At 63.8% G+C, this 43,868-nt stretch carries 57 protein-coding genes; 33 read left to right on the plus strand and 24 right to left on the minus strand.

Annotation, left to right across the window (positions count from 1 at the left end; all coding sequences use genetic code 11):
• Positions 1–147: 147 nt before the first annotated feature.
• Complete coding sequence (locus tag J0I79_RS14130; protein ID WP_292859370.1) at positions 148–456, minus strand: DUF1244 domain-containing protein; 309 nt, start codon at positions 454–456, stop codon at positions 148–150.
• 11 nt (positions 457–467) lie between these two features.
• Entirely contained in the window at positions 468–1,265 is a 798-nt protein-coding gene (locus J0I79_RS14135; protein WP_292859373.1) for an N-formylglutamate amidohydrolase, read from the minus strand.
• Positions 1,266–1,510: 245 nt separating this feature from the next.
• Here J0I79_RS14135 and J0I79_RS14140 point away from each other — a divergent pair, with 245 nt between their 5' ends.
• From J0I79_RS14140 to J0I79_RS14150, 3 genes are all read left to right on the plus strand, one after another.
• A complete protein-coding gene (locus J0I79_RS14140; RefSeq protein ID WP_292859527.1) occupies positions 1,511–1,999 on the plus strand; it encodes a DUF1036 domain-containing protein in 489 nt (162 codons plus the stop codon).
• Entirely contained in the window at positions 1,996–3,429 is a 1,434-nt protein-coding gene (gene pyk / locus J0I79_RS14145; RefSeq protein ID WP_292859376.1) for a pyruvate kinase, read from the plus strand. Before J0I79_RS14140 ends, pyk begins: the two co-directional genes overlap by 4 nt.
• Positions 3,430–3,603: 174 nt before the next feature.
• Positions 3,604–4,338 (plus strand): L,D-transpeptidase, encoded by a 735-nt coding sequence (locus tag J0I79_RS14150; protein WP_292859379.1) that lies wholly within the window; start codon positions 3,604–3,606, stop codon positions 4,336–4,338.
• Here the strand turns inward: J0I79_RS14150 and J0I79_RS14155 are convergent.
• The 4 genes from J0I79_RS14155 to ykgO all read right to left on the minus strand — a co-directional run bounded on the left by J0I79_RS14155 (position 4,335) and on the right by ykgO (position 6,940).
• The gene (locus J0I79_RS14155) at positions 4,335–4,850 is read right to left on the minus strand and encodes a hypothetical protein (protein ID WP_292859382.1); all 516 of its coding nucleotides are present in this window, start codon (positions 4,848–4,850) and stop codon (positions 4,335–4,337) included. The genes J0I79_RS14150 and J0I79_RS14155 overlap by 4 nt on opposite strands.
• A gap of 1 nt (position 4,851) precedes the next feature.
• Positions 4,852–5,919 carry an alpha/beta hydrolase gene (locus J0I79_RS14160; RefSeq protein WP_292859385.1) on the minus strand — a complete coding sequence of 356 codons (1,068 nt, stop codon included), beginning with the start codon at positions 5,917–5,919 and terminating at the stop codon, positions 4,852–4,854.
• Positions 5,920–6,054: 135 nt separating this feature from the next.
• Positions 6,055–6,702, minus strand: a complete 648-nt coding sequence (locus J0I79_RS14165; RefSeq protein ID WP_292859388.1) for a hypothetical protein — start codon at positions 6,700–6,702, stop codon at positions 6,055–6,057.
• A gap of 112 nt (positions 6,703–6,814) precedes the next feature.
• Entirely contained in the window at positions 6,815–6,940 is a 126-nt protein-coding gene (ykgO, locus tag J0I79_RS14170; protein ID WP_040974291.1) for a type B 50S ribosomal protein L36, read from the minus strand.
• A 232-nt stretch (positions 6,941–7,172) separates the two neighbouring features.
• Between ykgO and J0I79_RS14175 the strand changes: the two genes are divergently transcribed.
• A complete protein-coding gene (locus tag J0I79_RS14175; RefSeq protein WP_292859391.1) occupies positions 7,173–7,586 on the plus strand; it encodes a lysozyme inhibitor LprI family protein in 414 nt (137 codons plus the stop codon).
• 36 nt (positions 7,587–7,622) lie between these two features.
• Here the strand turns inward: J0I79_RS14175 and J0I79_RS14180 are convergent, their stop codons facing one another.
• From J0I79_RS14180 to J0I79_RS14200, 5 genes are all read right to left on the minus strand, one after another.
• Positions 7,623–8,699 (minus strand): 5-(carboxyamino)imidazole ribonucleotide synthase, encoded by a 1,077-nt coding sequence (locus tag J0I79_RS14180; protein WP_292859394.1) that lies wholly within the window; start codon positions 8,697–8,699, stop codon positions 7,623–7,625.
• Complete coding sequence (gene purE / locus J0I79_RS14185) at positions 8,696–9,193, minus strand: 5-(carboxyamino)imidazole ribonucleotide mutase (RefSeq protein ID WP_292859397.1); 498 nt, start codon at positions 9,191–9,193, stop codon at positions 8,696–8,698. Before purE ends, J0I79_RS14180 begins: the two co-directional genes overlap by 4 nt.
• 97 nt (positions 9,194–9,290) lie before the next feature.
• Complete coding sequence (locus tag J0I79_RS14190; RefSeq protein ID WP_292859400.1) at positions 9,291–10,196, minus strand: anti-sigma factor; 906 nt, start codon at positions 10,194–10,196, stop codon at positions 9,291–9,293.
• Positions 10,193–10,732 (minus strand): sigma-70 family RNA polymerase sigma factor, encoded by a 540-nt coding sequence (locus J0I79_RS14195; protein WP_292859403.1) that lies wholly within the window; start codon positions 10,730–10,732, stop codon positions 10,193–10,195. Before J0I79_RS14195 ends, J0I79_RS14190 begins: the two co-directional genes overlap by 4 nt.
• Before the next feature lie 390 nt (positions 10,733–11,122).
• The gene (locus J0I79_RS14200) at positions 11,123–12,328 is read right to left on the minus strand and encodes an aminotransferase class V-fold PLP-dependent enzyme (RefSeq protein ID WP_292859406.1); all 1,206 of its coding nucleotides are present in this window, start codon (positions 12,326–12,328) and stop codon (positions 11,123–11,125) included.
• Positions 12,329–12,345: 17 nt separating this feature from the next.
• Here J0I79_RS14200 and J0I79_RS14205 point away from each other — a divergent pair, with 17 nt between their 5' ends.
• On the plus strand, positions 12,346–12,477 hold the full coding sequence (locus J0I79_RS14205; RefSeq protein ID WP_292859408.1) for a hypothetical protein: 132 nt from the start codon (positions 12,346–12,348) through the stop codon (positions 12,475–12,477).
• Positions 12,478–12,485: 8 nt separating this feature from the next.
• On the opposite strand, the gene J0I79_RS14210 is transcribed toward J0I79_RS14205, so the two are convergent.
• On the minus strand, positions 12,486–12,689 hold the full coding sequence (locus tag J0I79_RS14210) for a YdcH family protein (protein WP_292859411.1): 204 nt from the start codon (positions 12,687–12,689) through the stop codon (positions 12,486–12,488).
• A gap of 239 nt (positions 12,690–12,928) precedes the next feature.
• Here J0I79_RS14210 and J0I79_RS14215 point away from each other — a divergent pair, with 239 nt between their 5' ends.
• The 6 genes from J0I79_RS14215 (at position 12,929) to J0I79_RS14240 (ending at position 17,757) form a co-directional block, all read left to right on the plus strand.
• A complete protein-coding gene (locus J0I79_RS14215; protein WP_292859414.1) occupies positions 12,929–13,108 on the plus strand; it encodes a YdcH family protein in 180 nt (59 codons plus the stop codon).
• A gap of 308 nt (positions 13,109–13,416) precedes the next feature.
• On the plus strand, positions 13,417–14,670 hold the full coding sequence (gene ispG / locus J0I79_RS14220) for a flavodoxin-dependent (E)-4-hydroxy-3-methylbut-2-enyl-diphosphate synthase (RefSeq protein WP_292859417.1): 1,254 nt from the start codon (positions 13,417–13,419) through the stop codon (positions 14,668–14,670).
• Positions 14,671–14,675: 5 nt separating this feature from the next.
• A complete protein-coding gene (locus J0I79_RS14225; RefSeq protein WP_292859420.1) occupies positions 14,676–15,530 on the plus strand; it encodes a lytic transglycosylase domain-containing protein in 855 nt (284 codons plus the stop codon).
• A 36-nt stretch (positions 15,531–15,566) separates the two neighbouring features.
• Positions 15,567–16,118, plus strand: coding sequence for a chloramphenicol phosphotransferase (locus J0I79_RS14230; protein WP_292859423.1), 552 nt, complete (start codon positions 15,567–15,569; stop codon positions 16,116–16,118).
• Positions 16,119–16,169: 51 nt separating this feature from the next.
• Entirely contained in the window at positions 16,170–16,922 is a 753-nt protein-coding gene (locus J0I79_RS14235; protein WP_292859426.1) for a Stf0 family sulfotransferase, read from the plus strand.
• A gap of 94 nt (positions 16,923–17,016) precedes the next feature.
• Positions 17,017–17,757: a class I SAM-dependent methyltransferase gene (locus J0I79_RS14240; RefSeq protein WP_292859429.1), complete on the plus strand. Its 741-nt coding sequence runs from the start codon at positions 17,017–17,019 to the stop codon at positions 17,755–17,757.
• A 24-nt stretch (positions 17,758–17,781) separates the two neighbouring features.
• Here J0I79_RS14240 and J0I79_RS14245 read toward each other — a convergent pair whose 3' ends face one another.
• From J0I79_RS14245 to J0I79_RS14260, 4 genes are all read right to left on the minus strand, one after another.
• Positions 17,782–20,121 carry a response regulator gene (locus tag J0I79_RS14245; protein ID WP_292859432.1) on the minus strand — a complete coding sequence of 780 codons (2,340 nt, stop codon included), beginning with the start codon at positions 20,119–20,121 and terminating at the stop codon, positions 17,782–17,784.
• 79 nt (positions 20,122–20,200) lie between these two features.
• Entirely contained in the window at positions 20,201–20,752 is a 552-nt protein-coding gene (locus J0I79_RS14250) for a gluconokinase (protein WP_292859435.1), read from the minus strand.
• Positions 20,721–21,476, minus strand: a complete 756-nt coding sequence (locus J0I79_RS14255) for an SDR family oxidoreductase (RefSeq protein WP_292859438.1) — start codon at positions 21,474–21,476, stop codon at positions 20,721–20,723. The genes J0I79_RS14250 and J0I79_RS14255 overlap by 32 nt, the downstream gene beginning before the upstream one ends.
• A 56-nt stretch (positions 21,477–21,532) precedes the next feature.
• The gene (locus J0I79_RS14260; protein WP_292859441.1) at positions 21,533–22,432 is read right to left on the minus strand and encodes a polyprenyl synthetase family protein; all 900 of its coding nucleotides are present in this window, start codon (positions 22,430–22,432) and stop codon (positions 21,533–21,535) included.
• A 96-nt stretch (positions 22,433–22,528) separates the two neighbouring features.
• On the opposite strand from J0I79_RS14260, the gene J0I79_RS14265 reads away from it, so the two are divergent.
• The 8 genes from J0I79_RS14265 to J0I79_RS14300 all read left to right on the plus strand — a co-directional run bounded on the left by J0I79_RS14265 (position 22,529) and on the right by J0I79_RS14300 (position 28,301).
• Complete coding sequence (locus tag J0I79_RS14265) at positions 22,529–23,290, plus strand: transglycosylase domain-containing protein (RefSeq protein ID WP_292859444.1); 762 nt, start codon at positions 22,529–22,531, stop codon at positions 23,288–23,290.
• 140 nt (positions 23,291–23,430) lie between these two features.
• Positions 23,431–23,613, plus strand: a complete 183-nt coding sequence (gene rpmF / locus J0I79_RS14270; protein ID WP_008873867.1) for a 50S ribosomal protein L32 — start codon at positions 23,431–23,433, stop codon at positions 23,611–23,613.
• Positions 23,614–23,971: 358 nt separating this feature from the next.
• Complete coding sequence (locus J0I79_RS14275) at positions 23,972–24,466, plus strand: Lrp/AsnC family transcriptional regulator (RefSeq protein ID WP_292859447.1); 495 nt, start codon at positions 23,972–23,974, stop codon at positions 24,464–24,466.
• A gap of 4 nt (positions 24,467–24,470) precedes the next feature.
• Positions 24,471–25,328: a transporter substrate-binding domain-containing protein gene (locus J0I79_RS14280; RefSeq protein ID WP_292859450.1), complete on the plus strand. Its 858-nt coding sequence runs from the start codon at positions 24,471–24,473 to the stop codon at positions 25,326–25,328.
• A gap of 104 nt (positions 25,329–25,432) precedes the next feature.
• Complete coding sequence (locus J0I79_RS14285) at positions 25,433–26,092, plus strand: amino acid ABC transporter permease (RefSeq protein ID WP_292859453.1); 660 nt, start codon at positions 25,433–25,435, stop codon at positions 26,090–26,092.
• Positions 26,089–26,763 (plus strand): amino acid ABC transporter permease, encoded by a 675-nt coding sequence (locus tag J0I79_RS14290; RefSeq protein WP_292859456.1) that lies wholly within the window; start codon positions 26,089–26,091, stop codon positions 26,761–26,763. Before J0I79_RS14285 ends, J0I79_RS14290 begins: the two co-directional genes overlap by 4 nt.
• A gap of 31 nt (positions 26,764–26,794) precedes the next feature.
• A complete protein-coding gene (locus J0I79_RS14295; protein ID WP_292859459.1) occupies positions 26,795–27,748 on the plus strand; it encodes an agmatinase in 954 nt (317 codons plus the stop codon).
• 151 nt (positions 27,749–27,899) lie between these two features.
• On the plus strand, positions 27,900–28,301 hold the full coding sequence (locus J0I79_RS14300) for a hypothetical protein (protein ID WP_224567033.1): 402 nt from the start codon (positions 27,900–27,902) through the stop codon (positions 28,299–28,301).
• A 4-nt stretch (positions 28,302–28,305) separates the two neighbouring features.
• Here the strand turns inward: J0I79_RS14300 and J0I79_RS14305 are convergent, their stop codons facing one another.
• From J0I79_RS14305 to J0I79_RS14315, 3 genes are all read right to left on the minus strand, one after another.
• Positions 28,306–28,737, minus strand: a complete 432-nt coding sequence (locus J0I79_RS14305; RefSeq protein ID WP_292859465.1) for a heme-binding protein — start codon at positions 28,735–28,737, stop codon at positions 28,306–28,308.
• A gap of 301 nt (positions 28,738–29,038) precedes the next feature.
• Positions 29,039–29,272: a hypothetical protein gene (locus tag J0I79_RS14310; protein ID WP_292859468.1), complete on the minus strand. Its 234-nt coding sequence runs from the start codon at positions 29,270–29,272 to the stop codon at positions 29,039–29,041.
• A 77-nt stretch (positions 29,273–29,349) separates the two neighbouring features.
• Positions 29,350–29,871 (minus strand): helix-turn-helix domain-containing protein, encoded by a 522-nt coding sequence (locus J0I79_RS14315; RefSeq protein ID WP_292859471.1) that lies wholly within the window; start codon positions 29,869–29,871, stop codon positions 29,350–29,352.
• A gap of 90 nt (positions 29,872–29,961) precedes the next feature.
• Here J0I79_RS14315 and J0I79_RS14320 point away from each other — a divergent pair, with 90 nt between their 5' ends.
• The 6 genes from J0I79_RS14320 (at position 29,962) to J0I79_RS14345 (ending at position 33,297) form a co-directional block, all read left to right on the plus strand.
• Complete coding sequence (locus J0I79_RS14320; RefSeq protein WP_292859474.1) at positions 29,962–30,795, plus strand: alpha/beta hydrolase; 834 nt, start codon at positions 29,962–29,964, stop codon at positions 30,793–30,795.
• 111 nt (positions 30,796–30,906) lie between these two features.
• Positions 30,907–31,563 (plus strand): glutathione S-transferase family protein, encoded by a 657-nt coding sequence (locus tag J0I79_RS14325; protein ID WP_292859477.1) that lies wholly within the window; start codon positions 30,907–30,909, stop codon positions 31,561–31,563.
• Positions 31,564–31,568: 5 nt separating this feature from the next.
• Positions 31,569–31,904 carry a metalloregulator ArsR/SmtB family transcription factor gene (locus J0I79_RS14330; protein WP_292859480.1) on the plus strand — a complete coding sequence of 112 codons (336 nt, stop codon included), beginning with the start codon at positions 31,569–31,571 and terminating at the stop codon, positions 31,902–31,904.
• A gap of 11 nt (positions 31,905–31,915) precedes the next feature.
• Positions 31,916–32,389, plus strand: a complete 474-nt coding sequence (locus tag J0I79_RS14335) for an SRPBCC family protein (protein WP_292859484.1) — start codon at positions 31,916–31,918, stop codon at positions 32,387–32,389.
• A 50-nt stretch (positions 32,390–32,439) separates the two neighbouring features.
• Positions 32,440–32,814, plus strand: a complete 375-nt coding sequence (locus J0I79_RS14340; protein WP_292859487.1) for a nuclear transport factor 2 family protein — start codon at positions 32,440–32,442, stop codon at positions 32,812–32,814.
• Between the two features lie 18 nt (positions 32,815–32,832).
• Positions 32,833–33,297: an SRPBCC family protein gene (locus J0I79_RS14345; protein ID WP_292859490.1), complete on the plus strand. Its 465-nt coding sequence runs from the start codon at positions 32,833–32,835 to the stop codon at positions 33,295–33,297.
• 31 nt (positions 33,298–33,328) lie between these two features.
• Here the strand turns inward: J0I79_RS14345 and J0I79_RS14350 are convergent, their stop codons facing one another.
• From J0I79_RS14350 to J0I79_RS14360, 3 genes are all read right to left on the minus strand, one after another.
• Positions 33,329–33,592, minus strand: a complete 264-nt coding sequence (locus J0I79_RS14350; protein WP_292859493.1) for a metalloregulator ArsR/SmtB family transcription factor — start codon at positions 33,590–33,592, stop codon at positions 33,329–33,331.
• A 31-nt stretch (positions 33,593–33,623) separates the two neighbouring features.
• Entirely contained in the window at positions 33,624–34,871 is a 1,248-nt protein-coding gene (locus tag J0I79_RS14355; protein ID WP_366014441.1) for an MFS transporter, read from the minus strand.
• An 83-nt stretch (positions 34,872–34,954) separates the two neighbouring features.
• Entirely contained in the window at positions 34,955–35,149 is a 195-nt protein-coding gene (locus J0I79_RS14360) for a DUF1192 domain-containing protein (RefSeq protein WP_292859500.1), read from the minus strand.
• Positions 35,150–35,268: 119 nt separating this feature from the next.
• Here J0I79_RS14360 and J0I79_RS14365 point away from each other — a divergent pair, with 119 nt between their 5' ends.
• The 5 genes from J0I79_RS14365 to J0I79_RS14385 all read left to right on the plus strand — a co-directional run bounded on the left by J0I79_RS14365 (position 35,269) and on the right by J0I79_RS14385 (position 39,195).
• Complete coding sequence (locus J0I79_RS14365) at positions 35,269–36,279, plus strand: NAD(P)H-quinone oxidoreductase (protein WP_292859503.1); 1,011 nt, start codon at positions 35,269–35,271, stop codon at positions 36,277–36,279.
• Positions 36,280–36,572: 293 nt separating this feature from the next.
• Positions 36,573–36,713 (plus strand): DUF1127 domain-containing protein, encoded by a 141-nt coding sequence (locus tag J0I79_RS14370; protein WP_064987068.1) that lies wholly within the window; start codon positions 36,573–36,575, stop codon positions 36,711–36,713.
• 288 nt (positions 36,714–37,001) lie between these two features.
• Entirely contained in the window at positions 37,002–37,478 is a 477-nt protein-coding gene (locus tag J0I79_RS14375) for a hypothetical protein (RefSeq protein ID WP_292859506.1), read from the plus strand.
• Positions 37,385–38,104 carry a hypothetical protein gene (locus J0I79_RS14380; protein ID WP_292859509.1) on the plus strand — a complete coding sequence of 240 codons (720 nt, stop codon included), beginning with the start codon at positions 37,385–37,387 and terminating at the stop codon, positions 38,102–38,104. The genes J0I79_RS14375 and J0I79_RS14380 overlap by 94 nt, the downstream gene beginning before the upstream one ends.
• The gene (locus J0I79_RS14385; RefSeq protein ID WP_292859512.1) at positions 38,101–39,195 is read left to right on the plus strand and encodes a helix-turn-helix transcriptional regulator; all 1,095 of its coding nucleotides are present in this window, start codon (positions 38,101–38,103) and stop codon (positions 39,193–39,195) included. The genes J0I79_RS14380 and J0I79_RS14385 overlap by 4 nt, the downstream gene beginning before the upstream one ends.
• Here the strand turns inward: J0I79_RS14385 and J0I79_RS14390 are convergent.
• Positions 39,192–40,325, minus strand: a complete 1,134-nt coding sequence (locus J0I79_RS14390) for a helix-turn-helix transcriptional regulator (protein ID WP_292859515.1) — start codon at positions 40,323–40,325, stop codon at positions 39,192–39,194. The two genes, J0I79_RS14385 and J0I79_RS14390, sit on opposite strands and share 4 nt — an antisense overlap.
• Before the next feature lie 399 nt (positions 40,326–40,724).
• Here J0I79_RS14390 and J0I79_RS14395 point away from each other — a divergent pair, with 399 nt between their 5' ends.
• The 3 genes from J0I79_RS14395 (at position 40,725) to J0I79_RS14405 (ending at position 43,370) form a co-directional block, all read left to right on the plus strand.
• A complete protein-coding gene (locus J0I79_RS14395) occupies positions 40,725–41,870 on the plus strand; it encodes a YadA-like family protein (RefSeq protein WP_292859518.1) in 1,146 nt (381 codons plus the stop codon).
• Positions 41,871–41,989: 119 nt separating this feature from the next.
• Complete coding sequence (locus tag J0I79_RS14400) at positions 41,990–42,535, plus strand: hypothetical protein (RefSeq protein ID WP_292859530.1); 546 nt, start codon at positions 41,990–41,992, stop codon at positions 42,533–42,535.
• Between the two features lie 142 nt (positions 42,536–42,677).
• Positions 42,678–43,370, plus strand: a complete 693-nt coding sequence (locus J0I79_RS14405; RefSeq protein WP_292859521.1) for a DUF1013 domain-containing protein — start codon at positions 42,678–42,680, stop codon at positions 43,368–43,370.
• Between the two features lie 56 nt (positions 43,371–43,426).
• Here J0I79_RS14405 and J0I79_RS14410 read toward each other — a convergent pair.
• A partial coding sequence (locus J0I79_RS14410) for a WYL domain-containing protein (protein WP_292859524.1) occupies positions 43,427–43,868 on the minus strand: 442 nt, incomplete at its 5' end.

Genomic DNA, 43,868 nt, shown 5'->3' on the forward strand with positions numbered 1-43,868 from the left:
TGGTGAGTGCGACCTTCATTCTGAACCGCCGCACTCTTACCAGCCGTCACGGAATGGATTCCTTGGGCTGCGGAGCAGCTCCAGGGGTCTGCGCCGCGTCGCTACGCTCCTTGCTCCGCCCTAGAATGACGAAGCCATGGGCCGCGTTCAGTGATCCGTCGGCCGCCTGGCTTCGAACTCGGCCTTCTTGGCTTCCGACGCCTCGGTCTGATGCAGCGCCTGCCAGTCGGCATAGGGCATGCCGTAGACGATCTCGCGCGACTGGTCCTTGGAGAGGTCGACGCCATCGGCATTGGCGGCCTCGCGATACCAGTTCGACAGGCAGTTGCGGCAGAAGCCGGCGAGGTTCATCAGGTCGATGTTCTGGACGTCGCTGCGCTCGCGAAGATGCTCGACCAGCCGGCGGAAGGCGGCGGCCTCGAAGTCACGCTGCTGTTCGTCGCTCAATTCGGTCATAGCAGCCTCTATCACAGCGGCCCGGTGCGCGAGCCGTAGATTTTCACTTCATGTATATCGGCACGGCGGTCGATCGCGTCAACGATCGGCGCCAGGCGGCCGGCCCAGGCGAGAGCCCCCTTCTGGTCCGATATCAGGTCCTGGCGAATCTCGATCAGCGCATGGGCGTAGCCATTGACGATGGCATGCTTGAACATGGTATCGCCGCGCAGTGCGCCGTCATAAGGCTCATTGTCGCCGACGACGAGGCTTCTGTCCGCGGCCAGCATATCGATCAGCGGCCGTGCCACGCGATCATCCCGATCCCACAAGATGCCGACGTGCCAGGGCCGCTGCCTGCCTTGCATGACCGGGGTGAAGGAATGTACCGAAAACAGGAAGGGCGCCTGGCCGGACGCCTGCGCCACCGAGGCGATCATGGCGCCGAGCGCATCATGATAGGGGCGGTAGAAGCGGTCGAGCCGCCTTTCGCGTTCCTCAGGCGCCAGCGGATAGTTTCCCGGGATCATGGTGCCGTCATAAAGCTGGCGGATCAGCGTCGGGTCATCCTCGCCACGGTTGGGGTCGATCAGCAGCCGCGAGAAATTGGCGAGCACCGCCGGTACGCCGAGTTGGGCGGCGAGTTCGCGGGTCACCGCCTCGACACCGATGTCGTAGGCGATGTGGCGATCGAACTCGGCTCGGGGCAGGCCGAGGCTGCCATAGTCCTCGGGCAGGTCGCGGCGGGCATGATCGGCCAGGAGCACGATGCCCCGCTTGCGGTCGCCCTCGACGATGTCGAAGGGCGCGAAAACTGTGGATCGGGTCATCGGCGGAAAATGGTCGTTCGCTGGCTTCCGGGGAGGGTGCTATCGTCATTCCACGAAGACGACGTGTGCGCAATGCCGTTGTTTGGCCAAGGTTTCCCGGGAAATCTGGCAAGGGGCGACGGATCGTGCGCCGGGAGCCTTCTTAAATCGATTGGAATTGGTCAAAACGGCGCGTTGACATGCGCCCGGACTTTTCCGAAAAGGGGCGCAGAGAGATGCTGATGTGGTTCTTGAGGGGTTTTGGGATGGGTTCCGCCGGCGGGCAGCGCACGCGCTTTGCCTTCGCCATGCCGCTCCTGACGCTCGCCGTGGGGCTGTCCGCGATGGTCGCGGCATCGCCAGCGCGGGCCGACTTCCGCGTCTGCAACGCCACGCAGAACCTGGTCGGCGTCGGCATCGGCTACCGCGCCAAGGCCGGCTGGATCACCGAAGGCTGGTGGCACATCGAAGGATCGAGCTGCAAGACGTTGATCGAAGGCCCGCTGTCATCAAGGTTTTACTATCTTTATGCAGAAGACGCCGAGCGTGGCGGACGCTGGGACGGCCCGATCAACATGTGCGTGGCTGAAAAAGAGTTCAAGATCGCAGGCGTGAACGACTGCGTCGCCCGGGGCTTCCAGCGCGCCGGCTTCCAGGAATATGACACGGGCGAGCAGGCAAGCTGGATGGTCCAGCTTACCGACGAGCCCGCAACGGGAGGCGCTCCAGCCGCCCCGGGAACGAACAGTCAATGAGACGCAGCCGCAAGGTCAAGATCCTAGCCACAATCGGTCCGGCCTCCTCCTCCGAGGAGATGCTGAAGAAATTGTTCGAAGCGGGCGCCGATGTGTTCCGCATCAATATGAGCCATACCGATCACGAACTGATGCGCACGCTGGTCGGCCGCATCCGGGCGGTGGAGGAGAAGGTCGGGCGGCCGATCGGCATCCTGGCCGATCTGCAAGGCCCCAAGCTGCGGGTCGGCAAGTTCGCCAACGGCAAGGAAGCGCTGACCGCCGGACAGACTTTCACGCTCGACGACAATCCCGAGCCCGGCAGTTCGACCAGGGTCTATCTGCCGCATCCCGAAATCCTGAGCTCGGTCGAGGCCGGACATCGCCTCTTGATCGACGACGGCAAGCTCGAACTGAAGGCAGTTAAAAGCGACGGCAAGTCGATCGTCTGCACCGTCGTCGCCGGCACCACGATTTCCGACAAGAAGGGCGTCAGCCTGCCCGATACGGACCTGCCGGTCGGTGCGCTGACCGAGAAGGACCGCAAGGATCTCGACGCCGTGCTCGCGGCCAGCGTCGACTGGGTGGCGCTGTCCTTCGTGCAGCGTCCCGAGGATCTTGCCGAGGCGCGCAAGATCGCACGCGGCCGCGCGCTGATCATGGCCAAGATCGAAAAGCCGCAGGCCGTCGCCCGCCTGGCCGAAATCATCGAGCTGTCCGATGCGCTGATGGTCGCCCGTGGCGACCTCGGCGTCGAGATGCCGCTGGAAGCCGTGCCCGGCATCCAGAAGCAGATCACGCGCGCCGCGCGCCGCGCCGGCAAGCCGGTGGTGATCGCAACCCAGATGCTGGAATCGATGATCACCGCGCCGGTGCCCACCCGCGCCGAAGTGTCCGACGTCTCCATCGCCGTCTTCGAGGGCGCCGACGCCATCATGCTGTCGGCGGAATCGGCGGCGGGCGCCTATCCGGTCGAGGCCGTGGCGATGATGAACCGCATCGCCACCAAGGTCGAAACCGATCCGACCTATGCCGGCATCATCAATGCGCAGCGCTCCGAGCCGGAAGCGACGGGTGCCGACGCCATATCGCTGGCCGCGCGCGAGATCGCCGAGACGCTGAAGCTGTCGGCGATCATCACCTATACCGCCTCCGGCACCACGGGCCTGCGCGCCGCGCGCGAACGGCCGCAAGTGCCCATCGTGGCGCTGTCGCCGATCCTCAACACCGCAAGGCGCCTGTCGCTTCTGTGGGGCACGCATTGCGTCGTCTCGCCCGATGCCACCGATCTCGACGACATGGTCAACCGCGCCTGCCGCATCGCTCTGGAAGAAGAGTTCGGCAAGCCGGGCGACCGCGTCATCATCACGGCCGGCGTGCCGCTGAGGACGCCGGGGTCGACCAACATGCTGCGCATCGCTTATGTCGGGTCGGAAGCGGCCGGCCGATAGCCCGCTTCGCCAAGGCGCGCAAATCTCACTGTGGCTGCGATACAACAGCAGCGCGGACAATGATCGCGGCTTGTGTTTTCGACACAGCGTCGCCGCGATCCACCCTACAAGACGTGGCAACGCGGCATTGAAAGCCGCTTCGCCCGCCTTTTCCATCGTTTGAAAGTATACTGAATGTCCTGTTTCGTTTCGCGCCGGTCGCTTTTGACCGGACTGTCGCTCGTTGGGGTTTCGGCGATCTCGGCCTGTGCCCAAATGCCCAGACAGTCGATCAGCCTGGCCGCTCCCCTCAGCCCGACGCCTCCCGAACCGGCGCCGCAACAGCCGCCGGTCGAAGCGGCCGCGCCCGAGCCCACGGCTCCCGCTTCGCCCGACTATCCCAGTATGTATGCCGCCGTCGAGGATGGCGGCCATTCGCTGCCGGCGATTCCGTTCACCAAGGTCGACGGCCGGTTCCTGCGGCAGGTCGTCGATGATCCGACGGGCGAGAAACCCGGCACGATCGTGGTCAATACGACCGACAAATTTCTCTACCTCGTGCTCAAGGACGGCAAGGCGATGCGCTATGGCGTCGGACTGGGGCGCCAGGGCTATTCCTGGAAAGGCCGCGCCATCGTCCAGTGGAAGCGCAAATGGCCGACCTGGACGCCGCCATCGGCGATGATCCGCAGGGATCCGAAGCTGGAGAAGTGGCGCCAGGGCATGCAGCCGGGCGTCACCAATCCGCTGGGATCACGGGCGCTCTACATCTTCAAGGACGGCGTCGACACGCTCTACCGCATCCACGGCTCGCCGGAGTGGAGGTCGATCGGCAAATCCGCGTCGTCCGGCTGCGTACGCATGTTCAACCAGGACGTCATGGACCTCTACGAGCGCGTGCCCGGCAAGACACCGCTGCTGGTCATTTAGGGCAGCGTGCGGCGTGGCCGTGGTTCTGAGACCACGGCCCGGCAGGCATCACCGCTGGCGATTGCGGATGCTTTGGCAGCGGCTTCGACGTGGTTCACGCGCTCAAGGAACCGGCATGCGCGCGGGATGGGGTCGTGCAGATATTGATCCGGCCCCAGCATCTTTCGCCGGTTGAGCTCGGTCGTATCGAGCAGGTCGAAGTCGACCTTCTCGATCGTGCAGTGCCAACCGGCACTGTGGCCGGCCCATCCCTTTTCGTGATGTAGCAGGAGCCGCTCGCGGCCGGAGTAGCCGTGATAGTCGAAGGCAATCAGCCCGTCGGTCACATAGATATGGTTCCCGGCAAAGCCCTCGGCCGGAAGGATCCGCTCCGCATGAAATCCTTCAAGAGGGGCATGCCTGAGGAAGGTGCCAGCGAGAATCGCGCAGGCGCCGTGACCGAAGAAGATGCGATCCGGCAGCGCCCATCGCCTTTCCGGGTTTTTCTTGATGCCATGCTTCAGGATGTACATCTCAGGTCGGCGCGAGCTCCGTCTGGGGCTCCTTGATGTCGGCGCACTTGCCCGCGCCATAGACATCGCCTGATATGCGCGCCTCTACCGTCCTGGCCATCGCCTCCAGGTCGACATCCTTGCCCACGACCTTTTCGATGGCGCCGACGACGAGGTCGGGCGCGATCCAGTCCGGCTTGTGGCCGAGATTGTGCACCCAGACGAGTTCGGCGCCCGGTATGTCGCGTACCAGGCCGACGGAGTGGATCCTGGCATAGACGACCTTGTCGCGGTCGCCTGATATGACCACCGTCGGAGCGGTGATCTCCTTGTAATGAGGCGCGGCGCTGAGCGCATAGTCGTAGAGCCCGGCGACGTCGGTGGCGTTGGCGCGAAAGGCCGACGGCCGCAGCACCAGCGGGATCGACGCGGCGGCGAGATAATTGTCCGGGACCTTGTTGGGCGAGAACACGCATGTGGTGGCATCAGCCATCTGCAATGTTCCGGCCGGATAGGTCAGCGTCTCGGAAAACAGCCGGCCGATCACCGGAATGGTGGTCAGGTCGTAATACCAGGAGGTCGCGCCACCCGGCCAGGGATGGGTCGCCGGCGACAGGAAGACCAGCCCCATCGTCTTGTCGGCATGCTCGCGGCCGAACGCAGCGGTGACCACGCCACCGAAGGAATGACCGACGATGATGGCCTTGCGGATGCCGAGACGGTCCATCAGGGCGGCAATGGTGTTGGCCTGCGCCGAAGGGTTCTCATTGTTGCCCGGCCCGCGTTGCGACCAACCGAATCCCGGCCGGTCGAGGAACAGCATTTCGGCGCGGCCTTCGAGCAATGGCCGTAGCGGCAGCATCTGGTCCTTGAGGTTGGCGCTGGCGCCATGGATGAACACGATCGGCGGCAGATCCGCATTGGCCGATGCGGAAACGTGGAGATAGTGGATGCGTGCGCCGTTGATGTCGGCGAATTCGCCAATGGGCGGATTGCGGCGCTCGATCAGCCATGCGCCGACGCGGGTGACACCGACAAGGGCAAGGATGAGTGCGAGGAGAAAGGCGAACGCGGCGTAGATCAGGTTCATGCGGGATATACGGGGGTGGTGGGGGATAAGTTGTAGGCAGTAGGGCAGTAGGGCAGTAGGGCAGTAGGGCAGTAGGGAGAGCTGTCCAAGACCCTCCACATACTGCCTTACTGCCCTACTGCCTTATTCCCTTATCTAAATTCCTTCGCCGGCAAGCTCTTCCGAGAGCGTTGCGACCTGGTCCTGGGCGCTGCGCATCATGGGATAGATGGCCAGCACCTTCTGCCAGGCTTCCAGCGCCGACTGCTTGTGGCCGGTCAGCGCCATGATCTGGGCCAGGCCCGACAGGGCGCCGAAATGACGGGGTTCGAGCTGCAGCGTGCGGTCGATGTCGGCCATCGACTTACCGTAGTTCTTCATCATGAAATGCACGGTGGCGCGCCGGTTCCAGCCCTCGGCATAGGCCGGCTGCAAGGTCACCACCTGGTCGAGGAAGTCGAGCGCGACGTCGAATTTCTGATTGTCCATGGCTTTCTGCGACCACAACATCATCAGGTCGATCGAGGCGCTGCCGGACTGGAACCATTCGTTCCAGATGTTGCCGGCGATGCGCTCCGCCGCCTTTTCGTTGCGCTCGCGCTTGAGGTCGCCGAACAGCTTGTCGAGCCGCGCCTGTTTCGTCATCGGTGCGGCCGGCGTATCCGGAACCGCGGGCTGCGCATCGGAGGGTGCCGGCTGGGCATCCGGGGTTGTCGGCGTGATCGCCTGGTCATCCGCCCGCGCGGGCAAGGAGATGACGCCGAAAACGAGGAAAGCCGCCGAAAATGCAAAAAGAATCCGCATCGCCCGAGTCTATCCCCGGGCGGCGGAACATCAAAGTGATTTTAGTGTGAGGGTGCCGGGCAAAAAGCCCGCGGCAGCATCAAATGGCGGGCCACAAGGGCCGGCCGAAAGCTCAGCCCTGACGTGCCTTGTAGCGCGGGGCGGTCTTGTTGATGATGTAGATGCGGCCCTTGCGGCGAACCAGACGGTTGTCGCGGTGACGCGCCTTCAGCGCCTTGAGCGAATTCTTGATCTTCATGGTCTTGCCGGTCGATGTGGACCCGGTCCCGGGTCGAAATTTTAAGGCGCGCCAGAAGACGCGCCTTTTGAACGGTGGTTGGCTCATAAACGAGGAGCCTTGTCCGTGTCAACCGCAAGCATGCCCGGCATGCTCATATCATCAAATATCCACCATGCCGGCTTCGCGGCATTGCATGGTCCCGGGCGGGCTGGGATGATGCCGTGGATATCAGATGATTTGGGGGGTGACCATGCGCCGAATTTTCCTGTCCGCCTGCCTGGTGCTGTTGGCGGGAACCTCGATCCTGCGCGCGCAGGAATGCGACCGGTCCGACGACAGCCAGCAGATGATGAACATCTGCGCCAACGAGGATTACCAGGCGGCCGACGCCAAGCTCAACACGGCCTATCAGGACCTCATCGGCTCGGAAGACGCCAACGGCAAGAAACTCCTGCAAACGGCCCAACGGGCCTGGATCGCCTTCCGCGACGCCGACTGCGCGCATACGACGGCATCGAGCGCCGGAGGTTCGATCCACTCGATGGTGGTTTCGCAATGCTTGACCAAGCTGACAAACGACCGCATCAAACAGCTCGCCGCCTCGGCCAATTGCGAGGAGGGCGATGTCAGTTGCGCAAGCTCCGACGAAGACGACGCCCAGTAGGCTGTCCGCACCGGGATTAACTGCCGGCAGGCAGTCTTACTGACGGCGGCTGATCCGCGTGAAATGGCCCATCTTGCGGCCGGGCCGCGCCTGCGCCTTGCCGTAGAGATGCAGCATCAAGTCGGGCTCGGCGAGCAGGGCCGGAACGCGCAGGACATCGTCGCCGATCAGGTTTTCCATCACGCAGTCGGAATGGCGCCCGGGGCTTCCGAGCGGCAGGCCGGCGACGGCGCGGATGTGCTGCTCGAACTGGGATACGACGCAGGCGGCCTCGGTCCAGTGCCCGGAATTGTGCACACGCGGGGCGATCTCGTTGGCGAGCAGCGAGCCGTCCGCCAGCGCGAAGAATTCGACGCCGATGACGCCGACATAGTCGAGCGCCGACAGGATTTTCGTGGCCGCGGACCGCGCCGCCTCGGCTGTCGGTGGCGCGACCGCCGCCGGCAAGGTCGATGTGTGCAGGATGCCGTCGCGGTGGACGTTCTCGGCAGGGTCGTAGGCGGCGACGCTGCCATCCAGACCGCGCGCCGCGATCACCGAAATCTCGCGCTCGAACGGCACGAAGCTTTCCAGGATCAGCGGCACATTGCCCATCGCCTCGCAGGTGCCGGCGAAACCGCCTGTCGCCATGTTGCGGAAGACGCGCTGGCCCTTGCCGTCATAGCCCATGCGCCGCGTCTTCAGGATGCCGCTGCCGCCGAACGCTCTCAGCGCCACGGTCAGTTCGTCGTCCGTGTCGACCGGACGAAAATCGGCGGTGGCGATGCCGATGCCGTTAAGGAATGTCTTTTCGCTCACCCGGTCCTGCGCCACGTCGAGCGCGTGCGCCGGCGGGTAGACCGGCACGCTGGCGGCAAGTGCTGCGGCGGCGGCAACGGGAACGTTCTCGAATTCGTAGGTGACGACGGCACTCGCCGCCGCGAGTTCGGCAATAGCCGCCGGATTGTCGTAGGCGGCCATTATCTGACGGTTGGCGACCTGTGCGGCCGGGCAATCCGCCTGAGGTTCGAGGACTATGGTGCGGTAGCCGAGGCGGGCGGCTGCCATCGCCAGCATGCGGCCGAGCTGGCCGCCGCCGATGATGCCGATGGTCGATCCGGCGGGCAGGCTCACGGCGTATCCGTCGGCTCTGCCGCGACCTTGGCGGTCTGCGAGGCGCGCCAGGCATCGAGCCGCTGGGCAAGCTTGTCGTCGTTGAGCGCCAGCACGGCGGCGGCCAGCAACGCCGCGTTGGCCGCGCCGGCCTTGCCGATGGCCAGTGTGCCCACAGGGATGCCGGCCGGCATCTGGACGATCGAGAGCAGCGAATCCTGGCCCGAGAGCGCCTTCGATTCCACCGGCACTCCGAACACCGGCAGAGGCGTCATCGCCGCCGTCATGCCGGGCAGATGCGCAGCCCCGCCGGCGCCGGCGATGATCACCTTGTAGCCGGCCGATTTGGCGCCTTTGGCGAATTCATAGAGCCGGTCGGGCGTGCGATGCGCCGAGATGATCAGCCGTCTGTGGGGAACGCCGAGCGCTTCCAGCGTTTCGGCCGCCTGGCGCATCGTCGCCCAGTCGGATTGGCTGCCCATGATGATGGCGACGTCGGCGCGTTGATCGTTCAAGCTGTTGCTCCCCGGCGACAAAGGCGGCCCTTAGCGGAATTCGCGCGGGGCCGCAAGGATCGTGGTCGCCGACGGGGCTCGACGGCCTCGAATTGGCTCACACCGCCGCCTTGCGGAAGCGGGCGACGAAGTCGTCGAGTTCGGGGCGCTCCATGTCGGAGATCGCCCAGTAGGAGAAGGCGCCGTCGCTCCAGTGCACCATCGAGAAGCCGCCCGACGAAAGATCGTCCGGCTGGGTGACCTTGCCGCCCTGCTGCGGCTCGGCGACCAGCGTTATCAGGTGCTCGCGGTGACGGTAGACCAGAGCCGGCACCGGACGGTCCGATATCACCTCGACCCGGCCGCCGATCAGTGCGTAGCCGTCCTGCGCGAGATCAGGCGCCGGCGGTGAAACGCCGATGCGGGCGTCGAGCCAAGGTTTCACCGTGTGGCGGTCGGACGAGACGATGTCGATCGGGCTCGCGGCGAGCAGGCTGCGGCGATGGCCGCTGGCGACCGCGGCGGCAAAGCCGTCATCGACGCCACTCTGCATCACCCATTGCGTCGCCCCGCTGGCCAGCACCGCGCTGATCATGATCGACGCGGCCATGGCGCGCCAATCGAACGAGCCGAAGCGGCGCGCCCTTGGCGATGTCCGCGTCTGGGAGGGGCGTGTCCCGGCTTCCCGTCTCTGGCCGGCGCCCGCGCCTGCGATCAATCCCGGTAGCGCCGACGGTGCGCCCCGCTGTGGTTCCGCAGGCTGCGCCTGCTGTTCGCCGCCTGCCATGCCGATCGCGGCGATGCGGGCCAGAAAGGCATCACTGACATCGGGTCGCGGCAGCCGGGCGACCGCGCCCCGCAGAGCAAGGATACGGGCGTGTTCGGCGGCAAGGCGGGGGTCGGCGGCGATGCGGCGCTCCACGGCCAGGGCGGCGGCCGCGTCAAGTTCGCCATCGACAAGGGCGTGGATCATCAGTGCGATACCTTCGGGATCATTGGGCAGTCCGTCGTCATGGCCGGTCATGGCGCTCTCCCCAGTTCAGACGCCAGCAGGCCGCGCGCACGGGCAAGTCTGGACATCACCGTGCCCATCGGCACGTCGAGCATGGCCGCTATCTCGCGATAGGCGAGGCCGTTTATGTCGCGCAGCACCAGCGTTTCTCGAAACGGTTCCGGCAGCGCCGCGATCGCTGCTTCGAGTGCCGCCGTATCAGCCTTCGCGATCAGGCTTGCCTCCGGCCCGTCCTCGTCCGGCAGGCTGGTGCCATGGGCGGCCGCCATGTCGTCGAGATCGCCGAGGTCGCCCACGGCCATCATGGCGCGCGGCCGGTTGCGCGACATCCAGGTATAGGAGGTGTTGCGCACGATGGTCAGCAGCCACGCGCGTGGGTTACCCCCAGCATAGCCTGATATGCCGGCATGCGCCTTGATGCAGGCATCCTGCACCACATCCTCGGCATCGGCGGCATTGCCCGTCAGCCAGCGGGCAAGCGCCAGCGCGTCGCCGAGATGCGGCAGCACAACCTGGTTGAAGCGTTCCGCCAGGGCCCTCTCGCTCAAAGCAGCACCATGGTCCGATACTCCGGAAGGGATTGGCCGTACCACCTCAAGACGAGACGGCGCCCTTGCCTTGTTTCCGAGGACAAGGTTCCCGGAAACGGGCAAGGCCGGCTGCCCTGTTGAAAGTGAAGTCATCCGCGCCACCAGTGTCAAGCATCACCGACGAGGAGAACATGCCGACCAAGCCCGTCGGCGCCTGGCGGCGGCCGATGCCGCGACCTGTTGTGCCGTGCTTGCAATGACGAGGCATACAAATCTCCTCAACGCCAGCAATGGCGTATGGCGAGAAGACTTAGGTGGAAGGCGCTTTATTCCCGTCGTGCGCAAATAAGGCAGATCACAGTCTCGTGATCGGCCCCTGCCGGGTATGGCGAGGCTGATTGCGCGTGCTCAATCCGGCCAGCGCAATGCGCGGGAAGAATCGTTGCGCGCGCCTTTCATGGCATCCGAGGGCCGGTCCTTCGCGGTCAATATGGCCCGCAACTGTCCGGCGACGATCTCGGCCTCGCCGGGGTGAAGGTTGCAGGGGTCGAGGAAGAAATGGCCGCGCTCGACTTCGTGGTTGCGCACGATTACGGGTGGCAAGCCCGCGGCCAGCGCCGAGGCCAGGCCCGCGGCGGTGAAGCGGCTTTGCGGCCGCACGAACACCTGAAGCCGGTCGAGCGGGTTGGCGGTCGGGTCCGGAATGATCTCGGCCGATATGCCCGGTATGCCTTGCAGCGCATCCTTCCAGAGATTGAGGGCCGCCGCCTCGCGCCGCCGGATGCCGGCATGGTCGCGCTTCTCCCAGGCTTCGAGTGCCGCCATGGTGCCGGCGATGCTTTCCTTGCCAACCTTCATGGCGCGGGCGACGCCACGGTTCTGCAGATAGGCGGCCCTAACCAGATCCTTGCGGCCGGTGACGATGCCGCTGGTCGGCCCGCTCAGGAATTTGTGGCCGCTGTAGATGACGACGTCGGCGCCGCGCGCGAGAAACCCGCGCAGATCGTATTCGGAGGCGGCGTCGACGATGACAGGCACGCTCTTGGCGTGGCAGATCTCGCAGAACTCCTCCAGCGACAGCATGCCGTGCTGCACAGTGTGATGGGACACGACAAAGAGGCCCGCCGCCGTGCGTTCGTTGATCGCCTCGCGCAGGTGATAATCCTGCGTCGCGCCGACCGTGCCCAGAGGCACGACCTTGGCGCCCGCGAGGCGAACCGACTGGTCGATCGGCGCCCCATAATCGACGATGTGGCCAAGCTGGATGATCACCTCCGACTTGAGGCCGCTCGTCTCGTCGGGCAGGCGCTCGATGGCAAGCAGGCTGGTTCCCGTCATCGCGCCGGCGATGGCCATGGTGATGCCCGAGGCGCAACAAGCGGTGATGAAACCTGCCTCGCCGCCTGTGAGGCGAGCGACGACGGTGCTCGCGGCGCGCTGCAGATCATCCATCTCCACCCATTGCGAGGCCATCTCGGCCATGGCGCTGATCGCCTCGGGCACGATGATAGACGCGCCCAGCGCGGTCATGGTGCCGGAGACATTGATGATCGGCCGCAGGCCCAGACGTTCGCGAATGGTCGTGTTGGAGCCGGTGGAGGAAGTGGTTTTCATGTGGGCGGATACCGTGGGTGGCAAGTCAGGCGGCGATCTCGACGACCGCTTCGTGCCTCGTGGTTCCCATCGACACGACGCAGGAGCGGACCGCTGAACTCATCGGGCTGCTGCGCGACCTCGCCGCAAGGCTTTCGATCGCCGGCTAGGCAGTGCACTAAGCGATGATGTCGGGAATGATCTTGTCTTCCAGCTTCATCAGCCGGTCCTTCAGCGCCAGCTTCTTCTTCTTCATGCGCTGGATCTGCAGCGGGTCGCAATTCATGGCGATCATTGCGTTGATCGCCGCGTCGAAATCGGTGTGTTCCTGCTTCAGCCGGGAAAATTCGAGGCGAATATCGGCCTGTTCCTGATCGGACATTCTGTACCGTCTGCACGTCTGCGGCGCCCAAAGCTGGGCCTGATTGGGCGGGGGCGGCACTTTCTGCCACCGGTGCGCAGCCCATATCACATTTCACATTGCCGTGGAATGCTACCACGCAGCATTCGACATCGCGGTCGGAAGGTGGCAAAGTGTCATGGTGCCGTCACAGAAACGACCTGCGGTGGACGTGCCTTGACGGCTGCAATCGAGGAAAACCATGAAAGGGAGAACCAATCATGTCTCTTGCATCCCATCTTGATGAGTTGCAGCGGAAACACGGCGACATCGAACGCGAAATCGATGACGCGATGAACCACCCGTCGGTGGACGACCTCGAAATCGTGAATCTCAAGCGACGCAAGCTGGCTCTCAAGGATGCGATTGAAAAACTGAAGGCGCAACCGACCTCGCATTGATGCCTGACTGACATAACCGCTGAACACACGCGGTCTTCCCTGCCGGCGGTACGGTGCCGCCGGTGTAGTGGGTTTTCATTTTCAGAGCTTGCCATAAGCGGCAGCTAATATCCTTTCAAACCCTGCTTTGGCCGCTGTGGCGCGTCTTCAAGCGCCGCAGCAGCCATCAATTGGCGTCAGTGGCGACCTGTCGCCATTGACAAGCCATCTTTGCTCCTCCACCTCATGCCCGGACTTCAGCGCATCGGCACGGGACGTTCCTCACGCGTTCCGTGGATGCACGCGCTTCAAAGACAAAGGCTGCCGGCATGACCGGATATTTTTCCTTTCCCTTCCCGCGCCGCACCTCGGTCGGCGTCGATGTCGGCGGCGTGGTCGTCGGCGGCGGCGCGCCCGTGGTCGTGCAGTCGATGACCAACACCGACACGGCCGATGTCGACCAGACGGTCGCGCAGGTCGCCGCACTGCACCGCGCCGGCTCCGAGATCGTGCGCATCACGGTCGACCGCGACGAGAGCGCGGCCGCCGTGCCGCGTATTCATGAGCGCTTGCTGCGGCTCGGCATCAACGTGCCGCTCGTCGGCGATTTCCACTATATCGGTCACAAGCTTCTGGCCGATCATCCGGCCTGCGCCGAAGCGCTGGCCAAATACCGCATCAATCCGGGCAATGTCGGCTTCAAGGACAAGAAGGACCGGCAGTTCACCGATATCGTCGAAATGGCGATCAAACACGACAAGCCGGTCCGCATCGGCGTCAACTGGGGGTCGCTCGACCAGGAGCTTTTGACCCGGCTGATGGACGACAACCAGAATAAGGGTTTCCCGCTGACGGCGCAGGAAGTGACGCGCGAGGCGATCGTCCAGTCTGCGATCCTGTCGGCCGAGATGGCCGAGGAGATCGGGCTCGGCCGCGAAAAGATCATCCTGTCGGCCAAGGTCAGCGGCGTGCAGGACCTTATCGCCGTCTACACCGAACTTGCCACCCGCTCCGATCACGCGTTGCATCTGGGCCTCACCGAGGCCGGCATGGGCTCTAAAGGCATCGTCGCATCGTCGGCGGCCATGGGCATCCTTCTGCAGCAGGGGATCGGCGACACCATCCGCATCTCGCTGACGCCCGAGCCCAATGGCGACCGCACGCGCGAGGTGCAGGTGTCGCAGGAACTGCTGCAGACCATGGGCTTCCGGCAATTCGTGCCGATCGTCGCGGCCTGCCCCGGCTGCGGCCGCACGACCTCCACCGTATTCCAGGAACTCGCCCAGAACATCCAGTCCGACCTCAGGAAGAACATGCCGGTGTGGCGCGAGAAATATCCCGGCGTGGAAAATCTCAAGGTCGCGGTGATGGGCTGCATCGTCAACGGTCCCGGCGAATCCAAGCACGCCGACATCGGCATTTCGCTGCCTGGCACTGGCGAGACACCGTCCGCACCGGTCTTCGTCGACGGCAAGAAGGCTGCGACGCTGCGGGGGCCGTCGATCGCGGCGGATTTCGAGAAGATGGTCGCCGACTATATCGATCAGCGTTTCGGTCGCGGCGGCAAGGCCGCGGCAGAGTAGGGACAATGCAGCGTTTGCTCCTGGCGACGCTGATCCTGTTGTGCGGACTGGGCTGGTCGACATTCGCCCAGGCCGATCCGCCGCAATCGGCCAAGCAGAGGCTGATCGACAAGGTCTGCAACCTGATCCAGGCCCATGCGGATCTCAACGGACTGCCCAGGGATTTCTTCGCCCGGCTGATCTGGAAGGAGAGCCGTTTCGATCCCAACGCCGTCAGTCCCGTCGGCGCCGAGGGCATCGCCCAGTTCATGCCCGGCACCGCCAAGATGCGGGGACTCGAAAATTCCTTCGACATCAACCAGGCGATCCCGGCATCGGCGAAGTATCTGGCCGAGATGAAGGCGAGCTATGGCAATCTCGGCCTGGCGGCGGCGGCCTACAATGCCGGCGAAAACCGGGTGTCGCGCTGGCTGGGCTCCGGCGGCTTCCTGCCGATGGAGACCGAGAGCTATGTCTTCGACGTGATGGGCGAGCCGGTCGATAAGTTCACCGACCGCACCTATGCCGGAAAGGTCGAGCCGCTCGACGCCAAGCTCGACTTCGCGGTCGCCTGCCGCAAGCTGCCTGTCATCATGTCGCAGACCGTGGCGATGGCCTCGATCAATGTGAAGCCATGGGGCATCCAGGTAGCCGGCAATTTCCGCCGCAGCGCCGCGATCAGCCAGTGGCTGAGGGTGAGGAGCCGGTTTCCGGCCTTGCTAGCCAGCCATGATCCGGTGGTGAGCCGGGTGCGCACGCCGATCGGCCGGCGCGGCATCTACGCGGTCAGGATCGGTGTCGACGACCGTGCCGCCGCCAATGTCATCTGCCAGAAACTGCAAAGTGTCGGCGGGGCGTGCGTGGTGGTGCGCAACCGGTAAGGTGCCCGGATCGTGCCAGGGAGGGGGCATTCCAAAGTGACAGCAACCATCATTCTGCTCAATGGCGCCGGCAGCGCCGGCAAAAGCTCGATCGCCAGGGCGCTGCAGGGTATAGCAGCCGAACCGTTCCTGCATGTCCAAATGGACAGTTTTCTCGAGATGCTGCCCGATGCCCTGCAGGACCATGCCGATGGGTTCTCCTATGAAACCATGGAGCAGGATGGCCGACCTTCGGTGGTGATCCGGGCCGGCCCGGTGGGCGAGAGGGCTCTGCGCGGCATGCGCCACGCCGTTGCCGCCATGGCAGGACAAGGCAACAATCTCATCGTCGACGACGTGCTCTGCCATGGTGAAATGCCTGAATATGTCGAACTGCTTTCGGCCTTCGACTTCTATCTGGTCGGCGTCATGGCGCCTCTGGAGGTACTTGAGGCACGAGAGGTGCTGCGGGCCGACAGGTTGCCGGGGCTGGCGCGCTGGCAGTTCGAGCGCGTGCATAGGGGAATACGCTACGATCTCGAAGTCGACACGAGTATCCATACGCCACTGGAATGCGCCTATCGCATCCGCGGGGAATTTCGACTATAGGCGGCTGGAACCGGTGGGGCTGGCCTGCCTTCTACAGCGACGGGGGCAGCCATGTTCGACGCATATATCATCTGCGGCACGCCAAGGACCGGAAGCACCTTGCTGTGCAATCTCCTGGCGTCGACGAAAAGGACCGGCAATCCACATTCATTCTACCGGCGGCAGGACATTCTGGAATGGGCCGAAGACTGGGGCCTGCCCCCGCGCGATACGATGAGGGAGCTCGAATTCGATACCGCCTATCTCAACGCCGCGATCGCGGCGGGCAAGGGCGGTACCGATATTCTCGGCCTGCGCCTGATGCGGGAAAACCTGGGTGAGCTCTCGGCCATCCTCGACGGGATTTTCCCCGGGCTGCCGTCCGACAAAGCGCGTTTCGAAAGGGCCTTCGGCCGCGTCCTCTACCTGCATTTGTCGCGCGAGGACAAGCTGGCGCAGGCCGTCTCCCTGGTGAAGGCGGAGCAGACCGGCCTCTGGCATGTCGCTCCCGACGGAACCGAGATCGAGAGAGTGGCGCCGCCGGCGGAGCCGCAATACGACTTCCAGCGCATCAGCGGCGAGGTCGCCGAACTCGAAGCCTATGACGCGACCTGGAATGTATGGTTCGCGCAGCAGCAGATAACGCCGCTGCGGCTCGGCTATGAACGCCTTTCAGCTGATCCGGCCGCGACGCTGGTTGCCATCTGCGAGGCACTGGGCGTGCGGCCACCTGATATCGCGGATGTGAAGCCGGGCGTGGCGAAACTCGCCGACGCGACGAGCCTCGACTGGATGCGCCGCTATCGTCTGGATGCGGCCAACTGAGGCATGGCCGGGTACGCCGGGAAAGACCCTTTGCCATCGACAGGATCGATTGTGCTTGTCACGCATGGCAAACATTTGGGCTATAAGCGGCGGCATGAACGATCCAATCTACAATGATGCCGATTTCGTCCAGTTCTACGACATCGAGAACCAGGATGGCCGCGACGATTTTGACTGGTGCATCCGTCTTGCCCGACAGGGTGGCTCCATCCTCGACCTTGGTTGTGGCACCGGCCAGTTGGCCACCGAATTGGCGGAACGGTGCAGTGTTACCGGCGTCGATCCCGCATCGGCGATGCTCGACGTAGCGCGGCGCAGGATCGGCGGTGACAAGGTTGACTGGGTTCTGGCCGACGCGCGAACGGCTCGACTCGGGCGACGGTTCGATCTGGTCCTGCTGACCGGTCACGTGTTCCAGGTTTTTCTGACGGCCGAGGATCAGCGTGCGGTGTTGCGCACCATCGCGCAACACCTCGCCCCGGGCGGGCGCTTTATCTTCGACACGCGAAATCCCGCCGCGAAAGCGTGGCTGGAATGGACGCCGCAACGCTCAGAACGGATGGTGGAGCACCCCAGCCTTGGTACCGTCAGAGCTTGGTATGATGCCGACTATGATGCCGCCACCGGGGTGGCGACCTACTCGACCTCTTATGAAATTCCCGGCGGCAGACCGGTTCTGAGCGCTGAATCGAAAATCGCGTTTCCGAAAAAGGATGATCTTGCCGGAATGCTGGATGAGAATGGCCTGCTGGTGGAGCAATGGCTCGGCGACTGGCAGGGCGAACCCTATACGGCCGCCTCCGCCGAAATCATCCCGATCGGTCGGCTACGCTGATCCGGCAGCCCGCCCCGACGCATCTCAGGCCGTCTTGGCCACCACCGTTTCGCTGAGCCAGGTGCCGATCTTGGCGCCGAGGCGGTCGGGCGAGACGGGCTTGGGCAGATAGTCATCCATTCCCGCCTCGATGCATTTGTCGCGATCGCCCTTCAGCGCATGCGCGGTAACGCCGATGATCGGGATGTGCTGGCCCGACGAGGATTCGATCGCGCGGATGGCGCGGGTTGCCTCGTAGCCGTTCATCTCGGGCATCGAGACATCCATCAGGATGAGCCTGGGGTGCAGCGACCTGTACATCTCGACCGCGGTGCGGCCATTGCCGGCGATGCGATAGCTCAGGCCGAGCCCGTTGAGGATCTGGCCGAACACCAGCTGGTTCACGTCATTGTCCTCGGCGATGAGGATGTCGATCGGTCCGTTCGTGATGGTGGCGGATTCCGGCATCGCCGCGACCGGCAGGACGGGACCGCGGATGACGGTGAAGGCGGGCGGTGCAGCCGGGGCCGGTGAGGGTGCCGGTTCGCGCACGAACTGCGCCTTGCCGACCTGCGAGCGCGCCTTCTGGATGACCGAGATGACCGTGCCGAGCAGCACCGCCGACCGCGCCGGTTTGGTCAGGTGTGCCGATATGCCGAAGTCGATGATCATCTTGCCGAAATCGACCTGGTCGACCGAGGTCAGGAGGACGACCGGAATGGCGGACAACCGGCTGTCGGCGGCGATGGCGCGGGCGACATCGGCGCCGTTCATGCCCGGCATCTGGTAATCCAGGATGATGCAATCGACGGACGCGCCAAGCTGGAAGGCGCGATCGAGGAAGGCCAGCCCCACGGCGCCGCTTTCGGCGGCGGCGCAATCGAAGCTCCAGCTCCGGAGCTGCTCCAGCAGGATCTCGCGGTTGACCGGATTGTCGTCGATCACCAGCACGCGCGCGCCGGTGACGTCGACCGGCACGATCTCGTCGCGCGCCTGGGCGTTGTGCACCGGCAAGGGTACCGCGAACCAGAAGACGGAACCTCGGCCGATCTCGCTCTCGACGCCGATCTTGCCGGCCATCAAATCGACGAGGCGGGCGGAGATGGCGAGGCCGAGGCCGGTACCTTCGTGACGGCGGGTCGAGGAGCCGTCGACCTGCGCGAATTTCTCGAACACGTTCTGCAATTTCTCGGCCGGGATGCCGATGCCGGTGTCCTCGACACGCAGCTTGAGCTGGACGACGTCGTTGACGATTTCGCCGCCGACATCGATCAGCACATGGCCTTTCTCGGTGAACTTCACGGCGTTGCCGACCAGGTTGGTGACGATCTGGCGGAAGCGGCCGGCATCGCCGACGACATAGGCCGGCAGGCGCGGATCGACGCGCACGATCAGCTCGAGGTTCTTCTCGGCAACGCGCGCCGAGACCAGCGTCGCCACGTCCTCGACCGCCTCGGAGAGACGGAACGGGGCAGGGTCGAGCGTCAGCTGTCCGGCATTGATCTTGGAGAAGTCGAGAATGTCGTTGATGATGGTCAGCAGCGCATTGCCCGATTTCACGATGACGTCGGTGAAGGTCTTCTGACGCGGCGTCAACTCGGTCTTGGCCAGCAGCTCGGCCATGCCGAGCACGCCGTTCATCGGGGTACGGATCTCGTGGCTCATATTGGCCAGGAATTCCGATTTGGCGCGGTCGGCGGCCTCGGCCTTGAACAGGGATTCGGCCGATTCGGCAAAGGCGCGGCGGATCGCCTTTTCCATCGGCCTGAAAATCCAGAAGGCAACGACGGCCAGGACGGCGAACAGCAGGCCGCTCGCCCAGAACAACAGCCGGTCGCTGGCGATGTCGGCCAGATGACGTTCCTCGTCCATGGCGGTGCGCACGCGCACCAGCATCGGCTGGACGAACAGGTCGTTCTGGTTGCGGATTTCGCGCGGGCTCCATTCATCGGTCTTCTGCGCCACCGACATCAGGTTGAAGTTGCGCACCATGTCGCGCGGCGACCAGAACAGATCGCCATTGACGGAAGACGCCGAGAGCTCGTTGAGGGTCTTGGCCGACAGGCGCGGCCGGATCTCGGCGAGCTGGGCGGTCAGGACTTCGATCTCGTGGGTCAGGCGTTCGGAATGGTCGCGCGCCGAAGCGGTCAGAGAATCACGCGTCTCGTTGCGCCAGGCGGAGCTGGTTGTCTCGGCGAAGCTGGTGGCGTTGCGCAGGTCGCGGGTGAAGACGACGAGGTTGCTGCTCAGTGCGTCGATCTCATGACGCAAGGAATTGACGCGGTTGAGCGCGACCATGATGGCGGCCGAAGCCAGCGCGAAAACCAACAATCCTGAAAGATAACGAATCCGGACGGACCGGATGAAGGAAGAATATTCCGGCATGCGCAACCCCAAACACATACGCAGTATTTTAATGATCGGGATTACGCTTCATTTACATTAAGATTTCGTTCGCGCGCACCTATGGAGCGCCCGTTGACCGGGAAAGGCCCCGGATTCTGCCGACGATGCTTTTGACGATCTCATCGAGCGGTGCGTCGATCGTCACCGCGATGGCGTTCTCGTCAGGCCCCGGGGCCTCCAGCGTCGCGAACTGGCTGTCGAGCAGGCCTGTCGGCATGAAGTGGCCCGTGCGCTCGCGCATGCGCCGGGAAATCAGTTCGCGCGAGCCGTTGAGGTAGATGAACAGAACCGGCGCAGCCGCACTTTCAGTGATGAAATCGCGATAGGTTCGTTTCAGCGCCGAGCAGCCCACCAGGATCGTCGGACTGCCCGGTCGGAGCGTCTCGCCGACCTTTGCCAGCCATGGCCAGCGGTCCTCGTCCGACAGCGGAATGCCGGCGCTCATCTTGGCGATGTTTGCCGGCGGGTGAAGCTGGTCGCCATCGACATAGGTGGCGCCGATCGCACGGGCGAGCGCCTCGCCGATCGTGGTCTTGCCTGATCCGGCAACGCCCATGATGACCATGCGGCGCGGCGGATCAGATGGATGCGGTGATGCCGCCGTCGACATAGAGGATGTGTCCGTTGACGAAGGAGGAGGCGTCTGAGGCGAGGAAGACGCAGGCCCCGGTAAGTTCCTCGACCCTTCCCCAGCGGCCTGCCGGCGTGCGTTTTTCAAGCCACGCGCTGAAGGCCGGATCGGCGACAAGCGCGGCATTGAGCGGCGTGTCGAAATAGCCCGGAGCGATCGCGTTGCATTGCAGGCCGTGTCTGGCCCAGTCGGTCGCCATGCCCTTGGTGAGGTTGCCGACCGCGCCCTTCGTCGCCGTGTAGGGAGCGATGCCGGGGCGGGCGAGCGCGGTCTGCACGGAGGCGATGTTGATGATCTTGCCGCGACCCCGCCTGATCATGTGGCGCGCGACGGCCTGGCCGACATGGAAGACGCTGGCGATGTTGGTCTGCAGCAAGCGCTCGAAGGCGTCGGCGGGAAACTCGTCGAGCGGCGTGCGGAACTGCATGCCGGCATTGTTGACCAGAATGTCGATCGCTCCATGAGACAGCTCGAAGCCATCGATCGCGGAGCGTACCGCCTCGTGGTCGGTCGCATCGAAGGGGAGCATTTGCGCGCCGGGAATCCGTGCCGCCGCCTCGCTGAGCTTGGCCGCGTCACGCCCATTGAGGACCACTTTGGCGCCGGCTTGCGCCAGGCCTGTGGCGAGAGCGAACCCGATGCCTTGCGAGGAGCCGGTCACGAGCGCCCGGCGCCCGGTCAGATCGAACAGATTGGACGACATCGACCCTGGTCCCCTGTTTGCCTCTCGCCATGGCCGCCGGAACCGGGAGCCAGCCGTCAGTTGTTGCGCGTCGCGACGAAGGTGGCGGCTCGCTTCAGAAGCTCCGACCTCGCGCCATAGAGTTCGAGTAGCGCATGTGCCTGGACGACGAGACCGTTAAGCTGATTGCGCGCCCAATTCGCGCCGTGCAGCGCCACCAGCGTTCCCTTGCCGGCGGCGGCGTCCTTGCCGGTCGCCTTACCCATCTGCTTGGCGTCCGCCGTGAGGTCAAGCAGGTCGTCGGCAAGCTGGAACGCAAGGCCGATCGCGGAGCCGAATTCGGCCAGCCGCTCGCGGTCTTCGGCCGGCGCGCCGGCGATGATGGCGCCCGCTTCGCAGGCGAAGCGGATCAATGCGCCGGTCTTCATTGCCTGAAGCCTGATGATGTCAGCCTCGCCCGGCGGGATGCGCTCGGCTTCAAGGTCGAGCATCTGGCCGCCGACCATGCCGCCGGCACCGGCGGCGCGGGCCAGCGCAACCACAAGGGCCGCGCGCCGCTCGGCCGGCAACGCGGTTGCCTCGCCGGCAATGATATCGAAGGCCAGCGTCAACAAAGCGTCGCCGGCCAGGATGGCGGTCGCGTCGTCAAAGGCCTTGTGCACGGTCGGCTGGCCGCGGCGCAGGTCGTCATCGTCCATGGCCGGCAGGTCGTCATGGATCAGCGAATAGCAGTGCACGCATTCAAGGGCGGCCGCGACGCGCAGCGCCGCCTCGCCATCGGCGGAAAACAGGGCGGCACTTTCCATGACCAGGAAGGGACGCAGGCGCTTGCCGCCGTTCAGCACGCCATGGCGCATCGCCGCCATAAGGCGATCCGGCCGGGCGATCTCGCCTGAGAGCGGGCGATCGTCGAGCAGCCGCCGCAGTTGCACCTCGACGGCGGCTGCCCGCCGGATGAGTGCCATTTCGAACGTCATTTCATCGTCATTCGCCATGGCGGGGAGCGGTAGCCGACACTCAGACGTTGCGCAAGAAGGCAAGCGCCATTATGCCGGAGCAAGGAGAAGCACGGGTTGGGCGGCTTGGCGGAACCGATCGTCGATCATGAGACCGAAAAGCTGGACATGGCGACAGGATCGCGGGGCGTGAGCCGCCGCGGTCTCAGGCGCTGGGTCCGGCGCGGCATCGTCGTGGCTGTCGTGCTGGCGCTCATCCCCGCCGTGCTGACCTTTCTTTACCTGCCATCCTTCGTGCATCCGGTGTCGACGCTGATGCTGAAGGATCTCGCGACCTTCTCCGGCTACGACCGGCGCTGGGTGTCGATCGACGATGTCGCGCCGGTGCTGGCTCATTCCGTCATCATGTCGGAGGACGGGCAGTTCTGCTTCCATCGCGGCGTCGATCTCGGCGAACTCAAGGGCGTGGTGGACGATGCGCTGGCCGGCGAGGCGACGCGCGGCGCCTCGACCATCACAATGCAGACGGTGAAGAACCTTTTCCTGTGGTCGCGGCCGCTGGGCACGGTGCGCAAGGTCGTCGAACTGCCGCTGGCCGTCTATTTCGACGCGGTGATGTCGAAACGGCGCATCATGGAAATCTATCTCAACATCGCCGAATGGGGGCCGGGCATCTACGGCATCGAGGCCGCCGCGCAGCATCATTTCGGCATTTCGGCAAAACAGCTGAACAGACGGCAGGCAGCACTTCTCGCCGTGACGCTGCCCAATCCCATCGCCCGCAATCCGGCAAAACCCGGGCCGGGCCTGCGAAGGCTTGCCAATCTGATCGAGCGGCGAGCGGGTCGGTCGGGCGCCTATGTCGGCTGTCTCGACTAGCCGGCATAAAAAAATTCGCCGTAGTGCTGGCCAAAACGGCATCAGGCGTGTATAGGCACCCGACTTTCTCAGATTTAGGCCCCGACATGGCCCTTTCACGAGGGCGGGCGGGGCTTTTGACCATGTAGTGGAGCATATCCATGGCCGTTCCGAAACGCAAAACCTCTCCGTCCAAGCGCGGCATGCGCCGCTCGGCCGACGCCCTCAAGGCCCCGACCTATGTCGAGGACAAGAATTCCGGCGAAATGCGCCGCCCGCATCACATCGACCTGAAGACCGGCATGTATCGCGGCCGCCAGGTGCTGACCCCCAAGGAAGGCTGAAACCAGCTTTTCTGAAGGACTGAGTTACAAAAGACCGGCCCCTGGCCGGTCTTTTTGCGTTTGGCGGCATTGATCGACCGCCGCTCCCGGCTTGGGCCGCATCGCCGGCATCTTCCGGCTTGATCTCCCGTATCGCGGCTTCGGCGCACCCCCAAAGCATGGTGACCGCCTGTCGTGTGGCCCATCGCCGCCCGGCATCAGCCACCGAACTCTCTCCCAGAACAGAACCGCGCATCTCCGGGCTGCATAAGCGCATCCCCGGCGTGCGATGCTTTTCGGCTGGTATGGCATTGTCAGAGACGGTTTCTTATGCAATTTTCAAAATAATAGTCGGAAATCGACACCAAAGGGGAGTTGCATGTGGGATTTCGTCAGCACCAGTGATCTGGACGATACCGAGCAGGCGGTGCTTTCCCAGCTCAAGGTCGACGGGAGGATGTCGAGCGTCGATATCGCCAAGCGCATCGGCGTCACCGAGGCGACAGTGCGGCGCAAGATGGCGCGCGTGCTCGAGGATCCGGATATCTCGATCCAGGCCGTGGTGCGGCCGCTGCGCAGCGATGTCGGCATCGCCGCCATTGTCGGGCTCGATGTCGACCGCGAGCACATCATCAGCGTCGCGCGCAAACTTTCCGAATACTCGTTCGTCGACAGCGTCTACGCCATGACCGGACCGTTCGACATCATCATCCAGCTCACCTTGCCATCGACGACCAGCCTGCACGACTTCCTGGTCGGCGAACTGGCCAGTGTTCCCGGGATCAAGGATTCCGAGAGCTACATGATCGGCCGCGTGTTCAAGCACTCCGGCCGGGCCTACCAGCGCAGCAAAACAGAAGAAAAAAGAGGGTAAAACAATGGGTAGATTCTTTTCCGCATCGCGTCGCCGCGTCCTGTCCGTGCTTGCCGCCGCGCCGCTCTTCCTCTCACTGGTCTCGGCCGGGCATGCCGACGGGCTGGTCGACCAGATCAAGCAGCGCGGCACGATCGTCGTCGGCACCGAAGCCGCGTTCGAGCCGTTCGAGTTCGTGCGCGACGGCCAGATCGTCGGCTACAACAAGGACATTCTGGACTATGTGGTCAGCCAGCTCGGCGTGAAGCTCGACCAGCTCAACCTGCCGTTCCAGGGACTGCTGCCTGGCTTGCTGGCCAAGAAGTTCGACCTGATGGCGACGTCGACCGGCATCAATCCGGAGCGGGCGGCGAAATATGCCTATACGCGGCCGACGGGTTCCTTCGAGAATGTCATCGTGGTGCGCGCCGACGAGGAGCGCATCAAGAAGCCGGAAGACATCAACGGCATGGTGGTGGCAACGCAGCTTGCGTCCTCCGTGCAGCCGATCATCGAGGCCTATGACAAGGAGCTCAAGGACAAGGGCGGCAAGGGCGTCGGCGAGCTGAAGCTGTTCACGTCCTTCCCCGAGACGCATGTCGCGCTCGCTTCCGGCCAGGTCGATGCCATCGTCATCGCTTCACCCTCGGCGGCGGTGCTGATGAAGAACGTTCCCGATACCTACAAGGTCGTCGGCTCGATCGGGGAGTTCTCCTATCTCTCCTGGGTCGTGCGGCCGGAGGACAAGGACCTGCGCGAATTCATCAACGCCAAGATCGGCGAGATGAAGGACAGCGGCAAGCTGAAGGAGCTGCAGCTCAAATGGTTCGGCTTCGAGATGAAGACGCCGGACCAGGGCTATCTCCCGCCCGGTGCGCTCTGAGCCGTTTCATTCCCTGATCATGTCTGGCGCGGGGCGGGCGATGCGCTGCCCACTGCTATCGCTCGCGCCGATGCCAGACGATGTCTCTTCGCTCGGGTTGAAAAATGTTCCATTTTTCAAAGACGCTGACTTTCCTGCCGCAATTTCTGACGGGCGCGGCCATCACGCTTGGGGTCTCGGCCCTGGGCTTCCTGGTCGGGACGTTGATCGGCTTCGGCCTGCTCGCCTGCGGCCGGTCGCGATGGCGCGTGGTCCGCTGGATCGGCGCGCTCTACACAAGCTTCATCCGCGGCACGCCGCTGATCGTGCAGATCTTCGTCGTCTACTACGTGCTGCCGGGCCTGGTCGGCATCGACCTGCCGCCGCTTCTGGCGGGCGTTCTGGCACTCTCCTTCAACAGCGCGGCCTTCGTCGCCGAGATCCTGCGCGCGGGGCTTACGCGCATTCCCTCCGGCCAGTACGAGGCGGCCAAGGCGCTCGGGCTCAAACCGGTCGTCACCTGGTTCAAGATCATCATGCCGCAGCTCATGCGCTCCATCATCCCGCCCATGGTCAACGAGTTCACCATGCTGGTGAAGGCCTCGTCGATCCTGTCGGTGATCGCCGTGGCTGAACTCACCCACACCGCACAGAACATCATGAACGTCACCTATCGGCCGGTCGAAGCGTTCTGCGTCGCGGCGGTGCTCTACTTCATCGTGCTGTTCTCCTGCAGCCTTCTGACCCGGCATCTGGAGCGCAAGGCGGGAGGGGCGCGGGCATGAGCTTCGACTTCGCGGTCATCACGGACAACTGGCAGATCCTGGCCAGGGGCTTCGGCAACACGGTGCTGATGTGCGCGGTGTCGCTGCCGCTCGGCTTCGCGCTCGGCGTCGTGCTGGCGCTGGTGCGGCTGCGGGGCGGGCGAGTGCCGGCCGCGATCGTCTCGGCCTATGTGGAGCTCTTCCGCAACATTCCATTCCTGATCCAGATCTTCCTGCTGTTCTATGCCTTGCCGATGTTCGGCATCCGGCTGTCGCCGGTGGTTGTTTCGATCGGCGCGCTGTCGGCCTATGCCAGCGCCTATTCCGCCGAGATCATCCGGGGCGCGATCCAGTCGATCTCATATGGACAGGTCGAGGCCGGCTACGCGCTGGGGCTGCGCTACCTCACCATCTTCCGCAAGATACTGGTGCCGCAGGTGCTGGGCTACATCCTGCCGGCGGCCACCAACCTCACCATCACGCTGATCAAGGAATCGGCGATCCTGTCGGCGATCACCGTCCCCGAACTCACCTACATGGCCCAGAACATCATCGGCCGCACCTTCTCGCCGGTGGAGATCTTCACCGCCATCGCATTGCTGTACTGGGGGCTGACCGCCCTTGTCGCGGCGATCTCGCGCAGCCTGGAGCACAGGCTGCAGCCCCATCTCGCGGCCCGCCGGGGCGCCTGATCCAAAAGCCTTCAACATGAGAGGAAACCCAATGTCCAAACTCACCACCGCGCCGCGCGATGTCTTCCAGACATTCATGAACTTCCCCCTGGTCGAGGATCTCGACACGCTGAAGGCAGATGTCGCGATCATCGGCATGCCGTATGGCGACCCCTATACGATCGACGAGCTGATCAACGACCAGACCAATGCGCCAACCGCGGTGCGGCGCGCGTCCAAGCGCATCAGCCAGGCGCTGGACCGCTATGATTTCGACATTGGCGGGCCGGTCTTCGCCGGCCAGGACATCAAGGTGGTCGATGTCGGCGACGTGCCCGGCAACGCGGCCGATCATGTCGGCCACTACAAGCGCGCCGAGCAGGCGATCCGCAAGATTCGCGCCGCCGGCGCGCTGCCGATCACCATCGGCGGCGACCACGGCATTCCGATTCCGATCTTCCGTGCGCTCGACGGCGAAGGCCCGATCACACTGGTGCAGCTCGACGCCCATCTCGACTGGCGCGACAATGTCAACGGCGTCAAAGAAGGCTATTCAAGCACCATCCGCCGGGCTTCGGAGATGGCGCATATCAAGGATATCTTCCAGGTCGGCGTTCGTGGCCAGGGCAGCGCGCGCACCGAGGAGGTGGAGGCGGCCCGCGCCTATGGCGCCAACATCATCACCACCAATGAATGGCAGGATATCGGCACGGCGGCGCTGTTGAAACGCATCCCCGATGGCGGCCGCTACTATCTCACCATCGACGCCGACGGGCTGGATCCGGCCGTCATGCCGGCGGTCGAGGGGCCGCAGCCGGGCGGCATCAGCTACCGCCAGACGATCGAGCTCATCCAGGGCCTTATCGGCAAGGGCAAGCTTGTCGGCATGGACATCGTCGAGATCGCGCCGGCGCGCGATGTCAACGAGATCACCTCGATGACGGCAGGCCACATCATCCTCAACGTCATCGGCGCCGCGGTGCGCGCCGGTTACTTCAAGCGCTGAGTCCTTGTCGCTTGCTTCCTGTCGGCCGGGCAGCCGGCCGACAGGATTTATTGCATGCGGTCTTCGACCGTGTTCGCGGCTTTGCACGAAAAATCTTGACGGCGCGCCTGTGGGGCATTGTACAGAAGATGCCCCCAAATGGAGACGCCAGATGTTTGGTGCCGTCCCGCTCCTGATCGTGCCCTTCGTGCTCTACAATCTCGGCCTGCTTGGAATATTCGGCGGCGGCGACGATCCGTGGGCGAGTGAAGTCTTCTCGTTCCGCATGATGTCGGGCGGTGTGTTTTCGATGACACTCGGCGACCTGATGGTGCTGATCGGGCTGATCTTCCTGTTCCTCGAAATGGTGAAGTCGGCACGCACCACGACCGCGTCGATCATGGATCATCTGCTGTCGACGCTGGTCTTCGTCGCTTTTCTGGTCGAGTTCCTGCTGGTCAAGGGCGCGGCGCACTCCATCTTCTTCACGCTGATGATCATCGCGCTGTTCGATGTGCTTGCCGGCTTCGCCGTATCGATGCGCTCGGCCAGCCGCGACATCAACTTCAACTGAGGTCTCAGCCCGGATCGGCGGTGAAGCCGGCGGCCTCGATGCCGGCGATTGCTGCTGCCTCGTCATTGTCCGACGTGTCGCCGGAAATGCCGACGGCGCCGATGATTTGCCCCGCCTTGTCGCGGATCAGCACGCCGCCGACCACCGGCAGCACGCGTCCGCCCGAAACGTCGGAGATGCCGGCAACCAGGTGCGGACGTTCCCTGGCGAAGGCCTCGACCTTGCGCGAGCCCATGCCGATGGCCAGCGCGCAATAGGCCTTGCCATCAGACATTTGCGGGCGCAGGAACGAGGCGCCGTCCTGGCGCTGGAAGGCTACCAGATGTCCGCCGGCATCCAGAACCGAGACGCCGAGCGGCTTGAGCTTGAGGTCGGCGCCTTTGGCGAAGGCGGCATCGATGATCACCTTGGCTTTTTCGAGCGGCAGTGCGGTCATGGCGTTCTCCTGTTTGGTAGGTCAGTCTTCGGCGGCCCGCCGGACGAAGCAATCCCGGTTCCGGTTGAAACTGCTTCTCGCGGGCGGAGGGATGAGAGGCGGCGCCTGTGGGGACAGCACCGTCGGATGCGCCGCACCGAAATGCGGCCGACAGCCTTATGGCGGGGCAGGGACCGAGGTTGCCTAAATCGCGTCACGCTGAAACGGATTCGGGCGACGCGCTTTAAGGCTTTGTTTTGATGCATGTCGTTGTTCCAGAACCGCTGCACACTTCTGGGCGACATGCATTAGAGGGCAGGCGTTACTTCTTCTTGGCGCGGGCCGGCTTCGTGGCAGGCGCGGCCGCTGCGTTGGCGAGGTCTTCGGCTTCCTTGGCAAGCCGTAGCGCCCGCAGCTTGTCGGTCTTGGCCTTGCGGGCGTCGCTCTCGGCGGCATATTCCGCCATCGCTTTCTGACGGACAGTTGCGGCCTCTTCCTGCTTCTTGAAGCGCAGATCGGCGCGCGCGCGGGCAGTATCCCTAGAGTTCTCGACCAAGAGCCTATCCAATCCCGTCAGATCTGATTTTCCGCCTGTTGTAGCAGAGCCAGCCGCTCAACGGGGAAAATAGTTGCTCACGCGGCCGGGCTGGCGCGGAGAGCCTTGCCGGCGACCACCGCTTCATAGGCGGCCTGCAGGGTCTCGCGCACCGAAGGGCCAGACGCGGGGTCGAGCGGCGTGCCCAGATGATCATGGCGCAACTCGTCCATGAACTTGTCCCACATTGGCGGGCCGCCCTTTTCAAGGAGCTCGGCGCGGATCGAGAGTTCCTCGGTCGTCGGCAGCCAGACGCGGCCCCAGGCACCGAGATGGGCCAGGATCGGCACCAAGGTGATGGCCATCTCCGTCAGGCTGTAGATCGCCTTCTGCTTGTGGCTGGGGTCGTCGGCCTTGGTCAGCATGCCCAATTCCATCAGCCGCTTCAGCCGGTCGGCGAGGATGTTGGAGGCAATGCCTTCCATCGATCCGTTGAGCAGTTCGCGAAAATGGCGCCTGCCGCCGAAAATCATGTCGCGAAGGATAATCAGGCTCCAGCGGTCGCCAAACACCTCCAGCGACAGATTGATCGGGCAACCAGAGCGGCGATCGAGGCTCATTCCATGTCTCCACAAAACCAGTTGCATTATCGTATCAGTTTGGGTAGCGTGCAACTGATTTCAAAATGCAATCAGTTTAGGAGACCCAGAATGACATCAGCACAACCCACAATCGTGTCCGAGACATTCGGCGATCCTGGAAATCCGGCAGTGCTGCTGATCATGGGGGCCATGGCATCCATGCTCTGGTGGCCGGAGAAGCTTTGCCGGGCCCTTGCCGATGCGGGCCTGTTCGTGATCCGTTACGACAATCGCGACACCGGTCATTCAACCAAGTATCCGCCGGGAAAGCCGCCCTACACATTCGACGACATGGCAGACGACGCGATTGGCGTGCTCGACAGGCACGACATCGACAGGGCGCATGTCGCCGGCATGTCGATGGGTGGCATGATCGCGCAGCTCGTGGCGCTCAAGCACCCCGCCCGGGTCGCGTCGCTGACCGTGATCAGCAGCTCGCCTGTTGGCATGGACACCTCGCATCTGCCGAAGATGAGCGCTGCCTATATCGAGCACTCCGCCGGCGGTGCCGACGTCGACTGGTCGGACTGCGGCCAGGCGATCGACTTCGTGGTCAGGGATGCCAGGGCGATCGCCAGCGTCGCGCATCCGTTCGACGAGGCCCGGATGCGAGCCTTCATCGAGCAGGATTATGACCGTTCAGGCGGGTTCCTGAGCGCGACCAATCATTTCATGCTCGAAGGCGGTGATGAGCGGAAGGGCCGGCTGGATGAGATGAAGGCGCCGTTGCTGGTCATCCATGGCACGGCGGATCCGATCTTCCCGATCGAACATGGCGAAGCCCTGGCCGACGCGGCGCCCGGCGCGAAACTTCTTCGGATCGAAGGCGGCGGCCACGAACTGCACAGGCAGGACTGGCCGGAAATCGTCGCCGCCATGCTTGCCCACATCCGGTCCCACTGAGCCTCTTCGGGAGGCCGGCCTTGACGGCCAGGTTCCGTCGCAATAGTTAAGTAAATGCTTCAGTGTTTGTCGTCTCCGGCCACTGACGGTCCACATGCAGGATGAGAGAAAATGTCCCTGACCCTTTATTTCCATCCCCTGGCTTCTTTCTGCTGGAAGCCGCTGATCGCGCTCTATGAGAACGCCACGCCCTTTGCGCCCGTCATCGTCGATCTCGGCGACGAGCAATCGCGCGCGGCCTTCCTGAAGATTTCGCCGACCGGCAAGATGCCGGCGCTGCGCGACGACGCGCGCGGCCGCACGATCCTGGAATCGACCATCGTCATCGAATATCTGGCCGCTCACTATCCAGGGGCGCTGGAACTCGTACCCGCCGATATCGACCGGGCGCTGGCGGTCCGCCAGGCCGACCGCTTCTATGATTTCTACGTCCAGGAACCGATGCAGAAGATCGTCGCCGACCGGTTGCGGCCACAGGACAAGACCGATCCGTTCGGTGTCGAGCAGGCGCGCGGCCAGTTGCGAAATTCCTACGCCATCATCGAGCAGGAGATGCAGTCGAGGGAGTGGGCGGTGGGGGATACCTTCACCATGGCCGACTGCGCGGCGTCTCCCGCGCTCTTCTACGCCAACAAGGTCGAACCGTTCGGCGACAGCTATCCCGCCGTCAAGCGCTATCACGACCGCCTGTTGCAGCGTCCCGCCTTCGCCAGGGTGATCGAGGAGGCCCAGCCCTACTTCAAGTTCTTCCCCTACAACAACGGCTGATCGCGATGCTGCACGATCCCGCCCAGCTCGACCTGATGTTCCAGGCGCTCGCCGATCCGGCGCGGCGCCAGATGGTCGACCGGCTGTCGCGCGGCCCGGCTTCCGTCAGCCAGCTGGCCGAACCGCTGGCGATGTCGCTGTCGGCCGTTGTCCAGCACCTGAACCTGCTGGAGGCGAGCGGCCTGGTGCGCACGCAGAAGGTCGGGCGGGTGCGCACCTGCCAGATCGAGCCCAAGGCGCTGCGGGCGGCCGAGCACTGGATCAACGAGCGGCGCCTCTCCTGGGAACGCCGGCTCGACCGGCTCGGCGATTTCCTGGTGGAAACCAAGGACGAGACCTGAAGGAGGCCATGATGACCGAACCATCCGTAAGCCATGCGACGATCGTGCTGGAGCGCGTCTACGACGCCTCGCCGGCACGGGTCTTCCAGGCGCTCGCCGACCCAAAGGCACGCGCCCGCTGGGGGACGCCGTCGAAAAATGTCGAGCTCGTCTACGACAAGACCGACTTCCGCGTCGGCGGTCTGGACATCAGCCGCTGCGGGCCGCGCGGCAAACTGATCTATCGCGTCGAGACCCGCTACGTCGACATCGAGCCGGATCAGCGCATCGTCTCGACGGAGCTGGTTTGCGAGGGCTGGAACCGGCTCTCCGTGTCGCTGATCACGGTCGAACTTCAGGCGCTGGGCACGTCGACGCGGCTGGTGCTGACAGACCAGATCGCCGCTTTCGGCGGCAAGGACATGATCGCCGGCAGCCAGGCCGGCTTCGACGCGGCCTTGGACAATCTCGCTGCCGAATTCATGGCCGAGACCGCCGATGGTTGAGGCGGCAAGCCTTGAAAGCACCCCAGCCTGAAACCAAAGGAGCACTCATCATGTCCGGCAAGAGCAGATCCGACTTTGTTCGGGGTTACTTCGCTGCCTTCCAGGCCGGGGATCGCGCGGCCATGGAAACAGCCCTGAGCGACGACTTCACCTTCACCAGCCCCTATGACGATGCCATCGATCGAGCGGCCTATTTCGATCGTTGCTGGCCCAACAGCAAGCTCTTCCGCTCGATGACGATCGAAAGGATCGGCGAGGATGGCGACGGCGCCTTTGTCCTCTACAACTGCGAGACCGTGGACGGCAGGACGTTCCGCAACACCGAACTGCACCGGTTTCAAGGCGACAGGCTGCGCAGCGTCGAAGTCTATTTCGGCGCCACCTACCGGGCCGGCGTCTTCATTCCCCAGAACAAATCGAACTGACCAGCGAGGAAGCAATCCATGACCGAACGTTCCGTCGTCCATTCCACCTTCGTGATCGAGCGTCTCTACCCGGCGGCGCCGTCGAAGGTCTTCTTCGCGCTCAGCAATCCGGACGCCAAGCGGCGCTGGTTCGCCGATCCCGACAATCCCAGGCCCAATCGTCATGAGATGGACTTCCGCATCGGCGGCAAGGAGGTCAATGCCGGCGGTCCCAAGGACGGTCCGATCCACGTCTACACCGCCACCTATCAGGACATCGTGCAGGACCAGCGCATCGTCTACAGCTACGACATGCTTTTCGGCGCGACCCGCATATCGGTGTCGTTGGCCACGATCGAACTTTTCGCCGAGGGCACGGGGACACGGCTGGCGCTGACCGAGCAGGGCGCTTTCCTCGACGGCCATGACACATCGGAGACGCGCGAGCACGGAACCGGGGTGCTGCTCGATCTGCTCGGCGCCTTTCTGGCTTCGAATAGTTGAATGAGGCTCGTCGGGTCGCCGCCAGAAATGGTCAGGCGTCCCAGAATTGATCGAGCCAGATGTTGAGTTTGAGGAAGCCGGCGTTGCTTACCGTGTAGACGCGCCGGGTTCCCTCCGCCTTCGCATTGACCAGGCCGGCGTCCAGCAACACTTTCAAATGCTGTGATACGGCCGGGCGTGAGACCGGCAGGCCGGCGGCCAACTCGTTGACGGTCTTCGGACCGCGTCGAAGTTCTTCCAGAAGATGGCGCCGATTTGGATCGGCGATCGCCATGAAGGCGTCGGAAAACATCATGCCTCACTTGTGAGGCAAAGTTTTTCGATTCTCAACTGTTTGCTTCTGCTTTTCTTCTTGGATCGAGCCGCAATGCTTCCGGCGTCACCGAGCGGTCCGCCGGCTGGGTCTTGAAGGCGTCGCGATCTCCGATCGGCACCGGCGCGCGGCGGCTGATGCGCAGCAGCGTGTAGCCGGCCAGACTGAGATGGGCGAAGGCGGTGGCCAGGAACAGGCCCTCCGGCCGCATCCAGCCCATCAGGGCGGCGGCCAGTAGCGGCCCGATCATGGTGCCAAAGCCATAGAGCAGCAGCAGGCCGCCGGAAACCTTGACGAAGTCCTCGGCGCGCGCGTGGTCGTTGGCATGCGCCACGGCGATCGAATAGAGCGTGTAGGCGAAGGCGCCGTAAGCGGCGGTGAAGACGATGACGAAAACGCCCGAGCGCGGTTCGAACAGAAAAATCAGAATAGCGAACAGCGCGGCACCAAAGGCCGCGCCCGCCAGCACGAAGCGGCGGTCGGTCTTGTCGGACAGGCGCCCGGCCGGAAGCTGCATGGCGGCGCCGGCCACCACCACCAGGCTCATCATCAGGGCGATCTCGGCCGTGGAAATGCCGATACGGGCGCCATAGACCGCGCCGAGCGTGCCCCAGGCGCCGTTGGCGATGCCGATCAAGAGGCAGGCGATCGCCGAGACAGGCGAGTTGGCGTAGAGGCCCTTGACGTCGAGCTTGACGTCCTGCAGCGGCTTGGGATGCGAGGCGGTCGAAACAGCGGTCGGGATCAGCGACAGGCAGAACAGGATGCCGGTGATCATGAACAGTGACGCCGACTTCACGTCGCCGCCGGCGACGATCATCTGGCCGCCCATGATCGAGGCGTAGGTCACCATCATATAGAGGCCGAACACCGTGCCGCGATTCTCGTTGGTGGCCTTCTCGTTCAGCCAGCTCTCGATGACCATGAAGGCGCCGGCCATGGTGAAACCGGTGAAGGCGCGCAGCAGGATCCAGACATATTCATCGATGATGAGGCCCGTCAGCAGCGCCACGATGGCGCCCGATGCGGCGAAAGCGCCGAAGGCGCGCACATGCCCCGCGCGGCGCACAAGGCGAGGCGCGAAGAAGCAGCCGGTGACGAAGCCGCCGGCCCAGGCCGTGCCCATCAGGCCGAGCGAGGCGGTCGAGAAGCCCTCGACCTGGCCGCGCAACGGCAACAGCAGCCCGTGCAATCCAGACGCCGCCAGAAGAAAAGCAGTGCCGCGAAGCAGCGAGAGGATCGGTCGGTAGGCTGCGAGCATTTTTTGATCCGGCTGAAATCGAGAGGGACGCAAGGTCTGAAGACAGTCGCATTCGGGCTTTTCGGCGGCAGGCCGGCCGGGAATTATCCGCGGCGGAACAGCGCTTCGGCGGCCGACTTGGTGGAGCTCTTTGCCTTGAGCTCCGCTTCCAGCCGCTCGATCTCCTCGCGCAGGATGCCGATGCGTTCGGACAGTTCATCCGCGGAAAGTAGCGACAGATCCTGCCCGATTTCATGCGGGCGCGGCTTTTTCCTGGGTTCGTCGTCGAAGATCGCCATCGTCGCTCCTCCCTGCGTCACCGGATTGGCCATTTGCCTGATTTGGCAATCAGCATACATAGGGCAGGGGCGTCGATGCAAACAGCCGATATGGCGCGGCGAAGAAGACAGGAAATCTCATGGCGAGCGGACAGAAAATTCCGGAACGGATGACGGCGATCGCGATCTCGGAACCCGGTGGCCCCCGGGTGCTGAAACCGGAAACACGCGATGTTCCCTTGCCCGGCCCGGGCGAGATCCTGATCAAGGTGCACGCCGCCGGCGTCAACCGGCCTGATGTCCAGCAGCGCAAGGGCGCCTATCCGCCGCCGCCCGGCGCCTCGGACCTGCCGGGCCTCGAGGCGTCCGGCGAAGTGGCCGCCCTTGGCGACGGGATATCGCGCTGGCGCATCGGCGACCGGGTCTGCGCGCTCACCCCCGGCGGCGCCTATGCCGAATATGTCAAGGTTCATGCCGGCTCGGTGCTGCCGCTGCCGGCCGGTTTCACCCACACCGAAGCAGCGGCGGTGCCGGAAAACTACTTCACCGTCTGGCACAATGTGTTCGAGCGCGGCGGGCTGAAGAAGGGCGAAACGCTGCTCGTCCATGGCGGCTCGTCCGGCATAGGCACGACGGCGATCCAGCTTGCCTCGGCCTTCGGGGCCTATGTCATCACCACCGCCGGCAGCAAGGAAAAGTGCGACGCCTGCCTGAAGCTCGGAGCGGACCGCGCGATCAACTATCGTGAGCAGGATTTCGTCACTGCGGTGAAGGAGGCGACTGATGGCAAGGGCGCCAATGTGATCCTCGACATGGTCGGCGGCGACTATGTCCAGCGCAATTACGAGGCCGCCGCCGTCGAGGGCCGCATCGTCCAGATCGCCGTGCAGGGAGGTGCCGTGGCGAGCGCCGATTTCTCCAAGATCATGGTCAAGCGGCTCACCCATACCGGATCGACGCTGAGGCCGCGCACGGTCGAGTTCAAGGCGGCGATCGCGGCGGCGCTGGAGGCGCAGGTGTGGCCACTGCTCGGCACCCGCAAGGTCGCTCCGGTCATGGACATGATCTACCCGCTCACCGATGCCTGGCGGGCGCATGAACGGATGGAGGAGGGCGAGCATATCGGCAAGATCGTGCTCGACGTCGGCTAGGACGCGTCGATATTCAGGTGAGGCCGGCCTGCGAATGGTGGCTTCCTGCGCTTCCGGTGCTCACGTACTTTAAGTACGCTCCGCTCCGGTTCTCGGAACCCATCATTCTCGGCTCGGCCTGACCTGAATCTCGACGCGTCCCGGCGTGGGTGTCGCTGCTTACGAGATGAACAGAAGCTTAATGGTGCAATGCAGCATTTGCATCATTGCTATGCAAAATCGGCCGTTCAAGTCGGGGTCGATGATGACTATTTGAGCATCATCGAAACGAACACCCCATCAGGAGGACTATCATGAACCCGATCCGCGCTTTCCGTAACTGGCGCATGTACAACGAGACCGTGCGTGAACTGAACCGTCTCAACGCTCGTCAGCTCAGCGACCTCGGCATCAACCGCGCCGACATCGAGCGGATCGCCCGTCAGGCGATCTAACTCGGGACGATCCGGCCTTCGGGCCGGTTCATTCAGGGAAGTAGAGCTGTCGCAGACGCATGCCGTCTCCGGTTCCGAGCCCGCTGGACACCGTCCAGCGGGTTTTGTCTTTTTGGGGTCAGAAGGGGCGATCCTAACAACGCTGAAATAACGCGCTTGCCGAAACAGGGTATCGGGCAGACTTGACCTTCGTTTTCAGAATGGCATCTTGGTAGCGGAGACCGGTTACCGCGTGAGGGCGTGGTGGTCAGGCCGGCAGCATACAGCGCTGAAGAAGGCTCACGCCCGATGTTCGATGATCTTATCGATAAGATCTACGAGGCTGCTTTTGTGCCGGACCTATGGCCGGCGGCACTGGGAGACATAAATGCGGCCTCCACCTCGGTCGGCGGAGCAGTGTTTCTTTTCGCGGACGGCCAGCCCGTACGCGGCAGGACGGTGCCGCTGCTACAGGACCTGCTGAGCGAATTTCTTCTGGGCGATACGCTGCAGTTCTCGACAGCGGTTTCGCGCATGTGCGCGGTGCAGCCGGCAAGCTTCGTGGATGTCGAAAGCTTCCTGACTGCCGAGGAAATCGAAAACGACCCTGTCAGGGTTCGCCTGCGCGCGCTCGGCATTGGCGCGCACACCTGCCCGCCATCCCGATGCCGAGCGGCGAACTGGCGATCTTTGTGTTCCAGCGAGCGCTTGGCGAAGGCCGCTACGACCGCGGCAGCTTCGACGTGCTCGACGCCTTGCGTCCGACCATGGCGCGAGCCAGCCTGATCGCAGCCAGGCTCGGCGTCGAGCGCGCCAGGGGAACGGTGGCGGCCATGACGGCCATTGGTCTTCCAGCCGCTGTGCTTTCATTGAGTGGGCGCGTGCTCACGGCCAATCCTCTGTTTGAAGCGATGTCATCCGTTTTCCTGCCCGTTGCCTTTGGCGGTCTGGCAATCGCCGAGCCAAATGCCAACCAGCTGTTCCAGGAGGCGATCGTTGCAGCGCGGGGCGAGGCCGAGCCGTCGGTTCGCTCGATTCCTGTTCCGGCAACGGCCGACCGGCAGCCGCTGATCCTGCACCTTCTGCCTTTGCGCCGCGCCGCGCATGAGATTTTCTCCGGCGCCGATATTCTGGTCGCGGCAACGGCGGTCAACGCCAGTTCGATGGTACCCTCGCCGACATTGCTTGCCGGGCTGTTCGATCTGACGCCCGCGGAGGCGCGACTGGCCTCGGCCCTTTCGCAGGGACGGACGCTGACGGAAGCGACCGCGAGCTCCAACATCACCGTGAAGACCGGCAGAAGCTATCTCGAGCGGATATTCGCCAAGACCGGGACGCGTCAGCAAAGCCAGCTTGTCGCGCTGCTCAAAAGCGCGGAACTGCCTCAGATGGCAAAGCGCGGGTCTCAATGAGCATCGAACTGGCCGATCGTGTCTATGAGGCTGCGTTCGTGCCGGAACTCTGGCCGGATGTTTTGGAGCAACTGACGCAGGTTTCCAACTCGGCGGCCGCTTCGCTTGTCCTGTTCAGCGACCGTGGGCCGCCGAAATTCGTCGCGACCGATTTGATCGCGCCGGTGCTGGAAGCTTTCGACGCCGCCGACGGCTGGCAAAGGAGCGAGGAGGTGCAACTCCTGTTTTCCATGACGCCGCCCGCAGCCTTCATCTACGACGCCGACTACTTTCCCGCGGAGGCGCTGGAAAGCAATCATCTTCGCCTCGATCGCACTAGGCCGTTGGGCATAGGCGGGCAGGTCGGCTCGTTCGTCTTCATGCCGACGGGCGAGATGGCGCTCTTTTCGACCGAGCGCTGGCAGCACAATGATCGCCCATCCGGCGACGAGATGGCGCGTCTGAACGGGCTACGACCCCACCTCGCCCGCGCCGGCCTGGTGGCGACAAGGCTTGGGCTGGAGCGCGCCCGGGGAACCGTTTCGGCGATGGAAAAAATGGGGTTGCCCGCCGCTGTTCTTACCTCCACGGGCCGGGCGCTTGCCGTCAACACGCTTCTGGAAGCCATGCCGGCTGTTTTCCGTCCTGCCGCGCATGGGACAATCTCAATCGGCGATGCCGAGGCGAATGGGTTGTTTCAGCGGGCTGTGGAAGCGATGCGCCGTCGCGTGGACGCTTCGGTCCGGTCTATTCCGCTCCAGGCGCGGGACGACAGGCCGCCGCTCATCATTCATCTGCTGCCTCTGCAGCGCTCCGCTCACGATATCTTCGGCGGAGGCGATATTTTGATTGCCGCGACAGCGCTCAGTGCAAGTTCGATGGTTCCGTCGCCTACCTTGCTGACCGGACTGTTCGATCTGACTCCGGCCGAGGCTCGGCTGGCTTCCACCCTTTCGCAAGGCGTTGCCCTGAAAGACGCCGCGGCAGGTTCCAAGATCACCATCAAGACCGCACGCACCTATCTGGAGCGGATTTTCGCCAAGACCGGGACACGCCAGCAAAGCCAACTCGTTGCGCTTCTCAAAGGAGCGGATCGCGTTCCAACGCCCTAGCGGCGCCGCAAGGGCTCGGTGTTCTTGAGCAAGGCGACGAGCTCGCTTTGCTGACGCGTCGCGGTCTTTGCAAAAACGCGTTCGAGATAGGTGCGCCCGGTCTTTACGGTAATACCGGTAGTGGCCGCGATTTCCTTGAGGGAGCGTCCCGAGACCAGGCTGGCGGCCAAACGGGCCTCGGCCGGAGTCAGATCGAAGAGGTGGCGGACATGTGCGTCAAGGCCCTCATGAGCGCGAGGCGTGACTTCGTTGGCGATGATGACCGCACGTCGCTCCCCCTTCAGCCCATAGGCCTGCGTGTCCACGTAAGGCGCGACAGAGAGGACGAGGCGGGGGCGGTCCGATACCTTGTTGTCGGAAGGCACGAGCATAGCGCCTCCCGTTCCCGGCATGATGCCATCGCGCGACGAACAGGCATCAACGACCAGCCTTTGCAGGGAAACCGTGTCCTGCGCGTGCGACAGGACGATTTCCCGGTCTTTCAATTGGAATGGACTACCTGACATGGCCAGCATCGCCTCAGCCGCATTGTTCATCTGCAGCACGCGGCAATTGCCGTTGACCATGAACATGCCGAAAGGCAGATGCGAGAACGCTGAAGCCAGGGCCGAGACATTTTCCAGCTTTCGACTGATGTCTCCGGCGCGCAGCAGATGCGGCGCGAGCTTCTGGAAAAAGTCTATCTGGTCGGAGGGAAACGGGTCCTGCCAGGCGCTCCGATGGACATCGATCATCCAATAGGCCTCCCCCGACGAGAACAGGTTGCAGACCAGTCCGTGATGCATGTCGCGAGGGCGAAACAAATCCTGCCAGACCTCGCTGGCATGCCAGGCGGCTTCGCCCATTATACGCGCATAGTCATGAATCCGGCCGATCGGCAGGACGACTGCCTGCGATCCAATAGGGTCACGCAGATACATTTCCGTGGCGGGTGGTTCGTTAAGCTCCGGATCGTCGACCGTCGATATGGAGCCACCCGCAAGCGGGCCAATGCGAGCTATGCAGCAACGCGACCCTCCCATCGCCTCCCGCAACGCCGTTACGACAAAATGCCATCGCTCCTGGTCGTAAGCGGCTTCGTAGACGTTTCCCACGATGGCTGAGACGTCCTCGACGGTGATATTGGCCATTGTCCCCCGATGGCTGAAATTCCCGTGTCCGCTTGAAACCTAGCGCTGCAACGCAATGAGGCAAGCCGTCAACTCACAGCCCATGTCCGATGATGGTCGACGACGTTCTTTCGGTCCCGACCAAGTGATGTGACGCGATGGCAACACTCATGCACGCGCCGAAAATAGCGGCGCGAAAACGGAACAGTAGTCGGCATATGCCGACTGTTCGAATGTCCAGCCTATGGGCAGTCTCGGCGCCACGAACAGGTATTCAAGGTCCGGTTGACACCGCCGGCCTTGCGGCTTCATCGAAATGGACTGGGCGGGGAAATGACAAGCATTGGAAATTCGGAGAAATCCATCAGCGATGTAGTGACTGCCACATGGAAAGGCGGCCGAGCTCCCGTCTGGTCGGCCTTGATCGTATCAGCGGTGCTGGCGATCGGGCTTGGCACTTCGGCGTCTTACGCCGCCAGTTGCGAGGGTGGTGACGACCACAGCAATCCCAGTTCATTTGCCTGCGGCAATTCCGACACCTTCAGCCCGCATTCGGTGGCGATTGGTGAGTTTGCCCAGTCGGGAGAACCCGATACGACGGATACCTCCAATGTCGCCGTTGGCTTCGATGCCCATGCATCCGGATCGAGCGTCGCCTTAGGCTCCGAGACCAGGGCGGGCGATACCAGCAATGGTATCGAGGACAGCAAGTTTCACACAGCGGTCGGCAATGGAGCCGAAGCCGGACAGGTCATAGGCGCGCAAAGTTCAACCGCGCTCGGCACATTCGCCAAGGCCAATGCTTCTTACGCAACGGTTGCCGGCGCCAACTCGACGGCCAATTTCGATGGCTCGATGGCACTCGGAGCCAATGTCGGCACCACGCGCGAAAACCAGGTGGCGATCGGTAATGGCAACAATACCTATACGCTGGCCGGCGTGGCCTCGCAGGCCAGCATCGATGCCCAGGGCGGTCCGACCTATCTGATGACGACGGATGGCAACGGCAACCTCGCGGCCTCGACATTCGATACGGCGACGCTCGAAGCTCTGCCTGCCCAGGTCTCGCAGAATACGACCGCGATCTCCAACCTGAACACCACCGTCAGCAGTCACACGACGCAGATCAACGCCAATACGGCCGAGCTTGCCGATCACGAAACGCGCATCACCAGCAACACCAATGCGATCGCCGTGCACACCACGCAAATCGCGGATCTCGACACACGGGTCACCACCAACACAAACAACATTACGCAGCTCGACGGGCGTGTCGGCGCCCTGGAAACTGGCTTCCAGGATCTCGGCAGCCGCATCAGCGAGAATCGCACGGAAGCGAGAGCCGGAACGGCGCTGGCTCTGGCCACGGCGGGACTGCGCTATGACGATCGTCCAGGCAAATTGTCCCTGGCTGGCGGATTCGGCAACTTCAAGGGCCAGTCCGGGCTCGCGCTAGGCCTGGGCTACAATCCGAGTCTCGATTTCCGCCTCAATGGCGCGATCTCGGCGACCACCAATCATGGCGATGTCGGCGTCAGCCTCGGCGCATCGTGGACCCTCAATTGATCTTGGCTTGGGCAGCTTTGGCCGCACGCACACGGCGGACCGGCGTGCGGGCAAGCTGTCTTGGGCGGGGGGCGGTCGTTGCCGGCGCTGTCGTAGCGCTGGCGGCGATCGCCGGGCCGCTGCCCCCGGCGAACGCACAGGCCAAGGAAAAGCGGATCGGGCAGAAGGCCGCGCGCGCCGCAGACCTCGATCGCAATGGCGTGCTGATCCTGACAAGAAGTACGCTGCTTGCGCTGGACCATGCAAACAAGACCGGCAACTACACGGTGCTGCGCGATCTTGGCTCGCCTAGTTTCCAGGCAAACAGCGCCGCCAGGCTCGGCGACATCTTCGCAAGTCAGCGTAACCAGGACCTCGACTTCAGCGCGGTTGCCGTGCTGGAGCCGCAATTGACGTTGCTGCCGCAGATAGAGCCCAGCGGAATGCTGCACATGGCTGGTTTCTTCCCATCGGCTCCGTTGCAGATCAACTTCGAGCTTCTGTTCGAACCCGTGGACCGCAAGTGGAAGATCTTCGGTGTCTCGGTCAAGCTGAAGCCCAGCAGCCCGGAGGCCCCGGAGACGCCGGTCGCCGATCAGTCCAAGCCACCGGCACCCGCCCCGCCGCCCGACGCGCCTTCCATCACCGTTCAACAGAAGCCTGCCGCCAAGCCAGCCAAGCCCTGAGCGCAGCGCCAGACCGGCGCCTTTCTCCAAAAACGTTGCGAAACGGTGAGGGAACGGTTATACAGGCCGCGAATTTCCCATTTTGGTGGCTCTAAACCACCGCCCGCGCGGGAACGCGGGCGAACGAGAAGGATTTTTGGAAATGGCCAATACCCTGCTGATGCCCAAGGCGACCGCCGTCTGGCTGGTCGACAACACCGCGCTCTCCTTCGAGCAGATCGCGCAATTCTGCGGGCTGCATCCGCTCGAGGTCAAGGCGATCGCCGACGGCGAATCGGCGCAGGGCATCAAGGGCATGGACCCGATCATGACCGGCCAGCTGACCCGCGACGAGATCGCGCGCGCCGAGAAGGATCCGAACCAGCGCCTGAAACTGTCCGACCCCAAGGTTCGCGTGCCGGAATCCAAGCGCAAGGGTCCGCGCTACACGCCTCTGTCGAAGCGCCAGGACCGGCCTAACGCCATCCTTTGGCTGGTGCGCAACCATCCCGAGCTCAAGGACGCGCAGATTTCTCGGCTCGTCGGCACCACCAAGTCGACGATCGAGCAGATCCGCGAGCGCAAGCACTGGAACTCGGCCAATCTGCAGCCGATGGACCCGGTGACGCTGGGTCTCGCCTCGCAGATCGACCTCGATATGGAAGTCAACCGCGCCTCGCGCGGCCGCGAGCAGGCGCAGCCTGTCGGCGATACGCTGCTGCCGGCGGCCTTGACCGAGCGGCTGGTGCCGGCTGCGGAAAAGCCGAAAGACGAGGATGCCGAACTCGACGCCAATGCGGTGTTCGCCAAGCTTTCGGCGCTCAAGTCGAAGACCGAGGACGCGGACGACGAATAAGATCGTCAATGTCTGCAGGATAGAAAAGCCCGCTTCGAGCGGGCTTTTTCATGATCTCAGTTTCGCGCCGCGCGGTCCGGCGCCATGCCGTAATCCTCGCTGCGCTCCACCGCGCGATAGAAGTCGGCGAGCTGCTTACCGCGTTCCGGCTTGAAGATGCGGCCGGCGATCACCACCGAGGCGATGCGGTCGATGCGGAAGGCGCGGAAGTCGTCGCGCATCTCGCACCAGGCGACCAGCGTCCACACCTTGCCCCAGAACCACAGGCCGAGCGGCCTGATGTCTCGCGCGGTGCCGCGCCCGGCCTCGTCGGAATAATCGATTGTCAGCACCTGGCGTTTCTCGACCGCGCGCTCGATGAGGTCGATCGCCTCGCGGGCGGCGTCGCTGACCACCCACATCGGCGTGTGGATTTCGGTGCGGGCGATGCGGTCCTTCTCGGTGTCGGGCAGCACGGCGCCGATCTTGACCAGCGCCTCGTCGGCGGCGCGTGCCATG

The organism is Mesorhizobium sp., assembly GCF_017306585.1.
In the GTDB taxonomy this organism is placed as follows: Bacteria; Pseudomonadota; Alphaproteobacteria; order Rhizobiales; family Rhizobiaceae; genus Mesorhizobium.

What these genes read in the sequence shown, in the direction of transcription:
- J0I79_RS14345 (WP_292859490.1), top strand. Translation starts at nt 32,833, where the DNA reads ATGACCGAACGTTCCGTCGTCCATTCCACCTTCGTGATCGAGCGTCTC.
- J0I79_RS14330 (WP_292859480.1), top strand. Translation starts at nt 31,569, where the DNA reads ATGCTGCACGATCCCGCCCAGCTCGACCTGATGTTCCAGGCGCTCGCC.
- J0I79_RS14175 (WP_292859391.1), top strand. Translation starts at nt 7,173, where the DNA reads ATGCGCCGAATTTTCCTGTCCGCCTGCCTGGTGCTGTTGGCGGGAACC.
- rpmF (WP_008873867.1), top strand. Translation starts at nt 23,431, where the DNA reads ATGGCCGTTCCGAAACGCAAAACCTCTCCGTCCAAGCGCGGCATGCGC.
- J0I79_RS14320 (WP_292859474.1), top strand. Translation starts at nt 29,962, where the DNA reads ATGACATCAGCACAACCCACAATCGTGTCCGAGACATTCGGCGATCCT.
- J0I79_RS14150 (WP_292859379.1), top strand. Translation starts at nt 3,604, where the DNA reads ATGTCCTGTTTCGTTTCGCGCCGGTCGCTTTTGACCGGACTGTCGCTC.
- J0I79_RS14385 (WP_292859512.1), top strand. Translation starts at nt 38,101, where the DNA reads ATGAGCATCGAACTGGCCGATCGTGTCTATGAGGCTGCGTTCGTGCCG.
- J0I79_RS14300 (WP_224567033.1), top strand. Translation starts at nt 27,900, where the DNA reads ATGTTTGGTGCCGTCCCGCTCCTGATCGTGCCCTTCGTGCTCTACAAT.
- J0I79_RS14155 (WP_292859382.1), bottom strand. Translation starts at nt 4,850, where the DNA reads ATGTACATCCTGAAGCATGGCATCAAGAAAAACCCGGAAAGGCGATGG.
- J0I79_RS14390 (WP_292859515.1), bottom strand. Translation starts at nt 40,325, where the DNA reads ATGGCCAATATCACCGTCGAGGACGTCTCAGCCATCGTGGGAAACGTC.
- J0I79_RS14225 (WP_292859420.1), top strand. Translation starts at nt 14,676, where the DNA reads ATGCAGCGTTTGCTCCTGGCGACGCTGATCCTGTTGTGCGGACTGGGC.
- J0I79_RS14365 (WP_292859503.1), top strand. Translation starts at nt 35,269, where the DNA reads ATGGCGAGCGGACAGAAAATTCCGGAACGGATGACGGCGATCGCGATC.
- J0I79_RS14280 (WP_292859450.1), top strand. Translation starts at nt 24,471, where the DNA reads ATGGGTAGATTCTTTTCCGCATCGCGTCGCCGCGTCCTGTCCGTGCTT.
- J0I79_RS14370 (WP_064987068.1), top strand. Translation starts at nt 36,573, where the DNA reads ATGAACCCGATCCGCGCTTTCCGTAACTGGCGCATGTACAACGAGACC.
- pyk (WP_292859376.1), top strand. Translation starts at nt 1,996, where the DNA reads ATGAGACGCAGCCGCAAGGTCAAGATCCTAGCCACAATCGGTCCGGCC.
- J0I79_RS14255 (WP_292859438.1), bottom strand. Translation starts at nt 21,476, where the DNA reads ATGTCGTCCAATCTGTTCGATCTGACCGGGCGCCGGGCGCTCGTGACC.
- J0I79_RS14375 (WP_292859506.1), top strand. Translation starts at nt 37,002, where the DNA reads ATGTTCGATGATCTTATCGATAAGATCTACGAGGCTGCTTTTGTGCCG.
- J0I79_RS14335 (WP_292859484.1), top strand. Translation starts at nt 31,916, where the DNA reads ATGACCGAACCATCCGTAAGCCATGCGACGATCGTGCTGGAGCGCGTC.
- ispG (WP_292859417.1), top strand. Translation starts at nt 13,417, where the DNA reads ATGACCGGATATTTTTCCTTTCCCTTCCCGCGCCGCACCTCGGTCGGC.
- J0I79_RS14210 (WP_292859411.1), bottom strand. Translation starts at nt 12,689, where the DNA reads ATGTCCGATCAGGAACAGGCCGATATTCGCCTCGAATTTTCCCGGCTG.
- J0I79_RS14165 (WP_292859388.1), bottom strand. Translation starts at nt 6,702, where the DNA reads ATGCGGATTCTTTTTGCATTTTCGGCGGCTTTCCTCGTTTTCGGCGTC.
- J0I79_RS14405 (WP_292859521.1), top strand. Translation starts at nt 42,678, where the DNA reads ATGGCCAATACCCTGCTGATGCCCAAGGCGACCGCCGTCTGGCTGGTC.
- J0I79_RS14315 (WP_292859471.1), bottom strand. Translation starts at nt 29,871, where the DNA reads ATGAGCCTCGATCGCCGCTCTGGTTGCCCGATCAATCTGTCGCTGGAG.
- J0I79_RS14190 (WP_292859400.1), bottom strand. Translation starts at nt 10,196, where the DNA reads ATGACCGGCCATGACGACGGACTGCCCAATGATCCCGAAGGTATCGCA.
- ykgO (WP_040974291.1), bottom strand. Translation starts at nt 6,940, where the DNA reads ATGAAGATCAAGAATTCGCTCAAGGCGCTGAAGGCGCGTCACCGCGAC.
- J0I79_RS14245 (WP_292859432.1), bottom strand. Translation starts at nt 20,121, where the DNA reads ATGCCGGAATATTCTTCCTTCATCCGGTCCGTCCGGATTCGTTATCTT.
- J0I79_RS14285 (WP_292859453.1), top strand. Translation starts at nt 25,433, where the DNA reads ATGTTCCATTTTTCAAAGACGCTGACTTTCCTGCCGCAATTTCTGACG.
- J0I79_RS14260 (WP_292859441.1), bottom strand. Translation starts at nt 22,432, where the DNA reads ATGACGTTCGAAATGGCACTCATCCGGCGGGCAGCCGCCGTCGAGGTG.
- J0I79_RS14215 (WP_292859414.1), top strand. Translation starts at nt 12,929, where the DNA reads ATGTCTCTTGCATCCCATCTTGATGAGTTGCAGCGGAAACACGGCGAC.
- J0I79_RS14140 (WP_292859527.1), top strand. Translation starts at nt 1,511, where the DNA reads ATGGGTTCCGCCGGCGGGCAGCGCACGCGCTTTGCCTTCGCCATGCCG.
- J0I79_RS14275 (WP_292859447.1), top strand. Translation starts at nt 23,972, where the DNA reads ATGTGGGATTTCGTCAGCACCAGTGATCTGGACGATACCGAGCAGGCG.
- J0I79_RS14305 (WP_292859465.1), bottom strand. Translation starts at nt 28,737, where the DNA reads ATGACCGCACTGCCGCTCGAAAAAGCCAAGGTGATCATCGATGCCGCC.
- J0I79_RS14355 (WP_366014441.1), bottom strand. Translation starts at nt 34,871, where the DNA reads ATGCTCGCAGCCTACCGACCGATCCTCTCGCTGCTTCGCGGCACTGCT.
- J0I79_RS14200 (WP_292859406.1), bottom strand. Translation starts at nt 12,328, where the DNA reads ATGAAAACCACTTCCTCCACCGGCTCCAACACGACCATTCGCGAACGT.
- J0I79_RS14295 (WP_292859459.1), top strand. Translation starts at nt 26,795, where the DNA reads ATGTCCAAACTCACCACCGCGCCGCGCGATGTCTTCCAGACATTCATG.
- J0I79_RS14240 (WP_292859429.1), top strand. Translation starts at nt 17,017, where the DNA reads ATGAACGATCCAATCTACAATGATGCCGATTTCGTCCAGTTCTACGAC.
- J0I79_RS14340 (WP_292859487.1), top strand. Translation starts at nt 32,440, where the DNA reads ATGTCCGGCAAGAGCAGATCCGACTTTGTTCGGGGTTACTTCGCTGCC.
- J0I79_RS14360 (WP_292859500.1), bottom strand. Translation starts at nt 35,149, where the DNA reads ATGGCGATCTTCGACGACGAACCCAGGAAAAAGCCGCGCCCGCATGAA.
- J0I79_RS14160 (WP_292859385.1), bottom strand. Translation starts at nt 5,919, where the DNA reads ATGAACCTGATCTACGCCGCGTTCGCCTTTCTCCTCGCACTCATCCTT.
- J0I79_RS14135 (WP_292859373.1), bottom strand. Translation starts at nt 1,265, where the DNA reads ATGACCCGATCCACAGTTTTCGCGCCCTTCGACATCGTCGAGGGCGAC.
- J0I79_RS14350 (WP_292859493.1), bottom strand. Translation starts at nt 33,592, where the DNA reads ATGATGTTTTCCGACGCCTTCATGGCGATCGCCGATCCAAATCGGCGC.
- J0I79_RS14290 (WP_292859456.1), top strand. Translation starts at nt 26,089, where the DNA reads ATGAGCTTCGACTTCGCGGTCATCACGGACAACTGGCAGATCCTGGCC.
- J0I79_RS14235 (WP_292859426.1), top strand. Translation starts at nt 16,170, where the DNA reads ATGTTCGACGCATATATCATCTGCGGCACGCCAAGGACCGGAAGCACC.
- J0I79_RS14130 (WP_292859370.1), bottom strand. Translation starts at nt 456, where the DNA reads ATGACCGAATTGAGCGACGAACAGCAGCGTGACTTCGAGGCCGCCGCC.
- J0I79_RS14250 (WP_292859435.1), bottom strand. Translation starts at nt 20,752, where the DNA reads ATGTCGACGGCGGCATCACCGCATCCATCTGATCCGCCGCGCCGCATG.
- J0I79_RS14325 (WP_292859477.1), top strand. Translation starts at nt 30,907, where the DNA reads ATGTCCCTGACCCTTTATTTCCATCCCCTGGCTTCTTTCTGCTGGAAG.